Origin of the sequence: Klebsiella sp. CB_Kp196 (genome assembly GCF_040061575.1) — a bacterium.
In the GTDB taxonomy this organism is placed as follows: Bacteria; Pseudomonadota; Gammaproteobacteria; order Enterobacterales; family Enterobacteriaceae; genus Klebsiella; species Klebsiella michiganensis.
This window is the reverse complement of record NZ_JBEAFH010000055.1, coordinates 1-54,778: the sequence shown is the minus strand read 5'-3', so window position 1 is coordinate 54,778 and position 54,778 is coordinate 1. Positions and strand designations below refer to the sequence as shown.

59 protein-coding genes, 3 pseudogenes, 1 riboswitch and 1 other annotated feature (1 of these 64 cut by a window edge) are annotated in these 54,778 nt (G+C 54.8%); of the genes and pseudogenes, 31 read left to right on the top strand and 31 right to left on the bottom strand.

Annotated elements, in window-relative coordinates; translation table 11 throughout:
- Positions 1-63 carry the end of a LemA family protein gene (locus tag ABLU87_RS19640; RefSeq protein WP_014228982.1) on the top strand. 480 nt of this gene lie to the left of the window's left edge, so 63 of the gene's 543 nt are visible here — the last part of the coding sequence; its start codon lies beyond the left edge, outside the window; the stop codon is at positions 61-63.
- A gap of 4 nt (positions 64-67) precedes the next feature.
- Positions 68-2,095 (top strand): DUF2207 domain-containing protein, encoded by a 2,028-nt coding sequence (locus ABLU87_RS19635; RefSeq protein ID WP_064405389.1) that lies wholly within the window; start codon positions 68-70, stop codon positions 2,093-2,095.
- 34 nt (positions 2,096-2,129) lie between these two features.
- Here the strand turns inward: ABLU87_RS19635 and cho are convergent, their stop codons facing one another.
- Both cho and nadE read right to left on the bottom strand, forming a co-directional pair.
- Positions 2,130-2,990 (bottom strand): excinuclease Cho, encoded by an 861-nt coding sequence (gene cho, locus ABLU87_RS19630; protein ID WP_122116715.1) that lies wholly within the window; start codon positions 2,988-2,990, stop codon positions 2,130-2,132.
- A 106-nt stretch (positions 2,991-3,096) separates the two neighbouring features.
- The gene (gene nadE, locus ABLU87_RS19625; protein WP_004850083.1) at positions 3,097-3,924 is read right to left on the bottom strand and encodes an ammonia-dependent NAD(+) synthetase; all 828 of its coding nucleotides are present in this window, start codon (positions 3,922-3,924) and stop codon (positions 3,097-3,099) included.
- 230 nt (positions 3,925-4,154) lie between these two features.
- Between nadE and osmE the strand changes: the two genes are divergently transcribed.
- The 7 genes from osmE (at position 4,155) to chbG (ending at position 10,098) form a co-directional block, all read left to right on the top strand.
- Positions 4,155-4,493, top strand: a complete 339-nt coding sequence (gene osmE / locus ABLU87_RS19620; RefSeq protein ID WP_004850085.1) for an osmotically-inducible lipoprotein OsmE — start codon at positions 4,155-4,157, stop codon at positions 4,491-4,493.
- A 284-nt stretch (positions 4,494-4,777) separates the two neighbouring features.
- The gene (gene chbB, locus ABLU87_RS19615; protein ID WP_004101340.1) at positions 4,778-5,098 is read left to right on the top strand and encodes a PTS N,N'-diacetylchitobiose transporter subunit IIB; all 321 of its coding nucleotides are present in this window, start codon (positions 4,778-4,780) and stop codon (positions 5,096-5,098) included.
- 167 nt (positions 5,099-5,265) lie between these two features.
- Positions 5,266-6,624 carry a PTS N,N'-diacetylchitobiose transporter subunit IIC gene (gene chbC / locus ABLU87_RS19610; RefSeq protein WP_004850089.1) on the top strand — a complete coding sequence of 453 codons (1,359 nt, stop codon included), beginning with the start codon at positions 5,266-5,268 and terminating at the stop codon, positions 6,622-6,624.
- 54 nt (positions 6,625-6,678) lie between these two features.
- Complete coding sequence (gene chbA, locus ABLU87_RS19605) at positions 6,679-7,026, top strand: PTS N,N'-diacetylchitobiose transporter subunit IIA (protein WP_004850090.1); 348 nt, start codon at positions 6,679-6,681, stop codon at positions 7,024-7,026.
- A 12-nt stretch (positions 7,027-7,038) separates the two neighbouring features.
- Positions 7,039-7,878: a transcriptional regulator ChbR gene (gene chbR, locus ABLU87_RS19600; RefSeq protein ID WP_071532282.1), complete on the top strand. Its 840-nt coding sequence runs from the start codon at positions 7,039-7,041 to the stop codon at positions 7,876-7,878.
- Positions 7,879-7,980: 102 nt separating this feature from the next.
- Entirely contained in the window at positions 7,981-9,327 is a 1,347-nt protein-coding gene (locus ABLU87_RS19595; protein WP_009653470.1) for a 6-phospho-beta-glucosidase, read from the top strand.
- A 12-nt stretch (positions 9,328-9,339) separates the two neighbouring features.
- Complete coding sequence (gene chbG, locus ABLU87_RS19590) at positions 9,340-10,098, top strand: chitin disaccharide deacetylase (protein WP_014228984.1); 759 nt, start codon at positions 9,340-9,342, stop codon at positions 10,096-10,098.
- Between the two features lie 42 nt (positions 10,099-10,140).
- Here the strand turns inward: chbG and katE are convergent, their stop codons facing one another.
- Positions 10,141-12,399, bottom strand: a complete 2,259-nt coding sequence (katE, locus tag ABLU87_RS19585) for a catalase HPII (protein ID WP_122116714.1) — start codon at positions 12,397-12,399, stop codon at positions 10,141-10,143.
- 181 nt (positions 12,400-12,580) lie between these two features.
- On the opposite strand from katE, the gene cedA reads away from it, so the two are divergent.
- Positions 12,581-12,835 carry a cell division activator CedA gene (cedA, locus tag ABLU87_RS19580; protein WP_071532283.1) on the top strand — a complete coding sequence of 85 codons (255 nt, stop codon included), beginning with the start codon at positions 12,581-12,583 and terminating at the stop codon, positions 12,833-12,835.
- A 74-nt stretch (positions 12,836-12,909) separates the two neighbouring features.
- On the opposite strand, the gene ABLU87_RS19575 is transcribed toward cedA, so the two are convergent.
- The 4 genes from ABLU87_RS19575 to hxpB form a co-directional block, all read right to left on the bottom strand.
- Entirely contained in the window at positions 12,910-14,301 is a 1,392-nt protein-coding gene (locus ABLU87_RS19575) for an L-cystine transporter (RefSeq protein ID WP_014228987.1), read from the bottom strand.
- Between the two features lie 134 nt (positions 14,302-14,435).
- Positions 14,436-15,026, bottom strand: a complete 591-nt coding sequence (locus tag ABLU87_RS19570; RefSeq protein WP_122116713.1) for a metal-dependent hydrolase — start codon at positions 15,024-15,026, stop codon at positions 14,436-14,438.
- A 91-nt stretch (positions 15,027-15,117) separates the two neighbouring features.
- A complete protein-coding gene (gene kduD, locus ABLU87_RS19565) occupies positions 15,118-15,879 on the bottom strand; it encodes a 2-dehydro-3-deoxy-D-gluconate 5-dehydrogenase KduD (RefSeq protein ID WP_014228989.1) in 762 nt (253 codons plus the stop codon).
- A 148-nt stretch (positions 15,880-16,027) separates the two neighbouring features.
- Positions 16,028-16,696: a hexitol phosphatase HxpB gene (gene hxpB, locus ABLU87_RS19560; RefSeq protein WP_025106974.1), complete on the bottom strand. Its 669-nt coding sequence runs from the start codon at positions 16,694-16,696 to the stop codon at positions 16,028-16,030.
- Positions 16,697-16,825: 129 nt separating this feature from the next.
- On the opposite strand from hxpB, the gene ABLU87_RS19555 reads away from it, so the two are divergent.
- Positions 16,826-17,362 carry a YniB family protein gene (locus ABLU87_RS19555; protein ID WP_009653426.1) on the top strand — a complete coding sequence of 179 codons (537 nt, stop codon included), beginning with the start codon at positions 16,826-16,828 and terminating at the stop codon, positions 17,360-17,362.
- A 32-nt stretch (positions 17,363-17,394) separates the two neighbouring features.
- Here ABLU87_RS19555 and yciA read toward each other — a convergent pair whose 3' ends face one another.
- The 5 genes from yciA to ABLU87_RS19530 form a co-directional block, all read right to left on the bottom strand.
- Positions 17,395-17,793 carry an acyl-CoA thioester hydrolase YciA gene (gene yciA, locus ABLU87_RS19550; RefSeq protein ID WP_004850109.1) on the bottom strand — a complete coding sequence of 133 codons (399 nt, stop codon included), beginning with the start codon at positions 17,791-17,793 and terminating at the stop codon, positions 17,395-17,397.
- A gap of 98 nt (positions 17,794-17,891) precedes the next feature.
- Positions 17,892-20,084, bottom strand: coding sequence for a TonB-dependent siderophore receptor (locus tag ABLU87_RS19545; RefSeq protein WP_196942127.1), 2,193 nt, complete (start codon positions 20,082-20,084; stop codon positions 17,892-17,894).
- Between the two features lie 182 nt (positions 20,085-20,266).
- Positions 20,267-21,583, bottom strand: coding sequence for a voltage-gated chloride channel family protein (locus ABLU87_RS19540; protein WP_122117900.1), 1,317 nt, complete (start codon positions 21,581-21,583; stop codon positions 20,267-20,269).
- 79 nt (positions 21,584-21,662) lie between these two features.
- A riboswitch (Fluoride riboswitch) is annotated at positions 21,663-21,724 on the bottom strand.
- A gap of 99 nt (positions 21,725-21,823) precedes the next feature.
- Entirely contained in the window at positions 21,824-22,363 is a 540-nt protein-coding gene (locus ABLU87_RS19535; protein ID WP_004101360.1) for a septation protein A, read from the bottom strand.
- Between the two features lie 52 nt (positions 22,364-22,415).
- On the bottom strand, positions 22,416-23,159 hold the full coding sequence (locus tag ABLU87_RS19530; protein WP_004850117.1) for a YciC family protein: 744 nt from the start codon (positions 23,157-23,159) through the stop codon (positions 22,416-22,418).
- 313 nt (positions 23,160-23,472) lie between these two features.
- On the opposite strand from ABLU87_RS19530, the gene ompW reads away from it, so the two are divergent.
- Positions 23,473-24,111, top strand: coding sequence for an outer membrane protein OmpW (gene ompW / locus ABLU87_RS19525; protein ID WP_004121296.1), 639 nt, complete (start codon positions 23,473-23,475; stop codon positions 24,109-24,111).
- Positions 24,112-24,232: 121 nt separating this feature from the next.
- Here ompW and ABLU87_RS19520 read toward each other — a convergent pair whose 3' ends face one another.
- Both ABLU87_RS19520 and ABLU87_RS19515 read right to left on the bottom strand, forming a co-directional pair.
- Complete coding sequence (locus ABLU87_RS19520; RefSeq protein WP_014228996.1) at positions 24,233-24,478, bottom strand: YmjA family protein; 246 nt, start codon at positions 24,476-24,478, stop codon at positions 24,233-24,235.
- Between the two features lie 524 nt (positions 24,479-25,002).
- Entirely contained in the window at positions 25,003-25,626 is a 624-nt protein-coding gene (locus ABLU87_RS19515; protein ID WP_025106977.1) for a LuxR C-terminal-related transcriptional regulator, read from the bottom strand.
- A gap of 310 nt (positions 25,627-25,936) precedes the next feature.
- Between ABLU87_RS19515 and ABLU87_RS19510 the strand changes: the two genes are divergently transcribed.
- Positions 25,937-26,830, top strand: coding sequence for a helix-turn-helix domain-containing protein (locus ABLU87_RS19510; RefSeq protein WP_224225757.1), 894 nt, complete (start codon positions 25,937-25,939; stop codon positions 26,828-26,830).
- An 80-nt stretch (positions 26,831-26,910) separates the two neighbouring features.
- Here the strand turns inward: ABLU87_RS19510 and ABLU87_RS19505 are convergent.
- Positions 26,911-27,504: pseudogene (locus tag ABLU87_RS19505) on the bottom strand (SDR family oxidoreductase); the annotation flags it as partial.
- Between ABLU87_RS19505 and ABLU87_RS19500 the strand changes: the two are divergent.
- Positions 27,505-28,302 carry a LysR family transcriptional regulator gene (locus ABLU87_RS19500; protein ID WP_241181430.1) on the top strand — a complete coding sequence of 266 codons (798 nt, stop codon included), beginning with the start codon at positions 27,505-27,507 and terminating at the stop codon, positions 28,300-28,302. It begins immediately after the preceding pseudogene.
- Between the two features lie 154 nt (positions 28,303-28,456).
- Here the strand turns inward: ABLU87_RS19500 and ABLU87_RS19495 are convergent, their stop codons facing one another.
- Entirely contained in the window at positions 28,457-29,404 is a 948-nt protein-coding gene (locus ABLU87_RS19495; RefSeq protein WP_348866005.1) for a zinc-binding alcohol dehydrogenase family protein, read from the bottom strand.
- 77 nt (positions 29,405-29,481) lie between these two features.
- Between ABLU87_RS19495 and ABLU87_RS19490 the strand changes: the two genes are divergently transcribed.
- Entirely contained in the window at positions 29,482-29,937 is a 456-nt protein-coding gene (locus tag ABLU87_RS19490; RefSeq protein ID WP_046878276.1) for a MarR family winged helix-turn-helix transcriptional regulator, read from the top strand.
- A gap of 31 nt (positions 29,938-29,968) precedes the next feature.
- On the opposite strand, the gene trpA is transcribed toward ABLU87_RS19490, so the two are convergent.
- The 5 genes from trpA to ABLU87_RS19465 are packed head-to-tail and all read right to left on the bottom strand — an operon-like array spanning position 29,969 to position 36,500.
- A complete protein-coding gene (gene trpA, locus ABLU87_RS19485) occupies positions 29,969-30,778 on the bottom strand; it encodes a tryptophan synthase subunit alpha (protein WP_014229003.1) in 810 nt (269 codons plus the stop codon).
- Positions 30,778-31,971 (bottom strand): tryptophan synthase subunit beta, encoded by a 1,194-nt coding sequence (gene trpB / locus ABLU87_RS19480; RefSeq protein ID WP_014229004.1) that lies wholly within the window; start codon positions 31,969-31,971, stop codon positions 30,778-30,780. Before trpB ends, trpA begins: the two co-directional genes overlap by 1 nt.
- 9 nt (positions 31,972-31,980) lie before the next feature.
- Positions 31,981-33,339, bottom strand: a complete 1,359-nt coding sequence (trpCF, locus tag ABLU87_RS19475) for a bifunctional indole-3-glycerol-phosphate synthase TrpC/phosphoribosylanthranilate isomerase TrpF (protein WP_025106981.1) — start codon at positions 33,337-33,339, stop codon at positions 31,981-31,983.
- 3 nt (positions 33,340-33,342) lie between these two features.
- The gene (gene trpD, locus ABLU87_RS19470; RefSeq protein WP_004850135.1) at positions 33,343-34,938 is read right to left on the bottom strand and encodes a bifunctional anthranilate synthase glutamate amidotransferase component TrpG/anthranilate phosphoribosyltransferase TrpD; all 1,596 of its coding nucleotides are present in this window, start codon (positions 34,936-34,938) and stop codon (positions 33,343-33,345) included.
- On the bottom strand, positions 34,938-36,500 hold the full coding sequence (locus ABLU87_RS19465) for an anthranilate synthase component 1 (RefSeq protein WP_046878275.1): 1,563 nt from the start codon (positions 36,498-36,500) through the stop codon (positions 34,938-34,940). The genes trpD and ABLU87_RS19465 overlap by 1 nt, the downstream gene beginning before the upstream one ends.
- 35 nt (positions 36,501-36,535) lie before the next feature.
- Positions 36,536-36,631, bottom strand: a sequence feature (Trp leader region).
- A gap of 227 nt (positions 36,632-36,858) precedes the next feature.
- Between ABLU87_RS19465 and rnm the strand changes: the two genes are divergently transcribed.
- The 6 genes and pseudogenes from rnm to ABLU87_RS19435 all read left to right on the top strand — a co-directional run bounded on the left by rnm (position 36,859) and on the right by ABLU87_RS19435 (position 44,553).
- Complete coding sequence (gene rnm / locus ABLU87_RS19460) at positions 36,859-37,728, top strand: RNase AM (RefSeq protein ID WP_032749459.1); 870 nt, start codon at positions 36,859-36,861, stop codon at positions 37,726-37,728.
- 9 nt (positions 37,729-37,737) lie between these two features.
- The gene (locus ABLU87_RS19455; protein ID WP_004850139.1) at positions 37,738-38,358 is read left to right on the top strand and encodes an L-threonylcarbamoyladenylate synthase; all 621 of its coding nucleotides are present in this window, start codon (positions 37,738-37,740) and stop codon (positions 38,356-38,358) included.
- A gap of 410 nt (positions 38,359-38,768) precedes the next feature.
- Positions 38,769-39,656 carry a 23S rRNA pseudouridine(2605) synthase RluB gene (rluB, locus tag ABLU87_RS19450; protein ID WP_004121268.1) on the top strand — a complete coding sequence of 296 codons (888 nt, stop codon included), beginning with the start codon at positions 38,769-38,771 and terminating at the stop codon, positions 39,654-39,656.
- A gap of 165 nt (positions 39,657-39,821) precedes the next feature.
- Entirely contained in the window at positions 39,822-41,186 is a 1,365-nt protein-coding gene (locus tag ABLU87_RS19445) for a glycoside-pentoside-hexuronide (GPH):cation symporter (protein WP_032720005.1), read from the top strand.
- A gap of 18 nt (positions 41,187-41,204) precedes the next feature.
- Positions 41,205-43,565: pseudogene (locus ABLU87_RS19440) on the top strand (glycoside hydrolase family 3 C-terminal domain-containing protein).
- Between the two features lie 13 nt (positions 43,566-43,578).
- Positions 43,579-44,553 (top strand): AraC family transcriptional regulator, encoded by a 975-nt coding sequence (locus ABLU87_RS19435; RefSeq protein ID WP_122117341.1) that lies wholly within the window; start codon positions 43,579-43,581, stop codon positions 44,551-44,553.
- Here ABLU87_RS19435 and cobO read toward each other — a convergent pair.
- From cobO to ABLU87_RS19385, 10 genes are all read right to left on the bottom strand, one after another.
- The gene (gene cobO, locus ABLU87_RS19430; RefSeq protein ID WP_004850148.1) at positions 44,525-45,115 is read right to left on the bottom strand and encodes a cob(I)yrinic acid a,c-diamide adenosyltransferase; all 591 of its coding nucleotides are present in this window, start codon (positions 45,113-45,115) and stop codon (positions 44,525-44,527) included. The genes ABLU87_RS19435 and cobO overlap by 29 nt on opposite strands.
- Positions 45,112-45,873 carry a YciK family oxidoreductase gene (locus ABLU87_RS19425; protein WP_014229011.1) on the bottom strand — a complete coding sequence of 254 codons (762 nt, stop codon included), beginning with the start codon at positions 45,871-45,873 and terminating at the stop codon, positions 45,112-45,114. Before ABLU87_RS19425 ends, cobO begins: the two co-directional genes overlap by 4 nt.
- A gap of 150 nt (positions 45,874-46,023) precedes the next feature.
- Entirely contained in the window at positions 46,024-47,091 is a 1,068-nt protein-coding gene (locus ABLU87_RS19420) for a tyrosine-type recombinase/integrase (RefSeq protein WP_224373529.1), read from the bottom strand.
- Positions 47,069-47,290, bottom strand: a complete 222-nt coding sequence (locus ABLU87_RS19415) for an excisionase (protein WP_224324059.1) — start codon at positions 47,288-47,290, stop codon at positions 47,069-47,071. The genes ABLU87_RS19420 and ABLU87_RS19415 overlap by 23 nt, the downstream gene beginning before the upstream one ends.
- A 61-nt stretch (positions 47,291-47,351) precedes the next feature.
- Positions 47,352-47,858, bottom strand: a complete 507-nt coding sequence (locus ABLU87_RS19410) for a hypothetical protein (RefSeq protein ID WP_224373527.1) — start codon at positions 47,856-47,858, stop codon at positions 47,352-47,354.
- Positions 47,855-48,079, bottom strand: a complete 225-nt coding sequence (locus tag ABLU87_RS19405) for a hypothetical protein (RefSeq protein ID WP_224373525.1) — start codon at positions 48,077-48,079, stop codon at positions 47,855-47,857. Before ABLU87_RS19405 ends, ABLU87_RS19410 begins: the two co-directional genes overlap by 4 nt.
- Positions 48,080-48,081: 2 nt before the next feature.
- The gene (locus ABLU87_RS19400; RefSeq protein ID WP_224373523.1) at positions 48,082-48,315 is read right to left on the bottom strand and encodes a hypothetical protein; all 234 of its coding nucleotides are present in this window, start codon (positions 48,313-48,315) and stop codon (positions 48,082-48,084) included.
- Between the two features lie 65 nt (positions 48,316-48,380).
- Positions 48,381-48,674, bottom strand: coding sequence for a host cell division inhibitory peptide Kil (locus tag ABLU87_RS19395; RefSeq protein WP_053064730.1), 294 nt, complete (start codon positions 48,672-48,674; stop codon positions 48,381-48,383).
- Complete coding sequence (locus ABLU87_RS19390; RefSeq protein ID WP_004111705.1) at positions 48,667-48,777, bottom strand: hypothetical protein; 111 nt, start codon at positions 48,775-48,777, stop codon at positions 48,667-48,669. Before ABLU87_RS19390 ends, ABLU87_RS19395 begins: the two co-directional genes overlap by 8 nt.
- Before the next feature lie 461 nt (positions 48,778-49,238).
- On the bottom strand, positions 49,239-49,646 hold the full coding sequence (locus ABLU87_RS19385; protein WP_049078263.1) for a helix-turn-helix domain-containing protein: 408 nt from the start codon (positions 49,644-49,646) through the stop codon (positions 49,239-49,241).
- 83 nt (positions 49,647-49,729) lie between these two features.
- Here ABLU87_RS19385 and ABLU87_RS19380 point away from each other — a divergent pair, with 83 nt between their 5' ends.
- The 10 genes and pseudogenes from ABLU87_RS19380 to ABLU87_RS19335 form a co-directional block, all read left to right on the top strand.
- The gene (locus ABLU87_RS19380; protein ID WP_004111709.1) at positions 49,730-49,957 is read left to right on the top strand and encodes a Cro/CI family transcriptional regulator; all 228 of its coding nucleotides are present in this window, start codon (positions 49,730-49,732) and stop codon (positions 49,955-49,957) included.
- On the top strand, positions 49,941-50,366 hold the full coding sequence (locus ABLU87_RS19375) for a toxin YdaT family protein (RefSeq protein ID WP_094963442.1): 426 nt from the start codon (positions 49,941-49,943) through the stop codon (positions 50,364-50,366). Before ABLU87_RS19380 ends, ABLU87_RS19375 begins: the two co-directional genes overlap by 17 nt.
- Before the next feature lie 264 nt (positions 50,367-50,630).
- Positions 50,631-51,707, top strand: a complete 1,077-nt coding sequence (locus ABLU87_RS19370; protein WP_224373522.1) for a hypothetical protein — start codon at positions 50,631-50,633, stop codon at positions 51,705-51,707.
- A 12-nt stretch (positions 51,708-51,719) separates the two neighbouring features.
- On the top strand, positions 51,720-52,013 hold the full coding sequence (locus ABLU87_RS19365; RefSeq protein WP_224373520.1) for a FaeA/PapI family transcriptional regulator: 294 nt from the start codon (positions 51,720-51,722) through the stop codon (positions 52,011-52,013).
- Positions 52,010-52,222: a hypothetical protein gene (locus ABLU87_RS19360; protein ID WP_004849236.1), complete on the top strand. Its 213-nt coding sequence runs from the start codon at positions 52,010-52,012 to the stop codon at positions 52,220-52,222. The genes ABLU87_RS19365 and ABLU87_RS19360 overlap by 4 nt, the downstream gene beginning before the upstream one ends.
- Positions 52,215-53,000: a ParB/RepB/Spo0J family partition protein gene (locus ABLU87_RS19355; protein WP_224357172.1), complete on the top strand. Its 786-nt coding sequence runs from the start codon at positions 52,215-52,217 to the stop codon at positions 52,998-53,000. The genes ABLU87_RS19360 and ABLU87_RS19355 overlap by 8 nt, the downstream gene beginning before the upstream one ends.
- Complete coding sequence (locus tag ABLU87_RS19350) at positions 52,997-53,419, top strand: hypothetical protein (RefSeq protein WP_348866004.1); 423 nt, start codon at positions 52,997-52,999, stop codon at positions 53,417-53,419. The genes ABLU87_RS19355 and ABLU87_RS19350 overlap by 4 nt, the downstream gene beginning before the upstream one ends.
- A gap of 226 nt (positions 53,420-53,645) precedes the next feature.
- Positions 53,646-54,251 (top strand): hypothetical protein, encoded by a 606-nt coding sequence (locus ABLU87_RS19345; RefSeq protein WP_348866003.1) that lies wholly within the window; start codon positions 53,646-53,648, stop codon positions 54,249-54,251.
- Complete coding sequence (locus tag ABLU87_RS19340) at positions 54,251-54,589, top strand: hypothetical protein (protein ID WP_046878431.1); 339 nt, start codon at positions 54,251-54,253, stop codon at positions 54,587-54,589. Before ABLU87_RS19345 ends, ABLU87_RS19340 begins: the two co-directional genes overlap by 1 nt.
- Positions 54,586-54,778: pseudogene (locus tag ABLU87_RS19335) on the top strand (hypothetical protein); the annotation flags it as partial. The gene ABLU87_RS19340 and the pseudogene ABLU87_RS19335, both read left to right, overlap by 4 nt.

Here is a 54,778-nt window from a genome sequence, read left to right as displayed (position 1 = left end):
CAAACGGAAGTTTTCTTCGAGCTGGACTCACCAGAAGAAGCTAAATCACCGCGAATGGCGTGATTAAATGGCGAATTTACTTTTTCGGGGGCTGTGTACCCTCGTCCTGCTGCTGCTTCTGAACATCAGCGCGGCTTTTGCCGCCGGCGACATGATCATCATCAAGGATGCTTCCCAGCTTCCCGCTGACGCTATTCCAGCGTATGAACATATCCTCTCTTTCGATGCCCGGGCGCGCTTTAACCCGGACGGTAGCATGGAGATGCGGGAAAATATCAAAGTACTTTCTCTGGGCAGGCAGATTCGGCGGGGGATTTTCCGTACGCTGCCCCTGACCTGGAACCGCCAGGACGGCAAGATCTTTCGCGTGTATTACGCGATCGAGTCGGTGTCGCGCGATGGCGTGCCTGAGCCGTTTAGCCTTGATGAAGCAGAAAAAAACCTGACGGTACGCATTGGCAGCGGCGAACGGGTCCTGAAACCAGGGATCTATAACTACGAGATTCGCTATCAAATCAGCAACCATTTCAGCCGCTTCCCCGAATGGGATGAGCTTTACTGGAACGTGACGGGCAATGACTGGGCGTGGCCAATTAGCAAGGCCAGCTTTCGTCTTGAACTGCCGGACGCCGCCGGAAATCTCAACGCCGACGCTAAGGACGCCAGAGTGCGATCGCTTGATGTTTATACCGGCGTCGCAGGGGCGAAAGAACACAACGCGCAGGTGCTTCCTGACGGTAGCGTACGCACCCTGCGGCCTCTGGCGCGGGGGGAGGGGCTGACCGTTGTCTATACCTGGCCTCGGTCGATCCTTGCCGACGCTCCGGCGCCGGAGGCCGCTTTGCCGCTGGTGCATCTCCTTATCCCCACCCTAAAAACCTGCGTGGTCTGGCTACCTCTGCTGCTGATGGCCGCTTATTACCTGATGTGGTGGCGAAAAAACGTCACCAAAGCCGGGCTAAAAATGCCGCCGGTCATTGCGCTTTATTCACCGCCTCCCGGCATGTCTCCGGGCTACCTGCGTTTTATCACCCGGCGTAAATATGATGATGTGGCTTTTAGCAGCGATTTATTAGCGCTGGTGGCTAAACGCGGAATGGCGGTCAGCGGGGACAGTCAACACACCCCTAACCCGTGGCTTGCGAACGCCGGCGTAAAACAGCGGCTGACCCGTTTGCCCGTCGAGGGAAACCGGCAATTAAACTATGATGACAGGCAGCTATTAAGTACGCTCTTTAAAGGTAAACAAAAAAATATCGATCTCAGCAAGGCCCATCAGCGACCGATGCAGACAGCGCGTGATGAGCAGGAAAAGCGTTGTGAAGCGCAGCGGGATAAATTATTTCGCAAATGGGGGCAGCCGCTGCGGCGCTGCATCTACATTGCGCTGTTGGTGCCGGTGGCCTGCGGTCTTTGGGTTAATACGGAGGCCGCGCTGCTGACGATACCGGCCGCGGTTTTTATGCTGATTGGCGGAGCGATGCTCGCCTGTTTGCTGCGCTTTATATGCCGCCCGCGGGAAATGTGGCGTGCCTGGGGGCCGGTGCCGCTCTTTTTTTTGGCGATCTTCGGCCCCTTCGCGACGCTGGGAGGCGGGATTTTTCTCTTTGGTATACTGCCCATCACCCAGCTTCCGTCAGGATACATTGGCGCGCTTATTGCCGCGCTGGTGCTGTGCGTTTTCGTTGCCTGGAAAACGCCTCGCTATACACAGCGCGGGCTTGATGAACTGGCTATCGCGAAAGGATTGATGCGCTATCTTGGCACCGCCGAAAAGCATCGTTATCAGATTATCTATCCGCCTGAGCAGATGATTTCCCATTTTGAAGCGCTGCTGCCGGTTGCCCTGGCGCTTGGCGTAGGGAAAACATGGGCAAATACCTTTGCCCACTACCTGAGTAGTACAGGCGCCGTGTCGCATGCGTTTGCCGGCGCCGACTGGGGAAGCGTCCACCACTTCAGCGAAGCCTGCCGAACCGCCTCTATGTCAACGCCGGATAGCGGTTCAGGGAGCGGTTCATCATCAGGTTCAGGTTACAGCGGCTCCGGTTCATCCGGAGGCGGCTCGGGCGGCGGCGGCGGGGGCGGCTGGTAATTGTCCCGATAGCGCATCGGGGCTGACATTCGCCTCACAGAGGATGGAGCTTATAGCGGCCGCTGAGCAGCGGCTTACACAATATTTTATAACCGTCATGGTCAAATTTGGCCGACAGGCGCGTGAGTGATGACGCCTGCGACAGAGACTCTACCGCGCCAAGCCAAAGCCAGTTTTGAATAATGTGGTATTGGGTCATATCCTCGCTGCTCTCTTCCAGCGCGATCGCCCCGGCCCAGGGCCAGCATACCAGCTGCATCTTTTGCATATTGTCGACCAGACGCTGCTGGTGTGTTTCAACGCTCTCTTTTCCGCAACAGGCGCCCGCGCAGCGGCCGAGCGCTGAACGAAAGCAGGCCCGCCCGCGGTTGAGCGGCTCGAGGCCCATTAATCCGTAGCACAGGCGATGCTCGTCGGCAATTTTTTGCAGCGCCTGCAGCGCCGCGCGGCGGTTGGCAAAAAGACCATAGAGATCGCTTTGCAGGGAAAAATCCAGCTCACTGGCGTACACCACCTGCGGACGGGCGTCAGCCAGGCGTAATGAACATAGCTGTCGGTTTTGCCGCAGACGCTTATTGAATAGCGGCTGCTGTTCTTTAATGAGCTGTGCCTCTAATAAGAGTGCGCCCAGCTCTCCCGCCGTTCGTTGCCAGGTAATGCGCCGGGACTGGCGCAGCATCGCCGCTTCGTCGGGCGTGCGCAGATGCGACAACACCCGGCTGCGGATATTCACGCTTTTCCCGATATAGAGCGGTAGGGTATCGCTTTCGCCGTGGAACAGATACACCCCCGGCTGCCTGGGCAAAGCCTCAAGCCACGGTCGCAGATGTTCGGGATACTCATAAATTGCCACCGCTTCAAATTCGAGACGCGGGGCGGATTGCCTTCTTGCCACTTTTGCTCCTGGTGCTGGTTATTTATCCAGTATAGCAGTCGAAGGAAGAGGCGAAAAGGATAAAAAATCGCCCCGAACCGGGTCGGGGCGGAGGGGGAGAGGCGAATTACTTTTTCCAGAAGTCGTCGAAGACCGTAATCGGCGGTCGGCGTTTATGCTCGGTTTTCAAATACCAGCCTTCAATCGTTTTCGCAATTTTCTCATCCAGCGCTTTGCCTTCCAGATAATCATCGATATTTTCGTAGGTCACGCCCAGCGCCACTTCGTCCGGCAGGGAGGGGCGGTCGTCCTCAAGATCGGCGGTCGGCAGCTTTTTATACAGATGCTCCGGGCAGCCTAGCTGGGCCAGCAGCTGTTTGCCCTGGCGTTTGTTAAGGCGAAAGATAGGGTTAATATCCGTACCGCCATCACCGTATTTGGTGAAGAATCCGGTAATGGCTTCCGCCGCATGGTCGGTACCCACCACGACGCCGTGGGTCATTCCGGCGATGCTGTACTGCGCCTTCATGCGTTCGCGGGCTTTTTCGTTACCGCGAACAAAGTCGCTAAGTTCAATCCCGGCCTCGCGCAGCGCCTGTTCGCTGGCCAGCACGGCGCCTTTGATATTGACCGTTAATACGCGATCCGGCTGAATAAAAGCGATAGCGTCCTGGCAGTCCTGCTCATCCGCCTGCACGCCGTAGGGCAGGCGCACGGCAATAAACTGCAGGCTGCTGTCACCGGTTTCGGCACGCAGTTCGTTGATGGCTAACTGACACAATTTACCGGTTAGCGTTGAATCCTGGCCGCCGCTGATGCCGAGGACCAGTGATTTAATAAAAGGGTATCTCTGAAGATAGGCCTTCAAAAAGTCTACGCTGCGGCGTATCTCGGCTTCGACATCGATCTGGGGTTTTGCGCCCAGCGCCTGAATAATCTCTTGTTGTAGCGTCATTGCGCCCTCCGGGAAGTGAATCTGTTTGCCAATCAGCAGTGGTTTAACCTACCTCTTTGCCGGTAAAACGACAAGGATCACAATTTTGAGTGAAGCAAAAGCAGGCAACCTCAACAAGAGGGGATTTATTATTGGAAAGCTCTTAATTTCGCTTCATTTCCACCTTCGGCTTGAAAAATAACGATATTTATTCCAGGCTTATTAACACGCCAAAAAAAAGAGGATGGTATATGAACAAGCATTTTGCAGGATTTCTGGGCGCAGCAGCAGTATTGACCCTGCTGGCAGGGTGTACGGCCTACGACCGTACGAAAGATCAGTTTACTCAACCCGTGGTTAAAGACGTTAAGAAAGGCATGACCCGCGCGCAGGTTGCGCAAATTGCCGGTAAACCTTCATCAGAAGTCACGATGATCCACGCGCGCGGTACCTGCCAGACATATATCCTGGGTCAACGCGATGGTAAAATTGAAACCTACTTCGTTGCGCTGGATGAAACCGGCCGCGTGATGAATTCTGGTTATCAGACCTGCGCCGAGTACGATACCGACCCACGCAACAGTAAGTAACGCCCCGCCATAGTGCTGATTCCTACGAAAGCCCGACCATTGGTCGGGTTTTTTTATGAGTTCTGATGCTTATTTAATTGCGCGAATTATTTGAGGGAAATGTGAAGGCAGTCAAAACGCGAGGTCAATGAGAGACAATTCTGTTCAAGGAGGAATTATCCTGCTGCCGATCGATGCCGTATACTCAATGCATAAACAATACTAATTCAAAGAAACATCTCTTACCGCCTCTCAGGCATCAATGATGCAGAGAGGACCGGGTCACACAAATTGAGGAAGCGTTCATGGAAAAGAAACATATCTACCTGTTCTGTTCTGCTGGGATGTCGACATCACTGCTGGTATCGAAAATGCGTGCCCAGGCCGAGAAGTATGAAGTGCCGGTGATTATTGAAGCATTTCCGGAGACCTTAGCCGGTGAAAAAGGACCTGATGCGGATGTCGTATTATTAGGCCCACAAATTTCCTATATGCTGCCGGACATTCAGCGTTTACTGCCAAATAAACCCGTAGAAGTCATTGATTCTGTTCTGTACGGTAAGATCGATGGTTTAGGTGTTCTGAAAGCGGCCGTTGCGGCCATTAAGAAAGCTGCTGCACAATAATTTTATTTTAAAACTCGACATATTTCGGATAGCAGCGGTTAGAATTTCGTGAGGGTGTGTTTTAGCTGCTCGCTGTCCGAAATACCCAGAGTTTATTTTCCCGTCAAAGAGTAATTTCATCTATCATTGCCGCAGTGACTATATTGCGGCCTTAAAGGGTATTTATTATGAGTAAAGTGATTGACTCGCTTGAAAAGGTACTCCTGCCTTTTGCCGTCAAAATAGGAAGACAGCCCCACGTCAATGCAATTAAAAACGGCTTTATTAAGTTAATGCCATTGACGCTAGCCGGGGCGATGTTTGTTTTAATTAACAACGTGTTTTTGAGCTTTGGCGACGGCTCATTCTTTTATTCAATGGGCATCCGTCTGGATGCGTCTACAATAGAAACGCTTAACGGTTTTAAAGCTATCGGTGGTAACGTTTATAACGGTACGCTTGGCATTATGTCGCTCATGGCGCCTTTCTTTATTGGCTCCGCTTTAGCTGAGGAGCGGAGAGTAGACCCGATGGCCGCCGGTTTACTGGCCGTTGCGGCATTTATGACCGTCACGCCTTATAGCGTCGGTGAAGCCTACGCCGTGGGTGCGAACTGGTTAGGCGGCGCCAATATCATTTCTGGTATTGTCATCGGGCTGGTCGTTGCCGAGATGTTCACCTTTATCGTGCATCGCAACTGGGTGATTACGCTGCCGTCCAGCGTGCCGGCTTCGGTTTCCCGTTCATTCTCTGCGGTCATCCCGGCCTTTATCATCCTCTCGATTATGGGGATTATCTCCTGGGCGTTGACCCACTGGGGGACTAACTTCCACCAGATCATCATGGACACTATCTCCACGCCGCTGGCTTCAATGGGCGCCGTCGTAGGCTGGGCATACGTCATTTTCACCTCGCTGCTGTGGTTCTTCGGCGTACACGGGTCGCTGGCGCTGTCAGCGCTGGATAGCGGAATCATGACGCCGTGGGCGCTGGAAAACATTGCAACCTACCAGCAGTACGGTTCCGTCGAGGCCGCGCTGGCCGCGGGTAAGAGCTTCCATATGTGGGCCAAGCCGATGCTGGATTCCTACATCTTCCTTGGCGGTACCGGCGCGACTCTGGGCTTAATCATCGCCATCTTTATCGCTTCACGTCGTGAGGATCATCGTCAGGTGGCGAAACTGGCGCTGCCGTCAGGCATCTTCCAGATTAACGAGCCAATCCTGTTCGGTCTGCCGATCATTATGAACCCGGTGATGTTTATCCCCTTCATTCTGATTCAGCCTCTGCTGGCGGCTATCACCATGACGGCTTATACCCTGGGCATCATTCCGCCGATTACCAATATCGCGCCGTGGACCATGCCGACCGGTTTAGGCGCCTTCTTTAACACCAACGGTAGCGTAGCCGCTCTGCTGCTGGCCCTGTTCAACCTTGCTGTGTCCACCCTGGTCTACCTGCCGTTTGTGGTGATTTCCAACAAAGCGCAGGGCGTCATTGAGCAGGAAGAGAGCGAAGAAGATATCGCTAACGCACTGAAATTCTAATATTGAGCCGGTACGGGAGATTTCCCGTACCGTCCTGGAAATAAGGGAGTCATTATGTTTGATCTGGATAACATCGCAGCAGAAGAGACCGCGGTAAACGACCTCGAAGAGGTGGTGATGGGGCTGATTATCAACTCCGGTCAAGCGCGCAGCCTGGCTTATGCCGCGCTGAAGCAGGCAAAGCAGGGAGATTTCGAGGCGGCGAAAACGATGATGGAACAGTCGCGCATGGCGCTGAGCGAAGCGCACCTTGTGCAGACGCAGCTGATTGAGAGCGATGAGGGTGAAGGCAAAATGAAGGTGAGCCTGGTGCTGGTTCATGCGCAGGATCATCTGATGACCTCAATGCTGGCTCGTGAGCTGGTTGCCGAATTGATTGAGCTGCACGAGAAGGTACAATAGGTCATCGACACGATGAGGCAGCCAAAGATGATGACCACTGAAATCAGTACAGCCCGGGAGCAACAACTCTTTAACGGCAAGAACTTTCATGTGGTCATCTATAACAAAACGGAGAGCGTAAGCGGGCTTCACCAGCATGATTACTACGAGTACACCATCGTTTTAACCGGGCGCTATTATCAGGTTATTAATGGCAAGCGGGTGCTGCTGGAGCGCGGGGATTTTGTCTTCATCCCAATGGGGTCGCATCACCAGAGTTTTTATGAATTTGGTGCGACGCGCATTCTTAACGTTGGCATCAGCAAAAGTTTCTTTGAGAAACACTATCTGCCGCTGCTGCCGTTTGGTCTGGTCGCCTCACAGGTCTATGCCGTTAAAAGTACTTTTCTCAGTTATATTGAGTCGGTTATTGCATCACTGAATTTTCGCGAAACTGAATTCGACGAATTTATCGAGCTGGTGTCTTTTTACACCCTGAATCGTTTGCGGCATTATCGTGAAGAACCTACGGAAGACGTTATTCCGCAATGGTTAAAAAATACCGTTGAGGGTATGCACGATAAGCTTAAATTTGGCGAGGGGGCGCTGGAAAATATGGTCGAGCTTTCCGGGAAAACTCAGGAATACTTAACCCGGGCCACCCAGCGTTATTATGCCAAAACGCCGATGCAGATGATTAACGATATTCGCATCAACTTCGCCAAAAAACAGCTGGAGATAACCAACTACTCGGTGACCGATATCGCCTATGAGTCGGGGTACAGTAGCCCAAGTCTGTTTATTAAAACATTCAAGAAGCTGACTTCTTTTACCCCCAGCAGCTATCGGAAACACCTCACCAGTATTAATTAACCGGGCGCGGAATAGTCCGCGCGGTCTAAATATTCAAATTAACTGTCCGTATTTAAACGGAGAGCGGGTGCCGCATACGCGCTATCCGCAAGGGAGAAAAAGATGAGCCAGAAATTGAAGGTAGTGACTATCGGCGGCGGCAGCAGCTATACCCCGGAATTACTGGAAGGATTCCTGAAGCGTTATCATGAACTGCCGATTAGCGAACTGTGGCTGGTGGACGTCGCGGAAGGGCAGGAAAAGCTCGATATTATCCATGCGCTGTGCCAGCGCATGGTGGAAAAAGCCGGCGTCCCGATGAAAGTCTACAAGACCCTCGATCGCCGCGCGGCGCTGGAAGGCGCAGATTTCGTCACCACCCAGCTGCGCGTCGGCCAGCTTAAGGCGCGCGAAAAGGATGAGCGTATTCCGCTGAGTCACGGCTATTTAGGCCAGGAAACCAACGGCGCGGGTGGACTGTTTAAAGGTCTGCGCACCATTCCGGTCATTTTTGACATTGTGAAAGATGTGCAGGAAGTCTGTCCGAACGCCTGGGTGATTAACTTTACCAACCCGGCGGGCATGGTGACCGAAGCGGTTTATCGTCATACCGGCTTTAAGCGCTTTATCGGCGTATGCAATATTCCTATCGGTATGAAGATGTTTATCACCGATGTGCTGAAGCTGAGCCCGAGCGATGAGCTCAATATCGATCTGTTTGGTCTGAATCATCTGGTGTTCGTGCGGGATGTGCTGGTCAACGGCGTTTCGCGCTTTGACGAGCTGCTTGATGGCGTGGCGTCGGGTCGATTGAGCGCAAACTCGGTGAAAAATATCTTTGATTTGCCGTTTAGCGAAGGACTGCTCCGTTCGCTGCGCCTGATCCCTTGTTCCTATCTGCTCTACTACTTTAAGCCAAAAGAGATGCTGGCGATTGAAATGGGCGAGTACTACAAAGGCGGCGCCCGCGCGCAGGTGGTGCAGAAGGTTGAGAAACAGCTGTTTGAGCTGTACAAAGATCCGGATCTGAACGTTAAACCAAAAGAGCTGGAACAGCGCGGCGGGGCGTATTACTCCGACGCGGCCTGTGAAGTGATTAACGCCATTTACAATGATAAGCAGGCCGAACATTACGTGAACGTGCCGCACCATGGCCACGTGGATAACATCCCGGCCGACTGGGCGGTCGAGATGACCTGTACGCTGGGTCGCGACGGTGCGAAACCGACACCGCGCATCACGCATTTCGACGAAAAAGTGCTGGGGCTGATTTACACCATTAAAGGCTTTGAAGTCGCGGCCAGCGAAGCGGCAATCAGCGGTAAACTGGATGACGTGCTGCTGGCGCTTAACCTGAGCCCGCTGATCCACTCCGATCGTGACGCCGAACAGCTGGCGCGTGAGATGATCCTTGCGCACGAGCAGTGGCTGCCAAACTTTGCGGCGACTATCGAAAAACTGAAACAGTAACGGGAGCGGCTTATGGAACGCGTGTTAATCGTCAATGCCGATGATTTTGGCCTCAGCAAAGGGCAAAACTACGGCATTATCGAAGCCTGCAAGAACGGTCTGGTCACCTCCACGACGGCGCTGGTCAACGGCGCGGCGATCGGCCACGCTGCCCAGCTTAGCCGCTGCGTCCCTGAGCTGGCGGTGGGGATGCACTTTGTCCTGACGCTGGGCGAACCGCTGTCGGCGATGCCGGGCTTAACCCGCGAAGGTCGTCTCGGTAAGTGGATTTGGCAGATGGCGGAAGAGGATAGCCTGCCGCTGGATGAGATCGCGCACGAGCTGGAGTGCCAGTACCGGCGCTTTGTCGAGCTGTTTGGCCATGAGCCGACGCATATCGACAGCCATCACCATGTGCATATGATTGCGCAGATTTACCCCATCGTCGCGGCCTTTGCGCGCGAAAAGGGGGTGGCGCTGCGGATCGATCGGCAGCTGGCGACGCTGTCAGGTTTAGCGCAGGATGCGGCGCGCAGCAGCGACGGCTTTACCAGCGAGTTTTACGGGGAAGGGGTTTCGGAAGCGCTGTTTCTGCAAACCCTGGATGCCTCTATCCAGCGTGATGAGCGATCGCTGGAGGTGATGTGCCACCCGGCGTTCGTTGATAACACGATTATGGGTAGCGCCTATTGCTACCCGCGCCTGACCGAACTGGACGTGCTCACCGCCGAGTCGCTGAAGTATGCGATTGCCGAGCGCGGCTACCGGCTCGGCACCTATCGCGATGTGTAAGTAAAGAGAAGTGAGAAGCCCGGCAGAAATGCCGGGCTTTTTTTACGCCGGGATCGCGGAGATTTTGGCGCTTCTCGACCACACCCGATGCGCCGCCATCAGGGTAATCAGCGCATCCACCGACGCATTATCGATGGCGTCCGTCTCAACGATGCCTTCTTCCCCCTGACTGGCAACCTGCAGCGGCGCTTTGCACTGCCGGGCATCGCCTGCCAGCAGAATCGGCTTCAGGTGTTTATAGGCTTCCAGCAGGTAGTAGTGGAAATCACCATTGTTGCTCAGGCTTTGCAGATCGCCGCCGGGAACAATGACCGCGTCCACGGTAAGCGATGGCGACCCGGCAAAGGTCCCGGCCACCGGCAGCTCGGTGCGGTCATCGGCCTGCACTTTCCCCATTCGGGAATAGAGTAATTTGGCATGCACCCCGTGCGCTTTGAGCGCCTTGAGCAGCGTCAGGAGCTCTTTGGCGACCGGACGATCGTTAAGCAGTACCGCTACCACCCGGCCTTTTACGTCACCGCTGGGAATAGCGTACAGGCTTAACGTAGGATCCTTTTTCAGACCGTTAACATCCGGCGGCGGCGTGATGCTGCGCTGTTCGTCGGTGAGCTCAATACCCAGATTTTTACCCACCGCCTGAGCCAGCTGCAGGTCGATATGCGCCAGCTGATCGACCACCCGCTCGCGGATCCACTCCCTGACGACCTTGCTCAGCTCGAAGCTGAATCCGTCGATAATATGCTGCTGCTCAATAGGCGTCTGGCTACGCCAGAACAGCAGGGGCTGCGAGTAATATTCGCCAAACGACGGACTGCGCTGGCGAATCTTTTCCCCGTCAACCCGCTCGGCATAGGATTCAAAGCCGCCGCGTTTCGCGGCCGGCGGCGTCTCCCGCGGCCAGTTATCGTTGATGGAGTTAGGTTCATAGTTTGCCGGGTTGGTATCAATATCCATCCGGTGCATGCCGTCGCGCTGGAAATTATGGTACGGGCAGGTGGGTTTATTGATAGGGATTTCATGGAAATTCGGCCCGCCGAGGCGGCTGATCTGCGTATCGGTATAGGAGAAGAGTCGGCCCTGCAGCAGCGGATCGTTGCTGAAGTCTATCCCCGGAACGATATGCCCTGGATGGAAGGCCGCCTGTTCGTTTTCGGCAAAGAAGTTGTCCGGGTTGCGATTGAGGACCATCTTACCGACGCGCTGCACCGGGACCAGCGCTTCCGGAATCAGCTTGGTGGGATCCAGCAGATCGAAATCAAAAGCAAACTCGTCCTCTTCCGGGATCAGCTGTAAGCCCAGCTCGTACTCAGGATAATCGCCGGCTTCAATCGCTTCCCATAAATCACGGCGGTGGAAATCGGGATCGCGACCGGTCAGCTTTTGCGACTCGTCCCATACCAGGGAGGCTTTGCCCGCGACCGGCTTCCAGTGAAAACGTACGAAGGTGGCTTTACCTTCCGCGTTAATCAGGCGGAAGGTGTGGATGCCGAACCCTTCCATCGTGCGGTAGCTGCGGGGCAGTCCGCGGTCGGACATCGCCCACATCACGTTATGCAGCGTTTCGGGCTGCAGTGAGACGTAATCCCAGAACGTGTCGTGTGCGCTTTGCCCCTGCGGGACGGCCCAGTGCGGCTCGGGTTTGACCGCGTGGACGAAATCAGGGAACTTGATCGCGTCCTGAATAAAAAAGATCGGCGTGTTGTTGCCGACCAGGTCAAAGATGCCCTCGTCGGTATAAAACTTGGTGGCAAAGCCGCGGATGTCGCGCACCGTATCGGCGGAGCCTGCGCCGCCCTGAACGGTGGAAAACCGGACGAAGACCGGCGTTTTTTTCTGCGGATCGCAGAGGAAAGTCGCTTTGGTGATATCGCTTAAATCGCTGTACGCCTGGAAATAGCCGTGCGCAGCGGAGCCGCGGGCATGGACGATCCTCTCAGGAATGCGCTCGTGGTCAAAATGGGTGATTTTTTCGCGCAGGATAAAATCTTCCAGCAGCGTGGGGCCGCGTTTGCCAGCGCGCAGCGAGTTCTGGTCGTCTGCGATGCGTACGCCCTGATTGGTGGTGAGCGCAAAATCCTCGCCGCCTTTACGCTGTTTTTCAAGGGCATCGAGCTTTTCGCTGTGCGTATCCGGGGCTTTCATACTGCCCGGGGCGGTCGGCTCTTCACCTGGGGCGGTGGGATGCGGCGTGGGCCGCCAGTTCTGATCTTCGGGGGCTAAGGCATCCAGACCTGGTTTTGCTTCCCGGTCGTCGTGAACCGGTGATTGATGGGGTTGCGGGTTATGGTGTTTATCAGACATTGCTCGCTCCTGCTTTCATTGCTGAAAATGGTCGTTGCTAAACCAAAACCCTTCTAATTGTAGAACATCATTTCAAGAATATATTTTTATAAGAGTTTTACTACTAAAGGGCCGCAAGCTGGGGGCGACGAAAGGGGGCTTTTTCGGCTATGATAGGGGTTTCTGTTTCCCGCTGTGTTTAGTGAATCTATTTGTGATGAAACCACTTCGCCAACAAAATCGTCAGGTCATTAGCTACGTGCCGCGAGTCGAGCCTGCGCCGCCGGAACACGCCGTCAAAATGGATGGTTTTCGCGACGTCTGGGTTTTGCGGGGTAAATACGTTGCTTTTGTGCTAATAGACGAACATTTTCGTCGCTCCCCTCCGTTTAACGTGCCGGAAGCGGCGCAGCGCTGGGCGACGCAAATGAGGCAGGAAGGTGAAATCGACGCCTGAATGTGCCGGGCACAATAAAAAAAACGCTGAAATCAGCGGTTTTTTGTTTTTAATAACCTGAAGTGCGGGCCCGCTTAGCGGTGCGCGAGCTCCGCGTCTTCTTCGCTATCGAGAATAGCTTTATCGGTTTGACGCAGCCACTGGCTGGTCAGGGTACCGGCGGTCATGGAACCGCTTACGTTCAGCGCGGTACGGCCCATATCAATCAGCGGCTCAACCGAGATCAGCAGCGCCACCAGCGTGACCGGCAGGCCCATCGCCGGCAGGACGATCAGGGCGGCAAAGGTCGCGCCGCCGCCCACGCCAGCGACCCCGGCGGAACTGACGGTCACGATGCCCACCAGCGTCGCAATCCACAGCGGATCGAGCGGGTTAATACCGACGGTAGGGGCGACCATCACGGCGAGCATCGCCGGATAGAGGCCCGCGCAGCCGTTCTGCCCGATCGTGGCGCCGAACGATGCGGAGAAGCTGGCGATAGACTCCGGCACGCCCAGGCGACGCGTTTGCGCTTCCACGTTCAGCGGAATAGACGCCGCGCTGGAGCGGCTGGTAAAGGCGAAGGTCAATACCGGCCAGACTTTACGGAAGTACTTCAGAGGACTCACGCCGTTGACCGCCAGCAGCAGACCGTGCACCACGAACATGATGCCCAGACCAATATAGGAGGCGATAACGAAGCTGCCGAGCTTGATGATGTCCTGCAGGTTAGAGCCCGCGACTACCTTGGTCATCAGCGCCAGCACTCCGTACGGCGTTAACTGCATCACCAGGCGCACCAGCTTCATTACCCAACTCTGCAGCGTGTCGATGGCGGTGAGTACGCGCTGGCCTTTGGCGACGTCATCTTTCAGCAATTTCAGCGCCGCGACGCCGAGGAACGCGGCGAAGATAACCACGCTGATAATCGACGTTGGGTTCGCGCCGGTCAGATCGGCAAACGGGTTTTTCGGTACGAAAGAGAGGATCAGCTGCGGGACGCTCAGGTCCGCGACTTTACCGGCGTAATTGCTCTGAATGGCGTTGAGGCGGGCGGTCTCCGCGCTGCCCTGAACAAGCCCTTCGGCGGTCAGGCCAAACATATTAGTGACCAGCACCCCGACCAGCGCCGCAATCAGCGTGGTGAACAGCAGGGTTCCAATACTGAGGAAGCTGATTTTACCCAGCTGCGAGGCATTATGCAGACGGGCGACCGCGCTCAGAATGGAGGCGAAAACCAGCGGCATGACGATCATTTGCAGCAGTTGAACATAGCCGTTACCGACGATATTGAACCACTGGATAGAATCCTTCAGCACCGGGCTGTCGGAACCATAGATAAGCTGTAGCGCCAGGCCGAAGACAACGCCGATCGCCAGACCGACCAGCACTTTTTTAGCGAGGCTCCACTGTTTATGGCGGGTTTGGGCCAGCGCCAACAGTAAAACCGCGAACACGACTACGTTCGCTATTAATGGAAAGTTCATCCCCGTTCTCCTGATATCTTTTATTACCGGGCTGGTCAATAACCAGCTCTTATGACGGCAAGGGTAGCAGAAGGCGTTATTCGTTACTTATATTCAAATGGAATTGATTATAACCAATTGAATAATCCGCTGGTTTATCGTCCAGTCTGGTGGCTAATTAAGCGATTAAAGGTGGTTTGCAAAGAATTAATCATGTCCGATGACCAGCGAATGGCGCTGTTTTCGGCAACGTTTTGCGGCATCCATACGGCATAGATAAACAGCGCCATACACAGCGCGCGCTCCAGCTGGTTACCCTTGCGCGGTGCAAGCAGGGGCAGGCGAAAACGCCAGCGGCAGGGCCAGAGCAGCGGAACGCCTGCCGGGGTGAGCATGTCGGCGAGAATATGGCTGAGGTAGCCAAGAACCAGGCCCTGAACCGCATCTGCCGGCACTATCCAGCTTTCCGGTACTTTCAATGAGAAAATCGCGACCGCGCCAAAGACCACCAGCAGGCTATGGGTGAAGCCGCGATGGCCAAAGGCGCGCGCTATCGGTTTTGATATCCAGCTTAATCGCTGACCGAGAAACGACTTAGGGTGATCGATATCCGGCAGCAGACAGGTCAGGATGGCGGAAGGAACGATGTGCCACCAGTCGCCCTGAGCCAGCACGGGGGTCAATTCCGCGTTTTTCGCAAATACCGCACAGGCGATAGAGAAGAGGAGGTGGCCTTCCGCCGTCATGATAAACACCCTAAACTGTCAATTCATACAGTATAGGGTTTTTATACAGTGTGCGGAAGAGGTGACGGTGTAACTCTTTGTCACAAAAACATCAGCGTGCCAGCCAGCCGCCATCTACCGCCAGCGTAAAGCCGCTAATGTAATCCGCCGCCCGGGAGGCGAGAAAAACGACCGGCCCCTGCAGGTCATCCGGCACGCCCCAGCGCCCGGCCGGAATACGATCGAGAATCGCTTTGCTGCGCTCGGCGTCTTCACGCAGCTGCTGAGTATTGTTGGTAGCCATGTATCCCGGGGCAATGGCGTTAACGTTGATGCGATGCCCCGCCCATTCGTTGGCCATCAGGCGGGTAATGCCCAGTACGCCGCTTTTTGACGCGGTGTAGGAGGGTACCCGAATCCCCCCCTGAAAGGAGAGCATTGAGGCAATGTTAACGATTTTCCCGCCGTCACCCTGCTGAATAAACTGTCTGGCGACCGCCTGTGAAAGAAAGAACACCGACTTCAGATTCAGGTTAATCACCTCGTCCCAGTCTTTTTCGCTAAAGGAGAGCGCATCGGCGCGGCGGATGGTTCCCGCATTGTTGACCAGAATATCTACCCGGCCCATGGCGGCCACGGCCCGATCGACAATGGTTTCAATCTCATCCTGCCGGCTCAGATCGGCCTGAATAGCGGTAAAGCGTCGGCCCAGCGCCTGAACCTTCTCTGCGGTTTCATGGGGGATCCGGCGATTCACGCCGACGATATCGCACCCGGCCTGCGCAAGGCCCAGCGTCATTCCCTGGCCCAGCCCGGTATCACAACCCGTCACGATAGCGACCTTGCCCGTAAGGTCAAAGGCGTTCAGTACCATATGCACCTCTGTATGCTGATTTCACGCGTTAAATAACGCCGTTGAGACAAGCATAGAGGGCGGGAGAAGAAAAAACAAATAAAAATGAAACGCTGTTTTAATTTTGTGATGATGAGACGGTGCCGCTATCTCATCATCAGCGGCAGGATTAACCGAGCAGGTCGCTCAGGGTGAGGGATTCAAGGGTGGCAAGCTTCACGTCCGCCAGCACGAAGCGCGGATCGCGGCTGTTTTCCGCTTCCGGTACGACGATAGATCGCATTCGGGCCGCTTTGCTGGCAATCATGCCGTTAACCGAGTCTTCCAGCGCCACGCAGTGCATCGGGCTGACGCCGAGTCTGGCGGCGCAGTCCAGATAGACCTGCGGGTGCGGTTTGCTGAACGGCAGCCCTTCGGCGGAAGCGAGGGCGTCAAATTGATCGCGCAGTTCAAACATGGTGAGGACTTTTTCCAGCATCCGCAGCGGCGAAGCCGACGCCAGGCCGATTTTCAACCCCTGGGCTTTGCACATCGCCACCGCTTCCCGCGCACCGGGGAGGAGCGGACGCGCTTCTTCCACCAGCTGGATGGCGCGGTTGATGATCCGCGCGGTGACTTCGGCACGATCCGGGCCTTTCCACGGCTGCTGGGCAAACCACAGATCGACGACTAAATCGATGCGCAGCCCCAGGATATCGGGCATTTCATGGCGGCGGCTGATATCCACCCCGAGGCTTGCCATCACCTCCAGCTCCGCTTTATCCCACAGCGGCTCAGAATCAATCAGTAAACCATCCATATCAAAAATCGCGGCGTGAATCTGGCGCCTGGCTGACATAAGTCCCTCTCCTGTAGCGTAAGTAGATAACGAATCGGCACTCATGGTATATCATACCGCGCATTATTGGGCGAAATTCGCCGACGAAGGTAGACTTAGGGTAGACAGGCGTCTTAACAAGGGGAACCCATGACGTATCAACAAGCTGGACGCGTTGCAGTACTTAAACGTATTTTGGGGTGGGTGGTATTTATCCCGGCGGTTATCTCGACGCTGATCTCCGTGCTGAAGTTTATGTACGAGCACAGTGAGAAAAAACCGGGCATTGACGCGGTGATGATGGACTTTGCTCATGTGATGATTGAGATGATGCGTTTCAATACGCCGTTCCTGAATTTCTTCTGGTACAACTCGCCGCTGCCGGACTTTAAGCACGGTATGAATATCGGCTTCTGGGTTATCTATATTCTGGTGTTCGTCGGCATGGCGCTACAGGCCTCCGGAGCGCGGATGGGGCGCCAGGCGAAGTTTCTGCGCGAGGGCGTTGAGGATCAGCTGATTCTGGAGCAGGCGAAAGGGGCCGAAGGGCTGACGCGCGAACAAATCTCTGAACGCGTTGTGGTGCCGCGCCATACCATCCTGGTGCAGTATTTTCCGCTATACGTCCTGCCGGTTATTATTATTGTGCTGGGCTACTTCTTCTTCTCTTTACTCGGCTTTCTGTAAAAGACCGGCCCGGAAGCGCCGGGCCGGCAGAATTACTGGGCGGGAAGGGCGCGCGGTTTACCCTCATTATCTACCGCGACGTAGATAAACAGCGCTTCGGTTGCTTTGTAGCGCTGGCCGATGGGTTCAGACGACACCTTCTTGACCCACACTTCCATATTGATGGTTATCGACGTATTGCCGCGCTTCACGCAGCTGGCGTAGCAGCACACCACGTCGCCGACCGCGACCGGGCGTAAAAAAGTCATGCCGTCGACGCGCACGGTCACGACGCGACCGTGGGCAATCTCTTTGGCCATAATCGCCCCGCCAATATCCATCTGCGACATCAGCCAGCCGCCGAAAATATCGCCGTTAGCGTTGGTGTCCGCCGGCATCGCCAGGGTGCGTAATACCAATTCGCCCTTCGGCGTAAGATCTGTTGTTGTCATTCTATACTCTGTACTAGTCAAAGATGATCAGGCGGATGCTACTATGAAAATGACGCTGAGAGAATAGGGAATACGCCCGCGATAGCGGGCGTGAGGGGTTAGAAGGAGATCGTGACGCCAGCGTAGTAGGCGCGACCCGGTTCGTTATAGGTCGAAGCCCCTTCGTTTTCACGATAAATTTGCTTATCGAACAGGTTACTGATCCCGGCGTTCAGGCGCAGATCTTTCATTAGCTGATAGTTACCGCCGATACCAATCACGGAATAGGAGCCCACTTCATTGGTGGCCAGTACGCCGTTTTCAGTACGAATTTCCGCATATTCCCGCGGTTTCTGCCGACCGTACAGAGTCCAGTTGACGTTCGCCGAAAACTTGCTGGTCACCTGCCAGTCGAGCAGGGTATTGATGGTGTATTTCGGAATAACGGACAGCGGGTTTCCGGTATCTTTGTTTTCCGATTTGATCATATAAGTGGCATTGGTGCGCCAGCTGAGCGTATCGGCAATGACCGGAACCAGCAGCGTGCCTTCAAGGCCTTCGACGACCGCTTTCCCGCCGTTCTCCCACTGCAGGATATTCGCCCCGGTAGCGGTATTACCCAGTATCTCGGTGCCGGAGACGATCTTGTTTTTGTAGTCGTTGCGGAACCAGGTGACGCCGGCGTTATAACCGTTCAGGTTAAACTCAAGGCCAATCTCCTTATTGATGCTGATTTCCGGATCGAGGTCCGGGTTACCCAAAAGATAGCAGTTGCCATCGGCAATACTTATCGGGCAGCCGTTGCCCCGCGTAGAAAGCAGATAGCCTTCGCTCGACTGATACAGGTTCGGCGCTTTAAATACCCGGGCGATGCCCGCTTTGACCTTAAACATATCGCCCAGATCCTGCGACAGGTTCAGGCTCGGGCTCCAGTTGCTGCCGAAGTCGTTATGATAGTCGAAGCGCAGACCCGGGATAATATTGGTGCCCGGCGTCGCTTCGATATTGTCTTCCAGATAAATACCGGTCAGGGTGGCGCTGTTTTTAGGGCTGCGTTGTGAAGGATCGCCCGAAATCCCGGGGAGAGCATCCGTGGTGGTGGTGGCCTGCATGGACGCCGGATCGTTTAGCTCATCGCGATTCCATTCCATGCCCAGAGTCAGGGTCTGTTCAGCGAGCCAGTTGAAGGGGAGATTCACCTCTGCGGTTGAGCGCCACGACTCCAGGCGGCTGGTGTCATAGACATCGCTATTGATCATCCCTTCAACGCGGCCGGTGGTGCCCTCCTGCAGGCGGGTATTGTTGGTTTTTTCGTAGTAGACGCCCGCCTTCGACTGGCCCCAGTCCCAGATCCCGTTGTAGGTCAGGCCCCAGGTCTGCCGATATAGCCGGTTGGTTTCCTGACCGTACAGCGTATCCACCAGGCCATTTGGGCTCATATTGCTGTTGCTGTACTGCGTATCGCCGGCATAAATATTGCCCTGGCGGCTATAGGCGTAGCTAAAATCCAGGATCTGCTGCGGCGTAACTTTCCACGACAGCAGGGCGTTAATATCTTTGTTGCGTACCCCTTCGCGGCCCGCCGCGTAAGAGCCATTTTGCGCGCGGTTAATATCCCAGGCATCGGGCTCCGTTTTGTTAATGTTGCCGTACAAACGCATGGTCAGGGCATCTCCCGCCAGCGGTCCGTTGAGGCTGAAGTTAGCTCGGTTGGTGGCGCCTTCTTTATTATTTTCCGGCTGATTGGTATACAGCGAAAGCGAGCCGTGCCAGTCGTTGGTGGGGCGTTTGGTGATGATATTGACAACGCCGCCCGCGGCGCCTGAGCCGTAGCGCGCTGCGGCAGGGCCGCGCAGAACTTCAATGCGTTCCACCATTTCCGGCGGTACCCAGTTGCTGTCGCCGCGGGTATCGCGCTCGCCGCGCCAGCTATAGCGCACTGAATTGCGGGAGGTGACGGGCACGCCGTCGATAAGAATCAGCGTGTTTTCCGGTCCCATTCCGCGAATGTCGATCTGACGGTTGTTGCCGCGGCTGCCGCTGGCGCTGTTGCCGGTCAGGTTGACGCCGGGCATTTTACGGATGATTTCTGAGAGATCGTTAACCGGGGGATCTTTAGCAATATCTTCCGCAGTGATGATCGAGACGCCCGGCTGCTGCTTCAGCGCCTCTTCGGCGGTGCCATGAACCACCATGGTCTCCGTATCCTGTTCCACCTCTTCGGCGAAGACCCCTGGGCTGAGTAAGCCTGCAATGGCCAGGGCCAGGGCCAGGGCCAGGGGCGTTGCTATGTGATTTTTCTGCGTTCTCATTATAAATATCCATATCAAATCATGAAAAATTGAGATCGAGAATATCAATGATAATCATTATCGTTTCAATAAAGCGATGCTAATCTCCATTAAATCCTCACAATTGCCGCAACTTTCCGGCATGTGGTAGATATCATGAAGAAACCGGCGAGCCTGCGCCCTCCGGTTTCCGGGCGCGTTCGTCAGGAGGTGGGGGGGGCGTTGTCGGTTTTTTGACGGCGTGTTTGCGATTGGTACCATGCCGGGAGCTCAGCCAGTCTGATGCCGGTCGGGACATAGCTTTGTTTCAGGCAGGCTATGCGCTGGGAACGATAAATACCGGTATAGCCCGAGACCAGCCATGCCACCACGCAGGCCAGCGCCGCGTAAACACCGATTTCCGCGCCAAACAGCTCAATTGCCATCAGCGTCGAGGCGATGGGGGTATTCGCCGCACCGGCAAAGACGGCGACAAAACCTATCCCGGCCAGAAAACCTGGCGGCATATGCAGCAGCGGCGCCAGAGCATTGCCCAGCGTCGCGCCGACGTAAAACAGCGGGGTGACTTCGCCACCTTTAAATCCGCTGCCTAAAGAGACAACGGTGAAGATCAGTTTGCCGAAGCAATCCCACGGCGCCAGCGGATGCTGGAAAGCGTCCACTATCACCGGTATGCCCAGGCCAATATAGCGCTCTCCGTGCAGCAGCCAGACGGCGCCGGCAATCGCCAGTCCGCCAATAAACGGCCGCAGCGGCGCGTAGTGAATCCGTTTTTTCATCAAGGCGCCGACCGCATGCGTGCTGTCGGCGAAAATGCGCGCCGCGAGGCCAAAGCAGCAGCCGGCGATAATGACGGCCAGCAGCGTCCAGAGCGTCAGCGTGGGAAAGCCGGTAATAAAGTAGTGCGTATGCTGCACGCCCCACATGATGCCGACCCGATCGGCGATAATCGCCGCAAACAGACAGGGAAGAATGGCGCTGTAGTCCATCCGTCCGATAGCCAGGACCTCGAGCCCGAATAGCGCTCCGGCGAGCGGGGTACCGAAAACCGAAGAGAAACCGGCGCTGATCCCGGCCATCAGTATCATTCGCCGGGCATCGTCGTTAAGGCGGAAAAGGGCCGTAAAACGGTCGGCAATCGAGGCACCCATCTGCACCGCCGTGCCTTCACGCCCGACGGAGGCGCCAAACAGATGAGAAACAACGGTGCCGAAAAAAACCAGCGGCGCCATGCGCAAGGGAATGATGCGCTGAGGGTCGTGAATCTCTTCCAGAATCAGGTTATTGCCGGCCTCCACGCGGGTGCCGTAGCGCAGGTAGATCCAGCTGACGGCAAAACCTGCCAACGGCAGGAGCCCGATAAGCCAGAGGTGAGCTTCACGCGTTGCCGTGGCCCACTGCAGTGAGAAAAGAAAAAACGCCGATGCCGTACCCGCCAGCACCGCGATGATAAAGGCGAGGAGCAGCCATTTTCCGAGGAAGAAAAGCAGAGAGAGTGATGAAAAGCGGTTTGCACGCATCGTCAGTTCCTTAGAAGATTAACCTTCCCGGACGCGGTGCCTGCAATTCAGATATGCCTGCCCATTCCCGGTCCGGGAATAAAAAGCAGGCATCATTAGCCACATGGCGGTTCAAGGAGGAATGCCATCTCCTGTGAGAAATAGCTTACATTACGAATCGTTTCAGCTGAAGCGATTTATGCGGAGAGGGGAAAAGCGAAGAACACGGCACGCCGTCCGGCGTGCCGTGGGAAAGCCAGCTTAGTGGTTGTCGTCCTGCGGCATATGACGATAGATATACACGCCGCTCAGCAGGGTGAATACCAGCGTCAGGGCGGTCAAACCAAAGACCTTGAAGTTGACCCAGATATTCTGCGGCAGCCAGAAAGCGATATAGATATTCGCCAGTCCGCAAAGGATGAAAAACACCGCCCAGGCCAGATTCAGACGCGACCACACCTGCTGCGGCAGCGTCAGCTCTTTACCCAGCATGCGCTGGATCAGCGGCTTCTTCATCACCCACTGGCTAAACAGCAGCGCGCTGGCAAACAGCACGTAGATAACCGTCACCTTCCATTTAATAAACTCATCGTTATGGAAGAAGATGGTTAAGCCGCCAAATACGGCCACCAGCACAAAGGTAATCAGCGCCATTTTCTCGACTTTACGATAGCGCACCCAGCTGTAAATCAGCACGATGGCGGTAGCGATAATCAGCGCGGTCGTCGCGGCGTAGATATCATAAAGCTTGTAGAATGCGAAGAAGACTACCAGCGGTAAAAAATCCAGAAACTGCTTCATACATCGATTCCGTCGTTCAGGTTGGGGCAGGGAGCACCCGCCCCGGATTAGGTTAGTTACGAATGAGCATATACAAGCGAAATAAATAGATCAGCAACAATGCGGAGATAAGATTGCTGAGGGTATTTATTACCACCGCGCCAACGTTTGGCGTCAGGACCGCGAAGCTGGAGGCAAACAGCAGCAGCAGCGTTTTCGCCAGCAGCCAGCCGATAATGGCCGGCGCCACCAGACGTACGTTGGCCCAGGCCAGACGCATACTGCTACGCATGGCGCTGAAAATCCCCATTTTATCCTGCACCAGCATAACCGGTGCGAAAGAGAGCACGATAGCCAGCAGGACGCCCGGCACCACCACCAGCATCATTCCCATCTGCACGATAAACGTCGTCAGCAGGATCAGCAGCAGCAGCTTTGGCAGCACCGGCGCAGAAGCGCCAATCGCGCGCAGGGCGCTGACTCGCTGGCCGGCGGAGACCATCTGAATCATGAGCAGAACGCCGCCGGCAAGAATGGCGTTACCTACCAGCCCTGAGAAGGTAGAGGCCGCAGACGCGCGCAGCAGGATTTGCTGCTGCTCCGGCGTCATGCTCTGGACCAGTTCAAACAGCCCGCCGCTACCCGCCAGGCTATCGCCCTGGCTCAGTATTGACAGCTGCTCTTCACTGGGTGAAAAGGCATGGCCAAGTACTACCGTAATGAACGCGCATAGCAGCGCAATCAGCAGGATAGTAACGAACTGATTGCGGAAAAAGTTCCCGGTGTCACGGTAGACGGACTTCGCCGTGATAGACATGCATTCTCCTTGAGTATTGCAGGTGTTAACTAGCCGGCGATTGTACCGCAAATCGCGGCTGGGTAGCAGTCTCTGCTCCTGCAGGCTAAGTATATCTTTGTAAATAGAAGAGGAAATCAGCGACGCGCTGCTTTGAGTGTCATAAAGGAAGAAATTTGATACGACACGCTTCTCACTGATTGTATTGAGAAAGTGAAAATTAATCTGGATCAATAAATGTTAAATTTGCCCACTTAATGTGATCTATGTTGGATCAAACATACTTCAATGTGGGTATATTCTGGCGCTGAATAACCATAATGAGGAAGTGGGTATGAAAAAGTTAGCAGCGGCGGTTGTTATTCTGAGCAGTCTTTCCGGCAGCAGCGTCTGGGCGCATGAAGCCGGTGAATTTTTTATTCGCGCGGGTTCGGCAACGGTCAGACCGACCGAAGGCGCGGGCGGCACGTTAGGCAGCCTGGGGGGCTTTAACGTCAGCAATAATACGCAACTGGGTTTGACGTTCACCTATATGGCAACGGATAACATCGGCGTTGAACTGCTGGCCGCCACGCCGTTCCGCCATAAAGTCGGGACCGCGGCAACCGGCAATATTGCGACCGTTCACCATTTACCGCCGACGCTCATGGCGCAGTGGTATTTTGGCGACTCCAGCAGCAAGCTGCGTCCATACATTGGCGCGGGTATCAACTACACGACCTTCTTCGATGAGAGCGTGAACGATACGGGTAAAAAGACCGGCATATCCGATCTGAGCCTGAAAGACTCCTGGGGGGCGGCGGGACAGGTGGGGATGGACTATCTGATTAACCGCGACTGGCTGATTAACATGTCGGTGTGGTACATGGATATCGACACCACCGCCAACTATAAGCTGGCGGGCGCGCAGCAGCACGACAGTATTCGTCTGGATCCGTGGGTGTTTATGTTCTCTGCCGGATACCGGTTCTAAAGTCTCAGGTAAAGCTGGTCGCAATGACCAGCTTTATTGCACGTCCCGACGCGAAGTCCGCAGCTGCGATTGTCGATGCGTCATTTGCCGCAAGCACTCCGCGGAACGTCCGCGTCAACCGCTACTCATTACCCCATTTATTCAGGAATACCGCGATATCATCGATGCGCTGCCGATCGATGCCCGCTTGTATGGCCATCTCTCCCTGCGCCTCCTCGCTGATTTCTTCGTTATTCATCAGCCGCGTAATCAGCAGTTGAAAATAGCGCGCCAGGGGCTCACGTTCTGACTCGCTGACGGGCTCGGCGGACTCCGTCGAATACTCATCCGCAATGTCGTAATATTTCAGTGGTACTTCCTCGTGCATAAATCGCTCCCGGTTGACGTTGTGCCTGTATTTTCTGGCTTGAATAATATCACCCCTGCCTGGCTTTAGCTCAGGAACGCCCGGAAAAACGTATGACTAGCCCACACTATGCGCAACGGGAGGGTAACGCCCCGCCATCGGGGAGTAAGGATGTTCGTGCGACATGCGCTGGCCTTTATTAAGGCTATTGGTACGGTTGTTCCGTTTGGAGAGTTATTAAACATCTGGTTTCTAATGCTATGTTATTTGAGCTGCACGTTTAATGAGAAAACTCTTGCCGCGACACCATCGATTCTGAAATAAAAGCAAATGGCTTGTTGGAATAATACGCCGTGCTCTATGATGCCTCTGCCTGTAAATGTCTTTTCTTTTATATCCAGGGTGTTTTATGAGTAATTTACTTCTTTTATTTATCTCCATCTTGCTATTGGTTATTTCCGTATACAATGGCGTGGCTTATTTTAATGAGATCAGAAGACGACGTAATGTGTTTCGTTGCTTTTATACTTCTGACGATCGTGACGCTAGGTCATAAACTGTTTTCTTTTCTCTAGCACGTTTAGAAACTTATTAAGATCGGTATTGCTTTCAATCTTAAAGTCATGCATGACATTTTTCTTGTGAGAATACACTGTTTTATAGTTAATGTTCAATTTATTTGCGATTTCCAGCTGGTTAAGCCCAAGACTCAGGGCATAGACGACCTTTGACTGCGCCTGGGTAAGCGATTTACAGGGACAGTTAATGCAGCGGCTAGTCTGCGGGCGATATCCTGTTTCATTGTCCGTCCAGGTGAATGCATAAACATGAAGTTTTATTTTATTTCTTATCGCCGGAAGCGAATCACCTTTATATAAAAACAAACAATCTTTAGTACAGTTGGGGAGTTCACTTTCCGAACATTGATTTTCCCTTTCCTGAATAATAAATAGTAAGCTTTTCGTGGTTTTATATTTCAACTCATCATGACATAAAAATATTTCTCCGGGTGCCATTTCGGTGAATATGATGTGAGCCTCTGCGATGTTACCGGGGGTGTAGCTATCTACAAAAATGAGGTTTTCCTCGTGGGCTACGCTTTCCTGCATCAGCTGCTTGATGGCATATCGGGTGTAGATATTTTTGGTATTGATTAAAATGGTTATCATAAATAAAGATTCACATGCTTATGAATAAATAAATCAGAATTAAAATAGTGTCAGGGCCTGATGATGGCCATACGTAAAACTAAGAGGTCTAACGGTAATGAGTGGTTTAACAAACTGCAAATAAGATATTGTAGAGTTTTTTAAAAAGCAATATTTCTATAGAAAATGAGAATTCAGATATTTTTCATAGGAAAAATCTTATCTTTCAAATAGATAATAAGCCTTTTTGGGTTTTTTAACTGAGATCGTTTTTATTTATTTTTGTCGTGCACGAAAAGCTTAGTGTCCGTATTGCTTTACTGGTAAGATTTTGGCTGAGGATGAATTGATCAGGGTATTCTTAAAAGCAATGAAACGGGCAATTTTTAATGAGGTGGTGGAGTGGATTGAATCCCGCCTGACAATCAATCCGTCCGTTGATGATATCGCCTGTGGGGTTGGGTATTCCCGGCGTTTTGTTTATAACCTGTTCCATGAGCAGGCCGGCCTTCCCGTCGGGAAATATATTCGCATGCGCAGAATGACGCTTGCCGCCGGTAAGCTAAAGCTGACTCAGCAATCAATTTCATCGATTGCCTGTTTACTGCACTTTGATTCTCATCAAACCTTTTCCCGTGAGTTTAAAAAAACCTTTGGGCTTAGTCCCGGAGCGTACCGGGATTCGACCTGTTGGGATATGTCGTTACTTTATCAGAAAGTGGCACCGCAGGGCGGCGGCGTACCGGCACCTTACCTTTGTTTTCTTGAAGAGCAGTCGTTTGCTGGATATGGATTCAACTATACGCTATCTCTGACTGATGATATCGCTACGCGAAAAGAGGTCACCCGGAGAAAAATTGCCGGCGGCGCGACAGGCGCAGACCGCGATATCTACATTCTCTCTGCATGTTCTCCCGCTGCGCACAATATATATAAAACAGCGATCAATGGATTCATCGGCACACCGTTTAATTCGCGGGTGGCTTCTTTTCGTGAGATACGGGTCGCTAAACGTGGGCTATACCTTGGTCTTGAATTTAGTGGCTCATGGGAAGAATTTATTTTTCTTTCGAATCATGTGTATCTGAAATACCTTCCTGAACTGGGGCTGTATCGACGTGAAGGTTATGATATCGAACGTTTTGTCCCTCAGGAAAATATTGCTTTAGGAAACGACCGGCCCATTTATACCCTGCATTATTATGTCCCGGTCGGTTATATTTAGATGATGGCAGCTTTGCCCAGTAAAAAGCGAAAATTGACTGCCATGAACCCGTCTGCAGGCCATTAATACGCATAGACTTATCACCACGGCACGTGATATCCGCGATAATCCAGATACTCTAATCCGGGACGATTTTGTTTTTCCAGCAGCACGTTCACCAGCGAGGGGATGGTCTCCGCCATGGTGAGCGGGGAGCTCTCGCCGCCAAGAGCCGTGCGGATCCACCCCGGCGCCATGACCACCATAGGATGCGATACGCTGGCAGGGCGGGCGGCAAAGCTGCGCATAAACATATTCAGCGCGGCTTTGCTCCCGCGATACAGCTCGCGCTGCCCGCCGGTATTATTGCTCAAACAGCCTTGTCCTGAAGACATAACGCCAATCAGCCCCTGCGGCAGCACCAGCGCCTGCAGATTTTCTATGACCCGCATCGGCGCGAGCGCGTTGGTCAGCATGACGTGAATAAACTCTTCCGTCGCGATCTCGCCGATGGTTTGTGTGGGATCGCGGTTGGTGGTGCCCGCATTGACGAACAGCATATCCAGCACGCTATCGGCAAGCGCATTGCGCAGCGCCGCGATCCCGTCGCTATCACAAATATTCAGCGCCTCAATGCGCACCCGTCCAGGATAAGCCTCGGCCAGATGGTGCAGCGGCGTCGTTTGTGAGAGATCGTGAGCCGCACGCTGACGCGCCTACGGCAGGTCACCGGCGACCCGCTACTGGTCAGAGCCGGGCGAAACATGGTGCTGACTCCGCACGCAGAAAGTCTGCAGGCGCGGGCAAAAAACGTTGTCTCCGAGATGCGCGCGGTGCTCAACGCTTCGCCTGCGCCGCTGAGTTTATCGACCCTCGAGAAGCAATTTACTTTGCGTACCAATGAGGGATTTATAGACGCTTTTGGCCCGGCGCTGGTGAACGCCGCCGCGCGGGAAGCACCGGGCGTGACGCTGGAGTTTGTCGCTAAGCCGGAGAAAGATGCCCGATTTTTACGCGAGGGGCGGGTGGACCTGGAAATTGGCGTACTGAAAAATATGGGGCCGGAGATCCGCCTGCAGGCGCTGTTTCGCGATCGTTTTGTCGTCGCGCTGGCCAAAAACCATCCGCTGGCCGCCTTTGCCGACATGTCGCGGGAACAATTTGTTTCCGTGGGGCACGTCATTACCTCCCGTCGCGGGTTGATACGCGGGCCGGTTGATGACGCGCTGGCGGCGTGTGGCATGCGCCGCAGGATTGCCGCGGTGGTGCCTGGTTTTTCCGCCGCGCTGGCCGTGGCCCGGGATTCTCAGCTCATCGCCGTTGTCCCGGCCTCCTGCCTGCAGAGCGCGGCGGGAAAAGAGATGGTCGCTTTTCCTCTCCCGGTGAGTACGCCGGAGATAACGGTGTCACAAATGTGGCATCCTCGCCACGAGCATGAATTGGCACATCGCTGGCTAAGGCAGCTGGTGCGCAGAGTGTGTCGACAACCATAAAAAAAGCCCGCACAAGTGCGGGCAAAAATACTGGAAGCAATGTGAGCAATGTCGTACCGAATACCTGAGCTGTTTGCTCAACTATTCAGTAATGAGAAAGATAATATTTCTCATTTAAGATATCAACCCCAACTTTTGTGCAGAAGCGATTTTTTTAATCGACGACAAAGACGGTGCGTTTCTGGCTGTCGTCCTGCGGCCACGCCGTGGCGACCTCGCGAAGCGGCCGGGGAGTCGTGGCGATAGTCAATCCGCCGGCGACGGCGGCCTGCAGCATCTCCCCGGTGGCGGCCAGCAGCTGGGGCACAGAAAGGCTGCCAATTCCGCTGCCCATCAGCTGCAGCGGCGAGGAGCGTAGCACCGCGCCATTGAGAGAGATATCGGCGGCGGAAAGGGAACCGACCTGAATAAAACGTACCGGCGCATTTCCTGGGCTGTGTTTTGCCAGCGCTGGCAGCAAAAGTTCGGCGCTACGTCCCCACAGATAATCGACGACGACATCAATCTGCTGCGCCGCCAGCCCGGCAAACTGCGTCCGTAAGTCCGCCTCATCCTGACTTAAGTTAACGGTTTCATCAGCGCCGAGGGCGGCCAGCTTCTCCACGTTTCGCCCGCAGGCGATCACTTTTCTGGCGCCGAGAAAACGGGCGATTTGTACCGCCAGCTGCCCGGCGCTGCCGGTGGCGCCGTTGATCAGTACCGTTTCCCCGGCTTTCATCGCGGCGCGTTTGACCAGCGCGGCCCAGGCCGACATCCCCGGATTAGCCATTGCCGCGGCGGTGATATAGTCCAGCGCATCCGGCAGCGGCAGACAGTGGTTTAAGGCGACGGGAGCCCGTTGCGCCATGCTGCCCCAGGGCGCGACGGGGAAGGCGAAATAGACGCGCTCTCCGCCGGGTAAGATACCGGTGCCGTCGATACCCGGGACAAAAGGCAGGCGGCCATCGAAACTATAATGCTTACCGGAGGCCCGGCCTTTCACTACATGACTGATGGCGGCGGCCCGAACCTCGACTAACGCCTGATGCTCACCGGGCTGCGGATCGCGAAAATCGGACCACACCGGACTCTGCTGCAGGTCAAAAACCACGGCTGCTTTCATTGTCTTCTCCCCCTGTGGGATAGTTATGTGTAAAATGCACGTATCTGATAACGGCACTATACCCGGTTAACTAATATATGCAAGATGCACATAATAATTACGACATCAGCGGCTTTCACGGCGCGCTGCTCGATATCATCAGCGTGATGAACCAGCCAATGCGTGACGAGCAGATACTGCAGGCGGCTGGGGTCCAGCTCGATCGGATCCTCTTCCCGCTGCTGGTGGCAATAGGGCGCAGGGGACCCGTTGGGGTCGTTGAACTGGCGGATAGCCTCGGTCGCGATTACACCACCGTCAGCAGGCAGGTGAAGAAGCTGGAAGCGCAGCAGCTGGTACTCAAGCAGCCCAATGCAAAAGATCGCCGGATTAGCGAGGTGACGCTCAGCGAAGCGGGGCAGGCGATGATCGATCGTATCGCGGGAGCAAGAACGCGGCTGATGAATGAGGTGCTGGCCGGATGGACGCAAGAAGAGGTGATGGCGCTGTTTCGCCTGACGCGTAAATACGCCGACAGCTTACAGCTGAAATAACCGCCCGGCCCGGGGCCGGACGGTAGGTACGTTAAGCCGCTTTAGTGGCGGCTTTCAGGCTTCGGGCGAAAGCCTTGAGTTCCGCCAGCATGGCCTGCGGGTCGTTCACGTTCCGCTCGATGATTTTGACGATGGCTGAGCCGGAAATCGCGCCGGCCGCGCCGGCCTCAATCGCGGCGGTAACCTGCTCCGGCGCCGAGATGCCAAAGCCCTGCAGCGGCGGCGCGGCGTGGTACTCGGCCAGCTTTTCAATCAGATGATGCAGCGGCAGCGCGGCGCGGTTTTCCGCGCCGGTCACGCCCGCCCGCGACAGCAGGTAGGTATAACCGCGACCGTAAGAGGCTATCTGGCGCAGCAGATCGTCATCGGCATTGGGCGGGCAGATGAAAATCGGCGCGATATTGTGGCGCAGCGCGGCCTGGCGGAACGGCGCGGACTCTTCCACGGGAACATCGGCAACCAGCACGGAATCGACGCCCGCGCGTTCGCACGCGGCGTAGAATTCATCGATGCCGGGGCTGAACACCAGGTTGGCGTACATCAGCAGGCCGATAGGAATGGTAGGGTGTTTCTGGCGAATCGCCGTCAGCATTTCGAAGCACTGCGCGGGGGTCACCCCGGCGGCAAAAGCGCGCAGGGTGGCGTCCTGAATGGTCGGGCCATCCGCCAGCGGGTCGGAGAAAGGAATGCCCAGCTCCAGCGCGTCGGCACCGGCTTCAATCAGCGTATCGATAATTTTCAGCGACTGTTCCGGATTCGGATCGCCGAGGGTGACGAAGGGAACAAACGCGCCTTCCCGGCGAGCTTTCAGTTGTGCAAACAGCGTCTCATAACGTTCCATCAGATTTCCCCTCGCGCTTTTAAAATATCATGTACGGTGAAGATGTCTTTATCGCCGCGGCCGGAGAGGTTAACCACCAGCAGCTGCTCTTTTTCCGGGTTTTCACGCATCATTTTCAGCGCGTGCGCCAGGGCGTGGGAGGATTCCAGCGCCGGGATAATCCCTTCATGGCGTGATAGCTCTTTAAAGGCCTCCAGCGCTTCGTCATCGGTAATCGACACGTAATCGGCGCGGCCAATGCTGTTTAAATAAGCATGCTGCGGGCCGACTGACGGGAAATCGAGCCCGGCGGAGATGGAGTAGGACTCCTCAATCTGGCCTTCTTCGGTTTGCATCATCGGCGATTTCATACCGAAGTAGATGCCCACACGACCGTGCTTAAGCGGCGCGCCGTGCTCGCCGGACTCAATACCGTGACCTGCCGGCTCCACGCCAATCAGGCCAACGGCGGTTTCGTCGATAAAATCGGCGAACATGCCGATAGCGTTCGATCCGCCGCCGACGCAGGCAATAACCGCATCCGGCAGGCGACCTTCTTTCTCGAGGATCTGCGCTTTGGTCTCTTCGCCAATCATGCGCTGGAATTCACGCACGATGGTCGGGAACGGGTGCGGGCCCGCGGCGGTGCCGAGCATATAGTGGGCTTTTTCGTAGCTGCCGGACCAGTCGCGCAGGGCCTCGTTGCAGGCATCTTTTAGCGTAGAAGAGCCGCTATGAACCGGGATCACTTCCGCCCCCATCAGGCGCATGCGGAAAACGTTCGGCGACTGGCGTTCGATATCCTTCGCGCCCATATAGATGCGGCACTTCAGGCCGAGCAGGGCGCTGGCGAGGGCTGAGGCCACGCCGTGCTGACCGGCGCCGGTTTCGGCGATAATTTCCGTTTTGCCCATCCGTTTCGCCAGCAGAGCCTGGCCGAGCACCTGGTTAGTTTTATGCGCACCGCCGTGCAGCAGGTCTTCACGTTTCAGATACAGCGTCGTGCGGGTGCCTTCAGTGAGGTTGCGGCATTTGGTCAGCGCCGTCGGACGACCGGCGTAGTTTTTCAGCAGGTCGGTAAATTCGGCCTGGAATGCCGGATCTTTTTGCGCGCTGACGAAGGCTTCTTCCAGCTGGCGCAGGGCGGGCATCAGGATCTGCGGAACGTACATCCCGCCGAATTCGCCAAAGTAGGGGTTCAGTAAAGTACTCATTATTGCTCCTTAATATGCGCGCAGCGTTTGAAACACAGAGGACAGCTTGTCGGCATCTTTAATACCCGGCTGCGACTCTACGCCTGAATTAAAATCGAGTCCGGCACAGCCGCTTTTGGCGGCTTCTACGCAGTTATCGGCGCCGAGGCCGCCTGCCAGCATGACGTTATGCAAGTCCTGGCCCTGCAGCAGGGACCAGTCGAAACGCTGGCCGGTGCCGCCCTGACCGTTGTCGAGAACGTATTTATCGACATGGCGCAGATCGCGCGGCGGTAGCGTTTCACCTACGCTGAGGGCTTTCCAGATTTGCACCTTCGGCGGAAGTTCGGCGCGCAGGGTATCAATATAGGTCTGGTCTTCGCTGCCGTGCAGCTGTACGGCGGCTAAGTCGAGGTTTTCCGCCCGGGCGATCACTTCCGCCACCGGGGTATTGCGGAATACGCCGACATAGCTCAGAGGCGCGCTGGCGATCACCGCTTGCGCCTGCGCCTCGTTCACCGCGCGCGGCGACGTCGGGACAAAAATCAGGCCGCCGTAGACCGCGCCGGATTCATACGCCACCTGGGCATCCTGGGGGCGGGTCAGGCCGCAGACCTTATTCTCGCCGAGCAGCACGCGCTTCACGGCGGCGTTGAGATCGGCGTGCTCCATCAGCGCCGAGCCAATCAGGAAGCCGTTGGCGAAGTGGCTCAGTTCGCGCACTTCCGCGTAGGTATGGATGCCGGACTCGCTGATCACCGTGACATCGTGACCGAGCTTAGGCGCCAGGGTACGGGTACGGTTGAGATCAATCGACATATCGCGCAGATCGCGGTTGTTGATGCCGACCACTTTCGCCTTCAGCGCAATCGCGCGCTCCAGCTCCTCTTCATTACTCACTTCGGTCAGCACGCCCATGTTCAGGCTGTGCGCGACGGCGGAGAGCTGGCGATACTGCTCATCATCCAGCACTGAAAGCATCAGCAGACAGGCGTCGGCCTGGTAGTAGCGCGCCAGGTAAATCTGATAAGGATCGATGGTGAAGTCCTTACAGAGAATCGGCTGCGGCGCGACCTTACTGACCATCGGCAGGAAATCAAAGCTGCCCTGGAAATATTTCTCATCGCACAGCACCGAGATAGCCGAGGCGTAGTGCTTGTAGACGCCGGCGATGGCCGCCGGATCAAAATCTTCGCGAATCAGGCCTTTTGATGGCGAGGCCTTTTTGCACTCGAGAATAAACGCGGTGCGGGTTCCGGCGAGGGCATCGTAAAAATTGCGCTGCGTCGGTACCACTTCATTTTGAAAACTGGCTAACGGTTGTTGTTGTTTGCGGGCTTCTACCCAAATCGCTTTGTCGGCCACGATTTTTGCTAAAACGGTCTGCATTTTTTACCCTCTTGCCGCTAATGCGGTCACTCTGTCATAGGCCGCTCCGCTATGCAGCACATCGATGACTTGCTGCGCGTTGGCCTTCAGGTCTTCGTGTCCATGTAAACGCATCAACATGGCGACGTTGGCGGCAACGGCGGCTTCGTGAGCGGCTTCACCTTTACCTTGTAGCAAGCGCGTAAGAATGTCACGGTTTTCTTCCGGCGTGCCGCCAGCCAGCTGCTCCTGATGGTAAGGCGTCAGGCCAAAGTCGGCGGCGGTGAGCTGGTAGCTCTTGATTTCGCCATGGTTCAGTTCGGCGACCACCGTCGGCGCGTGCAGCGACACTTCATCCATACCGCCGCTATGCACCACCGCGGCGCGCTGGTAGCCCAGCACGCGCAGGGTTTCCGCAATCGGCAGCACCAGTTCCGGGCTATAGACGCCAATCAGCGCCAGCGGCGGATGAGCCGGGTTGATCAGCGGCCCAAGCACGTTAAACAGGGTGCGGGTTTTAAGCTGCTGACGGACCGGCATCGCGTGGCGGAAACCAGTGTGGTACTTCGGTGCGAACAGGAAGCAAACGCCCAGTTCATCCAGCGCCTGGCGAGATTTATCGGCATTCATATCCAGGTTGATACCGAACGCCGCCAGCAGGTCGGAAGAGCCGGATTTACTCGACACGCTGCGGTTACCGTGCTTCGCGACCTTCAGGCCGCAGGCGGCGGCCACAAACGCGCTGGCGGTCGAAATATTGATACTGTTGCTGCCGTCGCCGCCGGTACCGACGATGTCGGCAAACGGATAATCCGGACGCGGGAACGGCGCGGCGTTTTCCAGCAGCGCGGTGGCGGCGCCGGCGATTTCCTGCGGATGCTCACCGCGTACTTTCATACTCACCAGCGCGGCGGCCAGCTGCTCGGGTTTGACTTCACCGCGCACCACCGCAGAGAACAGCTGATGGCTCTCCTGCTGGCTCAGGGTTTCGGCCTGGTACAGTTTTTCCAGAATCGGCTGGAGGGTGTTGGTCTGCTCCAGCTTCTGCAGCGCCCAGGCCAGGGTTTGCTCCAGCAGGCGTGCCCCCTGGGTGGTCAGAATTGACTCAGGGTGGAACTGGAAGCCGCAAACGCGATCCGCGTCGTGACGCACCGCCATCACCATACCGTTGAAGTGGGCGTTGATGGTGAGTCCGGCCGGGATATTGCTGCCCACCAGCGAGTGATAGCGGGCGACAGGCAGCGGATTGCTCAGTCCGGCAAACATCGCCTGGCCATCGTGCTCAATGCTTGACGCCTTCCCGTGAAGAATTTCACCGGCCTGACCAACGTAGCCACCGTAGGCTTCGACAATCGCCTGATGGCCGAGGCAGATACCGATAATCGGCAGCTTGCCGCGCATGCGGGTCAGCAGCTCCGGCATGCAGCCCGCTTCGCTCGGCGTCCCCGGCCCCGGAGAAAGCATCAGTACCGGGTTTTTCATGGTGCCGATGCGCTCAATCAGCGCCTGCGCCGGGACGGAGTTGCGGTAAATCACCACGTTATGGCCGTTCGAACGCAGCTGGTCTGCCAGGTTATAGGTAAAAGAGTCGATATTATCGAGCAGCAGGATGTCGGCCATTAGAAAATCTCCTTCGCGTGGTGGGCCTGGGCGATAGCGCGCAGCACCGCGCGAGCTTTATTACGGGTTTCATCCGCTTCTGACTGGGGAACGGAGTCGAGCACGATACCGGCGCCGGCCTGCACCGTGGCGACGCCATCCTGCACGTAGGCGGAACGGATCACGATGCAGGTATCGAGGTCGCCGTGGGCGGTAAAGTAGCCCACCGCGCCGCCGTAGCTGCCGCGGCGTTTGCCTTCAGCGGCGGCGATAAGCTGCATGGCGCGCACTTTCGGCGCCCCGCTGAGGGTGCCCATATTCATACAGGCGCGGTAGGCATGCAGCACGTCAAGGTCGCGGCGCAGCTCGCCAACCACGCGGGAGACGAGGTGCATCACAAAGGAGTAGCGGTCGACTTTGGTCAGGTCGGCGACGTAGCGGCTACCCGGCGTACAGATGCGCGCGAGGTCGTTACGCGCAAGGTCGACCAGCATCAGATGCTCGGAGAGCTCTTTATGGTCGGTGCGCATCTCCAGCTCAATGCGGCTGTCGAGATCGCGATCCAGCGAACCATCCGCGCGGCGGCCGCGCGGACGGGTACCGGCAATGGGATAGATTTCAATCTGGCGATTGGTGGCATCGTACTTGAGAGAACTCTCCGGCGACGCGCCGAAGAGAGTGAAATCGTTGTCCTGCATAAAGAACATGTACGGGCTCGGGTTGCTCTTCTTCAGCACATCATAAGCGGCCAGCGGCGACGGGCAGGGCAGCGAGAAGCGGCGTGACGGCACGACCTGAAAAATCTCGCCCGCGCGGATGGCGCGCTGCATTTTACGCACGACGGCGCCGTACTCTTCGTCGCTCTGATCGCAGTCGCAGCTCATTTCGGCAACCGTGGTCACCGGCAGCGGCGCCGGCGGCTCGTTTAGCTGCTGACGAAGCTGAGCGAGCCGCTGTAGCAGACGCTGTTTTTCGCTTTCCAGCGGCGTGAACAGGCTCGCCTGGATACGGGTATTTTTGGTCTGATGGTCGATAACCAGCAGCGTTTCCGCCAGATAGAAGCAGTAATCCGGGCAGGCGGTGTCGCTCTCCAGCGGCGGCAGGTCTTCAAAGCCAGCGACCAGGTCATAGGCGAACAGGCCGCCGAAGAACATCGCTTCGCGCTCCTGCTGCGGGACGGTTATCAGATCCTGCAGCAGGCGAAAAGCGTCGAATACCGAGAGTGAACACAGGCGGGCATCTTCATCCAACAGCGCGCTGACCGGCGGGAAGGTTAATACCCGGCTATTTGGCTGACGCTGGTTATCGATGCCGGATGGCAGCGCGCTATCCAGCAGTTCGAGTAACGCCGTACCGTTGGCGGAAAATGCGTGAATAGTGACAGTGTCACCTAGCGCGGTAATGCGCAGCGCGCTATCCACCAGCAGCAGGCTCTTTAAATCATCCTTACTGTCGATATCCGCGGATTCCAGCAGCAGGGTGGCTGGACGCGCGCCGCATAGCTGGTGGAACAGCGCCGTGGGGTTTTCCCGATAGATGGCGTCGCTGGTGAGAAGCTCGAGTGCCGGTTTTGATGTTTGCATTATTGTTGTCGCCTGTTCGCTATAATAATTTGTCCAATAAAAAGCCCGCTCATTGGCGGGCCAGGTATCTGTATGCTGAGTGCAAAACGCGATCACGCCGCCCGATAACAGGAGATGCGCCACCAGCCGTGCAGAGTGATGAATTGCGTTTTCATTGTTGATACCCCTTCATGTGAACTTGCGTACTAGTTAACTGGTCCGAGGGATTAAAGTCAACCCCTGTTTGCAGATTTTCTCTATCAGTCGGTATGATGATGCGCTTATTACTATCCATAATCACTTAAGCTGCAGAACCACAGTCAATCTGCCTGTGACTTAAAGTATGACGGGTACCGGTTCATGTCCAGCAGGAGTCATCTTGAGCAACACCAATTACGCAGTGATTTACGACCTGCACAGCCATACCATCGCCTCTGACGGGCGTCTGACTCCAGAAGAGCTTGTCCATCGCGCCCACCAGATGCGCGTCGGCACCCTGGCGATTACCGACCACGATACCGTGGCGGCAATTCCCGCGGCTCAGCGTGAAATTGAACGTGCCGGTTTACCGTTGGCGCTGATAACCGGGGTGGAAATTTCCACGCTGTGGGAAAATCATGAAATTCATATTGTCGGGCTGAATATCGATATCGACCATCCGGCGATGACCGCGCTGCTCGATGAACAGAAAGCGCGTCGCCAGATGCGGGGTCAGCAGATCGCCGAGCGGCTGGAAAAAGCGCGGATCCCGGGCGCCTGGGAAGGGGCGCTGAAGCTGGCGGACGGCGGTGCGGTGACGCGCGGCCATTTTGCCCGTTTTCTGGTGGAGGCCGGCTATGCCAACAATATGGCTGACGTATTTAAGAAGTATCTGGCGCGCGGGAAAACCGGTTACGTTCCGCCTCAGTGGTGTACAATAAAACAAGCGATTGATGTCATTCATCATTCTGGCGGTAAAGCGGTCATTGCCCATCCCGGGCGCTACGATCTCTCCGCCAAGTGGTTAAAACGGCTGTTGGCCCATTTTAGCGAGCAGGGGGGCGATGCGATGGAGGTGGCGCAGTGTCAGCAGGCGCCTCACGAGCGCGCACAGCTTGCCGCTTACGCCGTGCAGTATGGTCTGGATGCCTCGCAGGGGTCTGATTTTCATCAGCCCTGCCCGTGGATCGAACTGGGCCGCAAACTTTGGCTACCCGCGGGCGTGGAAGGGATCTGGCGCAGTTGGGAAGTGGCCGTAGAACAAAATTGAGAGGGAAGTATGAGCCAGTTTTTTTATATCCATCCGGAAAATCCACAGGCGCGGTTAATTAACCAGGCGGTGGACATTGTGCGTAAAGGCGGGGTCATCGTCTATCCGACCGACTCCGGCTACGCGTTAGGCTGCAAAATTGAAGATAAAGGCGCGATGGAGCGGATTTGCCGGATCCGTAATCTGCCAAACGGCCACAACTTCACCCTGATGTGCCGCGATTTGTCCGAACTGTCGACCTATTCATTCGTTGATAACGTGGCCTTTCGTCTGATTAAAAACAATACCCCGGGTAACTACACGTTTATCCTCAAGGGCACCAAAGAAGTTCCGCGCCGTCTGCTGCAGGATAAGCGTAAGACCATCGGTATGCGCGTGCCGTCCAACCCGATTGCGCAAATGCTGCTGGAAACGTTGGGCGAGCCGATGCTCTCCACTTCGTTGATGCTGCCGGGAAGCGACTTTACCGAATCCGACCCGGAAGAGATCAAAGATCGTCTGGAGAAGCAGGTTGACCTGATTATTCACGGCGGCTATCTGGGCCAGCAGCCGACCACGGTTATCGACCTCACTGAAGATGCGCCGGTTGTGGTGCGTGAAGGCGTGGGGGACGTAACGCCGTTCCTGTAATGACGTCTGTTTCCATGGAAGGAATCGTCATGTAATGAATACCCGCTCGCCGCTTTTATTTGCCGCCGTTCAACGCGGCGCAGTGCCGCGCGCCTTTTGATGGTTCATCCTCTGCAAAAGACCCTATTGTGCTACCTGGCTTCCATCAGCGCGCCATGCGCCCGGACGGAGGTGCGCGGTAAGTTGTGCTATGCTCGTAACGCAAAGAAGCATTCATCTTAAAGTTCGTGTACCATGTTCGCCCACGCGAGAAGGCGTGTCTCTGTTATGTCTGCTGTAGCAACATAGATAACGGCACGCGCTGATGCAAAAAAATTTTACAGAACAGGGTGTTAGGTTTCATTTCGCCTCACGCCCTGTTTTTCGAAGTATACCAGACGCCTGGGAAGGCGACACCTTAAGGAAGCTCAATGAGCGAGAAATTACAAAAAGTGCTGGCCCGCGCTGGCCACGGCTCCCGCCGTGAAATCGAAGCCAAAATCGAAGCTGGCCGCGTCAGCGTCGATGGCAAAATCGCCACCCTTGGCGATCGCGTTGAAATTGTCCCGGGTTTAAAAATTCGCATCGACGGTCATCTGATTTCGGTGAAAGAGTCTGCGGAACAGATTTGTCGCGTGCTGGCTTACTACAAGCCGGAAGGCGAACTCTGTACCCGTAACGACCCGGAAGGGCGACCGACGGTGTTCGATCGTCTGCCAAAGCTGCGCGGCGCGCGCTGGATTGCCGTCGGTCGTCTTGACGTCAACACCTGCGGCCTGCTGCTGTTTACCACCGACGGTGAACTGGCGAACCGCCTGATGCACCCGAGCCGCGAAGTGGAACGTGAATACGCGGTGCGCGTATTTGGCCAGATAGATGATGACAAGCTGCGCCAGCTCTCTCGCGGCGTGCAGCTGGAAGACGGCCCGGCGGCGTTCAAAACCATCAAGTTTACCGGTGGCGAAGGGATTAACCAGTGGTACAACGTCACGCTGACCGAAGGCCGTAACCGCGAAGTTCGCCGCCTGTGGGAAGCCGTTGGCGTACAGGTCAGCCGCCTGATCCGCGTGCGCTACGGCGATATTCTGCTGCCGAAAGGCCTGCCGCGCGGCGGCTACACCGAGCTGGACCTGGCGCAAACCAACTACCTGCGCGAACTGGTTGAGCTTACGCCGGAAACCACCTCTAAGGTCGCCGTCGAAAAGGATCGCCGTCGCATGAAGGCGAATCAGATTCGCCGCGCGGTTAAGCGCCACAGCCAGGTGAGCAATAATAATAACAACCGTCGTTCCAGCAGCCGTAATAACGGTAATGGTTAATTATTCCAGTTCCGGCGGTCACCGCCGGAATTCTCCCTCCTGTGACTCCTTTCACACTTCTGCATAAAGACAAAAAACAGGAAATGCCCGGACAAATAACGCAAAGCGGTGCGCCAGGCGACGCCATATACTGAGGCCACTGATTACATTAACAGGTAGCCTAAAATGGAAACAGCAGGAAAACTTTCGGCAAGCTATGTGGTTATCGGCGTTAAAGAAAAAATAGGGTATGGTTTTGGCGATTTCGCCTCTAATTTATCCTTCGGCTTCGTTTCTCTGTTTTTACTTTTTTTCTATACCAATATTTACGGCATTAGCGCCGTACAGGCGAGCCTGATCTTTGTTATTGCCCGCGTGGTTGATGCGGCATTTAATATTCTTATTGGTTTTGCCATCGATAAAACCCACAGCCGCTACGGTAAGCTTCGACCCTGGTTGTTGTATGGTTCAATTCCGCTCGGCTTCTTAACGGTGCTCTGCTTTGTGCCTTTCGGCGGTGAGGCGAAATTCTACTTCGCACTGATTTCCTATACTATTTATTGCCTGGCCTATACGGCGGTAAATACGCCTTATTCGGCGCTGACCAACCGGTTAACCCAGCATGAAGCCTCCCGTTCATCGCTGTCGGTATACCGGTTTGTCCTGGCGATTGTTGGCTATCTGATTGTGTCCACTACCGCGGACAGGCTGATTTCCCCGTTTAGCGATAAACAGCTGGGGTACGTCTTCGCCGTCTCTTGCTTTGCGCTGCTGGCGACGTTTTTGTTCCTTGCCTGCTTCGGGATGACCAAAGAGCGCGTTGGTGAAGAAGAGGAAGAGACTCCGGCGCCAACGCTGCGGGAAATGTTGAAGGCGGTGGCAGGCAACGCGCCGCTAATTAACCTCTCCATGTTCACCGTCTTTTTTTATATTGCCTATACCGTGTGGATGGCGATCGCTATTTACTTTATCAAATATATAATTGGTAGCGAAGGTTTTACTTCCACCTTCTTTATGATTCAGTCGGCGGCTTATATTGTCGGTACCGTTATTTCGGAAAAAATCATTGCGTTGATAGGTAAAAAGAAAATGACGCTGGTGGCGCTGTCGATCGGCGTTGCGGGCGTACTGATGCAATATTTTATCGCTGGCGACAATATCTGGCTGATCATGACCGGCGTGTGTCTGTACAGTATTACGCTGGGGATGGGTTTTGTTTCAATGTGGTCAATGATTGCCGATACCGTGGAATATGCCGAGTGGCACCATGGGGTGCGCACCGAAGGCGCAATTTACGGTTTCTTTAATTTCATCACCAAAATAGCGATGGCCATCGGCGGCGGCTGTGCGGGTTGGATGCTGGACTATTACCACTATGACGCGGGCAACATTACTGCCAGCGCGATTAACGGCATTAACGTACTGATGACGCTATTTCCCGGCGCGATGTTTGCGCTCAGCGCACTGTTTGTCGCCTGCTATTCGCTGGATGAAAAAACCTATCGCGATATTGTGCAAAAAATCAGCCTGCGCAAACAGAACGCGCTTTAACCTCAGGGAGCCAGAGAGATGAATAACGATTTTAACACCACCCTCGCCGCGATGAGCGCGGAAGAAAAAGTGGCGCTGCTGACCGGCAGCGGCCTGTGGCGGACGGCCTCGCTGCCGCAGCACGGTATCGAAGATATCATTATGACCGACGGCACCTACGGCGTGCGCTACAGCAGCGCGCAGATTGATGGTTGGGAAAAGTGGAGCATGGATGATTTTATCTCGGTCATCACCCAAACTGCAGACCAGGCCAGCGCGGAAGAGCCCGCCGCGAAAGGGGGGAGTGAGGCGCTATTCAGCACTTCGCTACCGGCGACCTGCTTTCCTAATGGTTCCAGCCTGGCCTGCAGCTGGGACGTGGAGCTGGTGCATCAGATGGGGGAAGCGCTGGGGCGGGAGTGTCAGCAAATGGGCGTCGGGATCCTGCTCGGGCCGGGGATTAACATTCGCCGTACGCCGCTGGCCGGGCGAGGCTATGAATATTACGCCGAAGACCCGGTGGTCAGCGGCGATATTGCCGCTGCGCTGATCAACGGCCTGCAGCAGGAGGGGGTTGGCGCCAGCCTGAAACACTTTGCGGCGAACAACTCGGAGTACCGCCGCACGGAAATGGATTCGATTATTGAAGAACGGGCGCTGCGGGAAATCTATCTGGCGGGTTTCCAGCGCGCGATTGCGAAATCCCGGCCGTGGACGGTGATGTCTTCCTACAATCGTCTTAACGGCGTGCAAACCTCCCAGGATCCGTTTTTGCTCACTCAGGTTTTGCGCGATGAGTGGGGATATGAAGGGCTGGTGATGTCCGACTGGTACGGTATTAAAGATCGTCCCGCATCGCTGATGGCGGGTAACGATCTGGCGATGCCCGAAACCCGCCGCGATAAACAAACCCTGCTGGCGGCGATTTAAGCCGGAGAGGTGCCGATGGCGGTGGTGGACCGCGCCTGTCTCCGCATGCTGGAACTGCTCGACAAGGTCCAGCGCCATCGCCGCCCGCAAACGCGAGCCGATTTTACGGCGCACCACGCGCTGGCGCAGCGGCTTGCCGGTGAATCCATTGTCTTGCTGAAAAATGAAGATAATCTGCTGCCGCTACGTCCGGAGAGAACGCCGCGCGTTGCGGTGCTAGGTAAACCGGCTCAGGAGCCGGTGATCCAGGGGTCCGGATGCGCGACCACGGTGCCGTATCTGCTCGATCGGCCGCTGGATGAAATTTTTGACCTCGCCGGCGACGACTTCAGCGTCTCCTGGGCCGTGGGCGCGCCGGACGATCTGCGCTGCGATGAACAGGCGCTGGCGCAGGCCTGCCGCGTCGCGCAGGAGGCCGACGTGGCGGTGATCTTCGTCAGCACCGCCGTAGGCGAAGATGGCGAAAACGGCGATCGTCAGGATCTGCATATTCTGCCGGTGCACGAACGGTTAATTCGTGAAGTGGCGACGGTCCAGCCGAATATCGTGGTGGTGCTGGCGAATAGCGATGCGGTGGTGATGCCGTGGCTCGGCGAGTGCAAAGCGCTGCTGGAAACGTTCTTTGCCGGGCAAGGGATGGGGCGCGCGGTGGCGGAAATCCTCTTCGGCCAGCGTAACCCCTGCGGCAAACTGACGGTAACGGTACCTAATTCCCTGGAGGAAACGCCGGCCTGGCTGCACTATCCTGGCGAAAACCTGCGTCATCATTACGGAGAAGGGCTTTTTGTCGGCTATCGCTATTATGATAAACGTCGTATGACGCCGCAGTTTCCGTTTGGCTTTGGCTTAAGCTATACCCGGTTTGCGTACGATAATATCGCGCTGTCAGCCCGCCGTGCAGGCGCAGGCGAGACGCTTACCGTGTCGTTCGACCTGACCAACTGCGGAGAGTATGCGGGCAAAGAGATCGTCCAGCTGTACGTTAGCGCGCCGAAGGGGGAGCTGATTCGCGAAGTGCAGTCATTAAAAGCGTTCAGCAAAGTGGCGCTGGCCGCCGGAGAGACCCGTCGCGTGAGCCTGCAGCTGCCCATTGGCGAGCTGGCCTGCTATCATCCGGGCCTGGGTGATTGGGTTGTGACGCCGGGCATCTGGCAGGTTCGTGTCGGCGCCTCATCCCGGGATCTGCCGTTGATCGCGGAGATTGAGGTAGATTGTCCGCAGCGGTACGTCCCGCTGCGCGATGATAACTCTCTACAACAGCTGATCCAGCAGCCGGAGGCCTTTGCCCGCGTAGTGAAGCTGATTGCCGATAAGAGACAGATGCCGGCGGAGCAGGTGCGTGAAAAACTGATTCGCCTGGCGCCGGATCTGTTCTGCGGGCTGCTGATTGCGCTGACCGAATTCCTGGCGCTGGATATCGAACGCGACGAGCTTAACGCCGTGCTGGCCGGCGCTCATCATTGCCAATGACAGGAGAGTGCGCATGTTTCCTTTTTCAGTGACTCACCCTCGCCCGGTCACCCAGACCGGACGACAAACGGCGAACAGCGGCTACGAGCTGATTGCCTTTGACGCGGAGAAGCTGAACGTGTTTGCCGCGGAGGTTCGCTACTGCGAGCCTCACTGGCATCCGGCTCCGGAGCTGATTACCGTGCTGGCGGGGCGATTTACCCTCGTCGTCGGCCAGCAAAGCCTGGAGCTGGCGCAGGAAGACATGCTGTATATCAATGCCGAAGAGGTCCATTCGCTGAGCGCCGAGGAGGCGGGCAGCCAGCTGCTCACCGTACAGTTTTCACCCGGCCTGTTTGATGAACTTCATCCCTCGCCGCAGCTGGACTGGAGTACCTGCGGACGACCTTACTCTCCGGCAGACAGCGAGGTACGCCAGCGGCTGGCGAAGCTACTGGAACAGCTGATCGATAACCACGCGCCGTTTCAGCGTATCGCGGCGATTTATCTGCTTCTGGATGCGGTCGTCTCCGCCGGAAAGCCGACGCGGCGCGCCGAAAGCTCGCTGCGCGACGAGGCGATGATCAAAAAAGGCATTGATTTTATCAATCAACACTTTGATCAGCCGCTGACGCTGAGCGAGGTCGCCTGCCATAGCGGGATGAGCTACTCCTGGTTCTCGCGGCTGTTCAAAAAGGTGAGCCGGTATAATTTTAAAGAGTATCTGACGCTGGTGCGGCTAAATAAAGCCCGTACCCTGCTGCGCGATACCCGCACCCCGATCACGGAGATTAGCCACAGCTGCGGTTTTCAGGAACACAAGTATCTGATCGCCGCCTTTAATAAATACTGCGGCGTCACGCCAACCGAATACCGCAAGCGCTTCGTCTCGCGGCAAAATATGCGCGAAAGCGAACTGGCGCTGGGGGAGGATTGCCTGTGCCTGCCGCTGAATCATGCGCTGCTCAAGCGGCTGGCGGCTAGTAGTCGATCCCCATCTGCGCTTTGATTCCGGCGTCAAAGGCGTGCTTCACCGGGCGCAGCTCGCTGACGGTATCGGCCAGTTCGGTAATCTCACGGTGGCAGCCGCGGCCGGTAATAATCACCGTCTGGTGTGCCGGGCGGTTGCGCAGCGCGGTAAGCACCTCTTCCAGCGGCAGGTAATCATAAGCCACCATGTAGGTTAGCTCGTCCAGCAAAACGAGGTCGAGGCTTTCATCAGCCAGCATGCGGCGCCCGTGCTCCCAGACCGCGAGGCAGGCGGCGGTGTCGCTTTCGCGATCCTGCGTATTCCAGGTAAAACCGGTCGCCATCACCTGAAACTCAACGCCGTGCGGCTCAAGCAGGTTGCGCTCGCCGTTTGGCCAGGTACCTTTAATAAACTGCACGACGGCGGCTTTTTTACCGTGCCCGACGGCGCGGGTGACGGTACCAAAAGCGGCGGTGGTTTTGCCTTTACCGTTGCCGGTAAAGACGATCACGATGCCGCGCTCTTCCTGCGCGGCGGCGACGCGAGCGTCAACTTTATCTTTTACCCGCTGCTGGCGTTCGCGGTGGCGTTCATCACTCATTGTGCGATTCCTGGTTTGCGGCCCGGCTGGGCGTCAAAGGTCATTCCCGTTTTGCGACGACTGTCATCGCCCATCAGCCACAGGTAAACCGGCATGATATCAGCGGGGGTTTTCAATTTTTGCGGATCTTCCGTCGGGAATGCATTGGCGCGCATTTTGGTGCGGGTGCCGCCTGGGTTAATGCAGTTGACCCGCAGATGGCGGTTCTGATACTCCTCGGCCAGCACCTGCATCATGCCCTCGGTGGCGAATTTCGACGCGGCGTACGCGCCCCAGTTCGCGCGTCCCTGGCGGCCGACGCTGGAAGAGGTAAAGACCAGCGAACCCGATTCGGATTTAAGTAATAAAGGAAGCAGCGCCTGGGTGAGCATAAAGGTGCCGTTCACGTTCACCTGCATCACCTGCTGCCATACTTCCGGCTTTTGTTGATCCATCGGGCACACGTCGCCCAACAGACCCGCGTTGTGCAGCACCCCGTCGAGGCGCGGGTAGTGGATGGCTATCTTCTGCGCCAGCTGCTGGCACTCCTGCGGCGTGCAGGTTAACAGGTCGAGAGTAAACCAGCGGGCGGGAATGCCGCCCGCCTGCTGAATTTCATGCGCGACGCTGCGCAGCTTTTCTTCGTTGCGGCCGACCAGGATAACGCTGGCGCTATAGCGGGAATAGGTCAGGGCGGCTTCACGGCCAATGCCGTCGCTGGCGCCGGTAACCAGGATGATGCGGTCCTGTAACAAGTGACGTTGCGGTTGATAGTGCACGGCGACTCCTCGGGCGATCTGCTGACGATCGCGCTTGCTGTTCGGTATCTCACTTTTGCGCTTTATGCCTGAAAGTGTAATCGAAAATTTTATCTTAAAAATCAGTCAGTTAAAAGCGTGAATTCAAAATCATTCAAAATAAATTCATTATCAAATTTCAATCCTGTCCCATTCACGGCCTCTGTCGTCACGATATGTCGCCGTCATACTTCCTGATTTATGCCCCAGCAGATGCTGTGCAAAACTATCACCAACCTGCTTGCCGTACAACCTTGCAGACAGGCTTCTGAGTTCGTGAAAGCTTGGCGGCTCGCCGGTGAAGTTAATCCCGCAAAGTTCGCGAGCCCGCCTGAAATTACCTGAAACAGTAGTGGTTGATAGCTTCTTGCCGCTACTGGATGAGATAATAGTTTTTCCTGCGGATAGCTTGCGGCACTCCAGCAAAACTCCTTCCAGAGAGATGCTTAACTCTTCAATTTTCAGCCCCACCGGTATTGCCAGTTTGGCGCCTGTCTTTTTCTGCTCTACGTACAGATACCCGTCTCGAATATCCTCCCAACTCATAGCGCATAAATCACTGACACGCTGCCCGGTTAATACAGCCAGATCCATTGACTGCCTAACCCACGGCGAGAGCGTTCCCGCAGCCTGGTAAATTTCCCGGTATTCCTCAACGGTCAGCCGGGTGCGTTTAACCTCAAATTTAGCGGCTCTCGTTGCTGTGACGGGGTTAACTGTAATGTGCCCCTCCGCGATAGCCTCCCTGAAAATATCTCCCAGCGTCGACCTGATTAGCTTTGCCATTGCATGCTTTCCTTCATTAGCATAATCATTTAGGATAATAGCTATCTGTTTAGTGGTGATTTCCGCAATAGGAATGTCCTGCATTCGTTCCTTTATTGACCTTAATTTACTGGCATAGTCGATAAGTGTTTTCGGCTTTAACCCGCGAGAGGCGACAATCTTTTCATAGCGCTCCAGCCATGAGTATAAGGTAACGGAGTCTATCTGACTGATGCGCGTACTAAGCGGTATATGACCAGCGTTACCAAGTAATTCTATATTGGCCTGTATCGCTTCACTGACCGCAAGCCGTCGGTTCCTGCCTAAACCATATTCTTTCCCATCTCGCGGATCGCGATAACTGTAATAACCTCCATTCCTTACATACAAATTAGGTGGTAAATCACGTCTCTCATGGTTTCTTCTTCTTCCCACCAGTCATTCTCCGCAATAGACCGCAGGTTGATGACTGTGATGGCTCAACCTTAATAGCCGTTTCCTGAAACAAATACTCCACACCGTCTTTCTTCGGTGCTGGGTAAATTTTGCTTTGTCTAACCCATCGACGAACGGTCTCAAGGCTGCGTGGTCTTGGCTGCCTGGCGTTCCATTCTTTTAAGGTAATAAGTGCCATAAATAACCTCATGGCCGGGAAACTATAATCAGTTCCCCGGTTTAATGTTGATTATTGGAAATCAAATGCTGGATCCATCAAGATGATCAAACAAACTCCAGTATCTCGACCAGTCTGGCTGCGAATACTCTTCCGCTTCATCATCCCATTCACCAGCAAAGGGGTCTTCACAGACCGAGGTTAGCCATAGCCCTATCGCCGGACAGTCAGGGTTTCCCTCAAATAATTCAGCGATAGCAGGCCAGTGGTTTACAGTGGCTTCATTTGGAGGGAAATCAGCAAGGTACAGCCGGATGTATTCAGCTGCACGGGAGTAATGCTCCTTGAGGACATACATCCGGTCATATGTCATTGTTAATACAGCTCGGTGATGAAGTGGGATGTCCTCCCGATTGGCCAGAGGCCATAGCTTATCGATACATGCCATATAACCATAAGGGACCGTTCTCAGATAACGGATAGCCATGTCGTTCCATATTACGGGGCCGCTGCCCCATGCATTGCGAAACTCTTCTGCAGTCTCTGATTTTTCGCCAGGCCAAACTCGTATTACTGTTGTATAGCTCATCGTGAAGCCTCCGCTTTAAGCGCTTTATACGCACGAATCACATGTGATGTTTTCCCGGAAATAACTGTTTTCATTATAAAGAACCCGCTACGTTTAGACCGAACGGAAGGAGCCAGGAATAAGGCGGTATCAACGGCGCGGTTGTGTAGGCGGAATTCGAATACCGTGCTGGTTATAATAGCGGTTGCGATTACACCTTTATCGTTAAATTCTATTTTCATGATTATTTATTCCACGCTGCTGGTCGTAATTGAAAGTTTGCAGGCCTTGAAGGTATTGACTTACGAACTAAAGACTGCGTAGCCTTTAATTGGTCTTTCTTTTTTTCCTTTTCGTTACAGATAGGGCAGTAATATGCCACTTTGCGATAAGCGCCTCGGCCAGAGGGGCGAAACTGCAACTCTTCGCGTGCAAAGGAGCCGCCGCAGCTGTAGCAGTTGAGTTTTTCGGTTTCCATATTTATTCCTGCATTAAGGTGTGTGGATACCTGCCATTTAAGGCATTAATTCATTTATTCGATAATTAAAATGAAACTTCGGTATTTACTTTATATTGCCCTGTAAGCAAGTCAGCATCGACGGAAATTAAATCCCCGTACAGGTCATAATTTAAAACAACATCACGAAATTGAAGCCCTGAAAGCGCATCCGTACGACCGCAAAACATACGGTCTTCTTCGTGCTTGGTTGCTTCATGAATATCTTTTATTGACGCCATGGCATCAGACCACATACCACTGTTACCAATAAATTGCGCAATAGCGAGTTTGCTTTGAGCTGCTTTAACCATCGGGTTGCTTTGCAGAAAATTAGCCATTAAACACCCCCGTAACATGCAGAATTTTTATAATGGTCGCAGACCAGGCAACAAGGCAGATGGCCAGAACAATAACCAGTGAACGAATGCCATTTCTGCTCATACGCCACCCCAGCACTGAACGCTTACCGATGCGACCGCAACTAAAAACGGAACAACCTTCAACCAGAACCGGCGCCATGCTGGCTTGTCTTCGTCTCGAATCATCTCCTTTCCCTCATGCGTGTTGAGTACCTAACAGACCTTGCAATGCAGTGCCGGGTGCCTCCCGGTGATACCAGCCAGTTAACAACTGGTAACGACAGCTTCTTTTCCACCCCACTCTTTTAGAAACGAGTGTTACCGCTTAACTGTGCCGCGTGCGCATAGCCGCATTCACTGCATTGCAAAGCCTGTTGATTTTTAGCCTTCAGGCGGCAAACCGAACGTTTTCTTCTTGCCAGTCACTGTGCTGTGATTGGTTTGATGGAGTGAAGTTAAGTCAACTCAACAATAAAATCAAGCTTTGTTTGTTGATTAAACTTAACAATGATGGCGTGAGAAAATAACTAATTGAATAATTAGTTATTTTTTATTTGTTCTCTTGCGGGCTTTGAGGAGTTCTTCGAAGAGGGTGTTGAAATTTTCGACTCTTGCTCTGAGGGTTTCCAATTGAGCTGATTGCTCTGACTCTGGTAGGGAGCGATACAAATCAACTAACTCTCTTTCATCGTCAGAGAGTTTATCTTGCTCGATTAACTCTAATGGGTCGCCTGGGGTCTGATCTGAATCGCCGAACAGAATCCACGTGGGTGTGCACTGCAAGGCGCGAGACAGAGCGTGTAAATTTTTCCCCGTAGGCTCAGTGTTATCACTTTCCCACAGCGAAATAGTGGCATAGGAAACCCCCGCAGCTTTGCCCAACTCTCGCTGCGTCATTTTGATTTCTTTTCGGCGCTGAAGTATGCGCTGACCTAAAGTCTTCTCGCTCATTGTTGAGTTATCTTAATTCTTCTTGACTTGAGCATCCTAAGCAAATTATCTTGTTTAAAGTTCTTAACAAGAGAGTGGAAAAAATGCTCAAACAGGATGCAATAAATTTTTTTGGTTCTAAGACCCGGTTAGCCAGAGCAGCAGGGGTTGAAAGATCCGCAGTCTCCCAGTGGGGTCTCTTGGTTCCAGAGGGGCGCGCACAAAGATTAGTCGACGCCTCATCCGGCAAGCTGACATACGACAAAGATATTTACGACCAATATCGTAACGAAAAACGCTCTGGTGAGGTGAATCATGAAAATCAGGCATGAACGCATTCGCGAGGCCATGAATGCCTGGGCGCTTTATCCAGGCGGCCGTAAAACGCCTGTATCGGCGATTGTCGACGCTTACTTCTCCATGGGGATGACCGCGCCAGAGTTGTACGACGAAAGCCACCCTGACGCACTGAGTCGCAATATCCAGAAGATTTACCGCTGGGTTGAAAGTGATTCACCTGCATCAATCGAAAAAATTGCGCAGCTTCTCCCGGCAATTGAACGGGCTATGCCGCCGTTACTGCTGGCGCGAGTGCGTAGTTATTACTCCGCAACTTTCCGGGAACTTCTTCACCGCAAACAGCGTGTCGACGACGAAATGGAAGCGCTTTTCGGAGCAATGATTGCTATCTCTGACCGGATTGCTGATGGCGGCCCCTCCGGTAACACGCTGATTCACTAAGCGAGGTTCAACCATGCGTAACCAATCTGCTGCTGAATTGATTGCTCGCCTGAAACGAGCGTATCCGGCGTATGAGCCGTCTGAAGGAGATTGTGCAGGCACTGGCATCCCTAAGGCCGGTTCTCGCTTCCAGCACAGACACAAAGGGCACATGGTGACGGTACTCACAGCGACAGAGAAAGATGTTTCCTACCGCAAAGCCTGCGGGGCTGTTGGTTGGGTGGGATTGAGAGAGTTTTTACGGCTACACAATGAGGTTTCGGAATGAACAATCAGGTTTTTGAAATTGTTCAGGCCATGTCGGGGCAGGGGAACTGCATAACGATCCCCGGACCGTATCTGGATTTCTTTGCAGGAGACAGGCAGCAGCATTTGCTGGCGGCCATTCTCAATCAGCTGGTGTTCTGGTCGGGTAAGTCGAGTCTGGAAAACGGCTGGTTTTACAAAGAGCACGCAGCGCTTGCGAAAGAGATTCGCGCTAAAGATGGCGATGTGGTCAGAAAGGCAATGTTCAAGATTACAGAGCAGTACCTGGCGGGGGTTATTGAGGAAGAACTTCGGCAGGTAAGCGGCACGCCGAAGAAGCATTACCGTGTCGATCAGGAAGCGTTAATCGCCAAAATATTCCCGCAAGGGGGAAATTCAAATAAGCCATTGAAAGATATGGATTCGGCTCAAGAGCCGAATGGAAACGGCTCAAGAGCCGAATCGAAGCAAGTGATTGAAAGCAATGGAAACGGCTCTAAAGCCGAATGCATTCGTCCCAAGAGCCGAATGGAAACGGCCCAAGAGCCGAATCCTGGAAACGGCTCTCAAGCCGAATCCTATCTCTATACAGATCTTAAAAACAGATCACTACATACAGATCATAAAAACCACGCGGGAGAGATTCTTCCTGTGGATAACTTTGCTGAGTCAGGACGTGAACCGGTCATCCCGGAAGCAAACATTCCTGATGCTACCGAAGACAGTAACCTGGCTACCGATGATGACTTCGATCTCGCGATGTGGTTCTGGTCGACCATCATCGAAATGTACGAACGCGCCGCCGAATTTGACGGCTCTCTGGCAAAACCGAGAGAACCGAACTTTGTCGCCTGGGCTAACGAGGTTCGCCTGCTTCGCCAGGAGCACGGATGTAGCCACGACCAAATTCGCACCATGATTGAGCGCATTCAGCGCGATCAGTTCTGGTGCCCAAAAGTTCAAACCATGAAGACATTACGCAACAAATGGCCTGAGCTTGCGCTGAAGCTGTGCCCGGTAAATCTCGCAACCGGCGGCAACCTCGGTTTTAGCGGCAAGGTTCAGGCAGATATTCCTAAGGGTTTCAGGGGCTAAGGAGTTTTTTTAATGAAAACAACCAAATCCAGGAAAACACAATACAGCGGTGAAATCACGATGATCGAATTTATAAAGGCCAATCCTGATTTGACCACCAGGGAAATCGCCGCTGCGCTGGGGCGCGGTATGTCTTCGGTCGGTAATCAGCTTCGCCAGTTACACGGAACGGGTCAGATTACCCAAAGCGGCATGCGGAATGGCGCTGCAATGTGGTGCTTTAACGATATGCCGTTTGGCTGCGCGAACCGGCTTCTGGCGATGTTTGAAAGCCTTCTGAGGGAATGTCGTGGGGTCGCTCAATGAAATTACAAAAATGCCCTGATTGCGGCGCGGTACCTGAGTTTCACTGGAAAGATTATACGTTTGGCTCATGTTCCGGCGCTCTGAAATGCCCGTATGACCATTACCGGGTCCAGCACAGTTACTGGGCTGGTGGAAAGAACAAAGCCAGACATGCTCTGGAACAAAAATGGGCGGAAGCGGTGAATAAAAAAGAGGTTAAAAATGGCTAAAAACTCAATCGACGCTTACGGCGCCAGCGGCAAGACAAACGTTCTGTCGTTCGAACCGGAAAAGCTGCATCTAGTCACCGACAAGACCCACCCTCTCTACGATGAGCGGGTCCACCTGCCGATCGACGAAGGGATGGTACTGAACATAAAGGCGTTGGGTGTACTGGAGCCGATTATCGTCTGGAAAGACCCTGAAACAGGGCTCACCTGCGTGGTTGTAGGCCGCCAGCGCGTTAAACATACCATTGAGGCAAATAAACTCCTTCTTAAAGAAGGTAAAGACCCACTGTTTGTTCCTGGAGTCGTTAAGCGCGGGTCAGCAAATCAGATGGCTAAATACATGGTCAGCGAAAACGAAATTCGCCGACCTGATACACCGCTTGGCCGGGCTAAAAAAATGTCAGACGCGCTCGACCGCGGGCTCGATGAGGACGACATTGCAGTGTTGTTTGGCTGCAGCGTTCAGACCGTTCGTGCAACGCTGTCCCTTCTCGATGCCACCCAGGCCGTCCGGGAAGCGGTGGAGTCCGGTGCTGTTACCGTTACCCAGGCGCGTCAATTGGGCACGCTTCCACCTGAAAAGCAGCGCGAAAAAGTTGCAGAAATCGAAGCTGCGACCGCAGGCACTAAAGGCCATGAAAAAGCCAGGCGTCAGCGCGCCGTGCTTGGCGAAACGAAGTCACGTCTCAAATCACGCAAAGAAATCACAAAAGCCCTTGAAGCTGCCAGTGGTGAATACGCTGATGCACTGCGCTGGGTGCTCGGGGAGGTTGTATGAACATCTCAACAGTAAACGAGCTCATTCAGTCGCTGGAGTCGGCAGGCGAGCTGTCGATCAGAGAGCAGAAGTTCCTGAAGCTGGCGAAAGCGTTTAAGCAGCTGGCTGCGGAGAATGTGGAGGCAAAAAAAATAATCAGCGAATGCCGGGAGTATTTCATCGCTGGGGTGATGAACCGTATCAGACCAACGAATGAAGGCTACCTGCATATGATTTGCGACACGTTTGCAGACGAAACCCCCGCCACCGACCGCATCGTAGCCGGGATTAAGGCTGATGGGGTGGAGGAGTTCATTGGCCTCCTGCAGCAGCATGTCGATGAGGGTGATTTTGTAGGCGATGAAGTTGCCGTAATTGTTGGCGCTATCGACTGCGGTAAGGAGTTTTTCGAGCAACTGCGCGAGGGGGCCGACAAATGAGCATTCGAGCTAAGTACGGATTCGGACCTGTGACTGTAGAGGTTAATTGGCTAGATAAGTGCCCTAATTGCAACAACAGAACAGTTAGAGTCACCGGGTGGTCTACCACTCCAGAAGCTCTATGGGCTGGCGATAAAGCTAAGTGCTCAAAATGCGGCCATAAAGGCGAGATTGATGCTGATGGCGACAATGCCTGGGTGGAATGGGACGAAATCAAGGGGGCCCAATGACTGATATCACCGAACTGGCGCAGAGAGAGAAATTCGAAGCGTGGTGGGAGCGCAAGTATAAACATCTCGAATCCTCGAAATATACCGATGCTGTGCCGCATATCAAATACGGTTTCTGGATGGCATATCAGGCCGGTGGCGCTGAGCTGGTAGAGGCGCTGGAGAAGGCGCAGGCAGGCGAGAAGCAATGGCGAGAAGTTGTCGATGCGTTCTGCACTGATGACGCCGACTGGCACAATCTGACTAACTCAAACAATGAGCTGATTGCTCTCTTGTCTCAGGCCTTGTGCGAGCAAGCAGACCGCATCGCCGAGCTGGAGCCCTTCCGCACCGCCTACATGGAATGGGGCGATAAAACAGACTGGGTGCAGACTGACAAGAGGTTTGGCGTCGTGAAGCCTCTCGGAAAACACCGAGCTGATGTGCTGAAAGAATATATCCAGCATCTGGAGTCCCGCACCGTGAAGCTACCTAAGTTCAAAATGCTCGAAGACTATCTCGCAGAAGTGGCCATTGAAGAGAGGAAACAGATTTTGGTTGGCGTGAAGCTTGAGTTTCATCGCGCGCTGTCCGACGCTGGCATCAAGGTGGAGGCTGAGTGATGGGCAAACCACTAAACAAACGCGAACGCGAGTTTTTAAAGCCAGCAATTGTCCACGGCTGGGAAATCGAAATTAGCCCATTCCGTAAAACGGCTTTATGGGATGGCGACTCTCTCCTTCCAGTTAGAGTCGGCACCATGGCTGAAAGCCTGATAAAGCGCGGCTATCTTGAGCGAATTTCTATGGGATTCGGCAGGGACATTATCCGAGCGACGGAAAAGGCTAAAAATTTACGGTGTTACCGTTGCTCGTATGGCAGGACTATCAAAAACGGTCAGCAAGCTGGCCCATGCCCGCATTGTGACGGCGGAATCAAGCCAGAAGGAGCCAACCAATGACCAATAACCAGTTAACAGATGAACGCTTGGTAAAAATTCTCTCTGAAACCCAAGCGACAATAATGGAGCACAATTCACGCTGCGTTCGTGGCTCTGTGGAAGTTGATGCGCGGCTGTTTGAGTCGATGCTTATGGAGCTACAGGAACGCCGCAAGGCCGAGAGGGACAGCGAGCCGGTTGCGTGGACTG

What these genes read in the sequence shown, in the direction of transcription:
- ABLU87_RS19635 (WP_064405389.1), top strand. Translation starts at nt 68, where the DNA reads ATGGCGAATTTACTTTTTCGGGGGCTGTGTACCCTCGTCCTGCTGCTG.
- nadE (WP_004850083.1), bottom strand. Translation starts at nt 3,924, where the DNA reads ATGACGCTACAACAAGAGATTATTCAGGCGCTGGGCGCAAAACCCCAG.
- osmE (WP_004850085.1), top strand. Translation starts at nt 4,155, where the DNA reads ATGAACAAGCATTTTGCAGGATTTCTGGGCGCAGCAGCAGTATTGACC.
- chbB (WP_004101340.1), top strand. Translation starts at nt 4,778, where the DNA reads ATGGAAAAGAAACATATCTACCTGTTCTGTTCTGCTGGGATGTCGACA.
- chbC (WP_004850089.1), top strand. Translation starts at nt 5,266, where the DNA reads ATGAGTAAAGTGATTGACTCGCTTGAAAAGGTACTCCTGCCTTTTGCC.
- chbA (WP_004850090.1), top strand. Translation starts at nt 6,679, where the DNA reads ATGTTTGATCTGGATAACATCGCAGCAGAAGAGACCGCGGTAAACGAC.
- chbR (WP_071532282.1), top strand. Translation starts at nt 7,039, where the DNA reads ATGAGGCAGCCAAAGATGATGACCACTGAAATCAGTACAGCCCGGGAG.
- ABLU87_RS19595 (WP_009653470.1), top strand. Translation starts at nt 7,981, where the DNA reads ATGAGCCAGAAATTGAAGGTAGTGACTATCGGCGGCGGCAGCAGCTAT.
- chbG (WP_014228984.1), top strand. Translation starts at nt 9,340, where the DNA reads ATGGAACGCGTGTTAATCGTCAATGCCGATGATTTTGGCCTCAGCAAA.
- katE (WP_122116714.1), bottom strand. Translation starts at nt 12,399, where the DNA reads ATGTCTGATAAACACCATAACCCGCAACCCCATCAATCACCGGTTCAC.
- ABLU87_RS19575 (WP_014228987.1), bottom strand. Translation starts at nt 14,301, where the DNA reads ATGAACTTTCCATTAATAGCGAACGTAGTCGTGTTCGCGGTTTTACTG.
- ABLU87_RS19570 (WP_122116713.1), bottom strand. Translation starts at nt 15,026, where the DNA reads ATGACGGCGGAAGGCCACCTCCTCTTCTCTATCGCCTGTGCGGTATTT.
- kduD (WP_014228989.1), bottom strand. Translation starts at nt 15,879, where the DNA reads ATGGTACTGAACGCCTTTGACCTTACGGGCAAGGTCGCTATCGTGACG.
- hxpB (WP_025106974.1), bottom strand. Translation starts at nt 16,696, where the DNA reads ATGTCAGCCAGGCGCCAGATTCACGCCGCGATTTTTGATATGGATGGT.
- ABLU87_RS19555 (WP_009653426.1), top strand. Translation starts at nt 16,826, where the DNA reads ATGACGTATCAACAAGCTGGACGCGTTGCAGTACTTAAACGTATTTTG.
- yciA (WP_004850109.1), bottom strand. Translation starts at nt 17,793, where the DNA reads ATGACAACAACAGATCTTACGCCGAAGGGCGAATTGGTATTACGCACC.
- ABLU87_RS19545 (WP_196942127.1), bottom strand. Translation starts at nt 20,084, where the DNA reads ATGAGAACGCAGAAAAATCACATAGCAACGCCCCTGGCCCTGGCCCTG.
- ABLU87_RS19540 (WP_122117900.1), bottom strand. Translation starts at nt 21,583, where the DNA reads ATGCGTGCAAACCGCTTTTCATCACTCTCTCTGCTTTTCTTCCTCGGA.
- ABLU87_RS19535 (WP_004101360.1), bottom strand. Translation starts at nt 22,363, where the DNA reads ATGAAGCAGTTTCTGGATTTTTTACCGCTGGTAGTCTTCTTCGCATTC.
- ABLU87_RS19530 (WP_004850117.1), bottom strand. Translation starts at nt 23,159, where the DNA reads ATGTCTATCACGGCGAAGTCCGTCTACCGTGACACCGGGAACTTTTTC.
- ompW (WP_004121296.1), top strand. Translation starts at nt 23,473, where the DNA reads ATGAAAAAGTTAGCAGCGGCGGTTGTTATTCTGAGCAGTCTTTCCGGC.
- ABLU87_RS19520 (WP_014228996.1), bottom strand. Translation starts at nt 24,478, where the DNA reads ATGCACGAGGAAGTACCACTGAAATATTACGACATTGCGGATGAGTAT.
- ABLU87_RS19515 (WP_025106977.1), bottom strand. Translation starts at nt 25,626, where the DNA reads ATGATAACCATTTTAATCAATACCAAAAATATCTACACCCGATATGCC.
- ABLU87_RS19495 (WP_348866005.1), bottom strand. Translation starts at nt 29,404, where the DNA reads ATGAAAGCAGCCGTGGTTTTTGACCTGCAGCAGAGTCCGGTGTGGTCC.
- ABLU87_RS19490 (WP_046878276.1), top strand. Translation starts at nt 29,482, where the DNA reads ATGCAAGATGCACATAATAATTACGACATCAGCGGCTTTCACGGCGCG.
- trpA (WP_014229003.1), bottom strand. Translation starts at nt 30,778, where the DNA reads ATGGAACGTTATGAGACGCTGTTTGCACAACTGAAAGCTCGCCGGGAA.
- trpB (WP_014229004.1), bottom strand. Translation starts at nt 31,971, where the DNA reads ATGAGTACTTTACTGAACCCCTACTTTGGCGAATTCGGCGGGATGTAC.
- trpCF (WP_025106981.1), bottom strand. Translation starts at nt 33,339, where the DNA reads ATGCAGACCGTTTTAGCAAAAATCGTGGCCGACAAAGCGATTTGGGTA.
- trpD (WP_004850135.1), bottom strand. Translation starts at nt 34,938, where the DNA reads ATGGCCGACATCCTGCTGCTCGATAATATCGACTCTTTTACCTATAAC.
- ABLU87_RS19465 (WP_046878275.1), bottom strand. Translation starts at nt 36,500, where the DNA reads ATGCAAACATCAAAACCGGCACTCGAGCTTCTCACCAGCGACGCCATC.
- ABLU87_RS19455 (WP_004850139.1), top strand. Translation starts at nt 37,738, where the DNA reads ATGAGCCAGTTTTTTTATATCCATCCGGAAAATCCACAGGCGCGGTTA.
- rluB (WP_004121268.1), top strand. Translation starts at nt 38,769, where the DNA reads ATGAGCGAGAAATTACAAAAAGTGCTGGCCCGCGCTGGCCACGGCTCC.
- ABLU87_RS19445 (WP_032720005.1), top strand. Translation starts at nt 39,822, where the DNA reads ATGGAAACAGCAGGAAAACTTTCGGCAAGCTATGTGGTTATCGGCGTT.
- ABLU87_RS19435 (WP_122117341.1), top strand. Translation starts at nt 43,579, where the DNA reads ATGTTTCCTTTTTCAGTGACTCACCCTCGCCCGGTCACCCAGACCGGA.
- cobO (WP_004850148.1), bottom strand. Translation starts at nt 45,115, where the DNA reads ATGAGTGATGAACGCCACCGCGAACGCCAGCAGCGGGTAAAAGATAAA.
- ABLU87_RS19415 (WP_224324059.1), bottom strand. Translation starts at nt 47,290, where the DNA reads ATGGCACTTATTACCTTAAAAGAATGGAACGCCAGGCAGCCAAGACCA.
- ABLU87_RS19410 (WP_224373527.1), bottom strand. Translation starts at nt 47,858, where the DNA reads ATGAGCTATACAACAGTAATACGAGTTTGGCCTGGCGAAAAATCAGAG.
- ABLU87_RS19405 (WP_224373525.1), bottom strand. Translation starts at nt 48,079, where the DNA reads ATGAAAATAGAATTTAACGATAAAGGTGTAATCGCAACCGCTATTATA.
- ABLU87_RS19400 (WP_224373523.1), bottom strand. Translation starts at nt 48,315, where the DNA reads ATGGAAACCGAAAAACTCAACTGCTACAGCTGCGGCGGCTCCTTTGCA.
- ABLU87_RS19395 (WP_053064730.1), bottom strand. Translation starts at nt 48,674, where the DNA reads ATGGCTAATTTTCTGCAAAGCAACCCGATGGTTAAAGCAGCTCAAAGC.
- ABLU87_RS19390 (WP_004111705.1), bottom strand. Translation starts at nt 48,777, where the DNA reads ATGAGCAGAAATGGCATTCGTTCACTGGTTATTGTTCTGGCCATCTGC.
- ABLU87_RS19385 (WP_049078263.1), bottom strand. Translation starts at nt 49,646, where the DNA reads ATGAGCGAGAAGACTTTAGGTCAGCGCATACTTCAGCGCCGAAAAGAA.
- ABLU87_RS19380 (WP_004111709.1), top strand. Translation starts at nt 49,730, where the DNA reads ATGCTCAAACAGGATGCAATAAATTTTTTTGGTTCTAAGACCCGGTTA.
- ABLU87_RS19375 (WP_094963442.1), top strand. Translation starts at nt 49,941, where the DNA reads ATGAAAATCAGGCATGAACGCATTCGCGAGGCCATGAATGCCTGGGCG.
- ABLU87_RS19370 (WP_224373522.1), top strand. Translation starts at nt 50,631, where the DNA reads ATGAACAATCAGGTTTTTGAAATTGTTCAGGCCATGTCGGGGCAGGGG.
- ABLU87_RS19365 (WP_224373520.1), top strand. Translation starts at nt 51,720, where the DNA reads ATGAAAACAACCAAATCCAGGAAAACACAATACAGCGGTGAAATCACG.
- ABLU87_RS19360 (WP_004849236.1), top strand. Translation starts at nt 52,010, where the DNA reads ATGAAATTACAAAAATGCCCTGATTGCGGCGCGGTACCTGAGTTTCAC.
- ABLU87_RS19355 (WP_224357172.1), top strand. Translation starts at nt 52,215, where the DNA reads ATGGCTAAAAACTCAATCGACGCTTACGGCGCCAGCGGCAAGACAAAC.
- ABLU87_RS19350 (WP_348866004.1), top strand. Translation starts at nt 52,997, where the DNA reads ATGAACATCTCAACAGTAAACGAGCTCATTCAGTCGCTGGAGTCGGCA.
- ABLU87_RS19345 (WP_348866003.1), top strand. Translation starts at nt 53,646, where the DNA reads ATGACTGATATCACCGAACTGGCGCAGAGAGAGAAATTCGAAGCGTGG.
- ABLU87_RS19340 (WP_046878431.1), top strand. Translation starts at nt 54,251, where the DNA reads ATGGGCAAACCACTAAACAAACGCGAACGCGAGTTTTTAAAGCCAGCA.